Here is a 57,671-nt window from a genome sequence, read left to right on the forward strand (position 1 = left end):
AACTTTTTCCCCCCCCCCCGCCACAAAAAGAACAAACACAAAAAACAAAAAACCCCCCCCCCCCCCCCCCCCCCCCCCCCCCCCCCCCTCCCGGCCCCGCTGTCCGGGGCCGCCGCCGAAGCTCGGCGCCGGGCGCGCCGAGTTGTCCACAGGCGGTGCGAGGCATCTGCCGGAGGGCGGCAGACTGGGGGCGTGCCTTCCGTACTTCTCGACGGCGACGCCGTTCCCGCCTCCGGTGAGCTGCCCGCCGACGCCCTCCAGGGCCTCGGCACGCGGCCGTTCGGCTTCTACGTCCACGTGCCGTTCTGCGCCACCCGCTGCGGTTACTGCGACTTCAACACCTACACCGCGGCCGAGCTGGGCCCGGGGGCCTCGCGCGCCGACTACGCCGCCACCGCCGTCGAGGAGATCCGGCTGGCCCGCAGGGTCCTGGGCGACGCCGAGCTGCCGGTGCAGACCGTCTTCTTCGGCGGCGGCACGCCGACGCTCCTGCCCGCGGACGACCTGACCGAGATCCTGCGGGCGATCGACGGCGAGTTCGGGCTGGCGGCGGGCGCCGAGGTGACCACCGAGGCCAACCCCGAGTCCGTCGACCCCGCCTCCCTCGAACGGCTGCGCGCAGGCGGGTTCACCCGCGTGAGCTTCGGCATGCAGAGCGCGGCCGAGCACGTGCTGGCCGTCCTCGACCGGCGCCACACCGCCGGCCGTCCGGCCCAGGCCGTGCGAGAGGCCAGAGACGCCGGGTTCGCGCACGTCAACCTCGATCTGATCTACAGCACTCCGGGGGAGACCGACGACGACTGGCGCGCATCCCTGGCCGCCGCCATCGAGGCGGGTCCCGACCACGTCTCGGCGTACTCGCTGATCGTCGAGGACGGCACCCGGCTGGCCGCCCGCATCCGCAGGGGCGAGCTGCCCATGCCCGACGACGACGTGGCCGCCGACCGCTATGTCATCGCCGACACCATGCTGTCGCAGGCCGGGTTCTCCTGGTACGAGGTGTCCAACTGGGCCACCTCGCCGCAGGCGCGGTGCCGCCACAACCTGCTCTACTGGACCGGCGGAGACTGGTGGGGAGTGGGTCCCGGGGCCCATGGCCACGTGGGCGGCACCCGCTGGTGGAATGTCAAGCATCCGGCCGCGTACGCCTCCCGGCTGGCCACCGGTTCCTCGCCCGGCCATGCCCGCGAGGTGCTGTCCGAGGACGACCGCCGGGTCGAGCGGCTGATGCTCGAACTGCGCCTCGACTCGGGGTTCCCGCTCGCCGACATCTCCCCGCAGGCCCGCACGGCCGTCGCCCGCGCCATGGGCGACGGCCTGCTGCAGCCCGAGCCCTTCAAGCGCGGCCACGCCGTCCTCACCCTGAAGGGCCGCCTGCTCGCCGACGCGCTCATCCGCGACCTCACCTGACGGCAGGCCCGCCGGCCCCGCTTGAGCGGAGGTCGGCTGATGGGGGGGTGTCGAGCGGGGTCAGCTGACGAAGCGGATGTTCAGGGGGTAGCGGTAGTTGTCTCCGCGGTTCGCCGCGACGGCCGCCATGATCATCAGGATCAGCGAGCCGACGGCCACGACCAGCATGAGCAGGATCCCGATGAGCACCAGGACCAGCACGGCCGAGATCGCGTAGGCGATGAAGAGCGTGATCTGGAAGTTCAGCGCCTCGGCCGCCTGGTCGCGCACGTACGGCGACTCGTCCTTCTTCACCAGGTACAGCACCAGCGGGCCGAGGAACGAGGTCAGCAGGCCCAGCAGGTGGGCGAGCATCGCGAGGGTCGTGTCGTCCGAGCCGGGGCGCGGCCCGTACCTGCCGGGGACGTGGGGACCCGCCGCGAAACCCGGCTGCCCGTAGCCGGGCCGGCCATAGCCCTGCCGGCCGTAACCCGGCTGCTGCCCGTAACCCGGTTGGCCGTAGTTCTGCTGGCCGTAGCCTGGCTGGCCATGGCCCTGCTGGTCGGGGTCCGGCCGGCCGTACACGGGCTGCTCGTACGGGGGCGGGGGCGCGTACCCGTATTGGGCGGGGCCCGGCTCGGGGTGGCCGGCGCCGTAGCCGGACGGCCGGTCGGCGGGCCACTCGGACGCGGCAGGCTGCCCGCGCTCGCCGGCCGCCGGGTCGTCGTCCCGCGGGCCGCCCGCCGGACGAGGGTCGTCCTGCGGGCCGCCGGAATCGGAGGGGTGGCCGTACGGAGGATGGCTCATGGGTTCTCCTCGGTCGACACGAAGTCGATCAGCTCCTCGACCCGGCCCAGCAGCTCAGGTTCGAGGTCAGTGTAAGTCCGGACAGCGCCGAGAATGCGGCGCCAGGCCTCCGCCGGTTCGAGCCGCCAGCCGAGCGCCTCGATGACGCCTTCCTTCCATGGGATCCCCCGCGGAACCGCCGGCCAGGCGGCGATGCCGAGGACGGAGGGCTTCACCGCGGCCCAGATGTCGACGAACGGGTGCCCCACGATGAGCACGTGGGCGGAGGAGGAGACCTGGGCGGCGATGCGGCTCTCTTTGGACCCGGGGACCAGGTGGTCGACCAGCACTCCGAGGCGACGTCCCGGGCCGGGCTCGAACTCCGCCACGATGGCAGGCAGGTCGTCCACGCCCTCCAGGTACTCGACGACGACGCCCTCCACCCGCAGGTCGTGGCCCCAGATCTTCTCCACCAGGGCCGCGTCGTGCACGCCTTCGACGTAGATGCGGCTCTCCTTGGCGACGCGCGCCCGCAGGCCCTGGACCGCGATGGACCCCGACGCGCTGCGGGCGGGCCGCCCGGCCCCGGCGGCGTCAGGGGCGGGGCGCACGAGCGTCACGGGCTTGCCGTCGAGCAGGAACGCGGCGGGCGCCAGCGGGAACACCCGCCGCCGCCCGAAGCGGTCCTCCAGGGTGACGGCCTCCTTGTCACAGGCCACCACGGCGCCGCAGAAGCCTCCCTCGGCGTCCTCCACCACGAGGTCGGGCTCGGCCGGGACCTTGGGGATCTTGCCGCGCAGCGGCCTCCGCCAGTCTCCGGCCAGCACGTCCCTTCCGTAGTCCCGCATACCTGGGCACGCTAGCAAAGATCATGCCCGGGGCGGGGCGCCCTGGGGCCACGCGCCGCCGTAGGGGGAGGACGCGGCCGCCCGCCGCCTGCGGTCACGGCCGCGCCGCACCAGCACGACGATCGTGGTGACGACCGCGAGGAGGAACCCGGCCGCCGGGATGAGGAGCAGGAAGGCGACGCCGCCCGCGAGCGCGCCGGTGTCGGCGGTCAGCGACCTGCCGACGCCGAACAGCGCCTGCTTGCCGGCCTCGGCCCGGCAGCTCACCTTGTAGGCGCCCGGAGCGGGCACGCCGATGTCGAACACGGCCTCCCAGACCCGCCCGTCGGCGCCCACCGTCTGGGAGGTCTTGGGCGAGGTCAGGCCGACCTTCTGGCCGGCGGCGTCGGTCGCGAGGCAGGTGACGTCGGTGGGCCCGGACGCCGAGGCGTACAGGATCGGCCTGTCCTTGGGGTCGAGCGTGAGCGACACGCTGCCGCCGCTCTGGAACGTCCGCGTCGGCGCCGCGTCGGTGATGGTCTTGAACAGGCCGCCGGCGAACCCCACGACGCCCACGACGCCGCAGATCACGGCGAGGAGCCAGGCGAGCACGATCCACAGCACGCGCGGCCGCACCGGGCCGGGCGCCGCCGGGGCCGGCGAGGCGTACAGGGGGTGCGCGGCCCCGGACGGAGGCGTCCCGTAGGAGGGCCCGCCGTACGCGGGGCCGCCCGAGGCGCCGTACGGCCCGCCGCCGGAGGCGCCGTACGGGGAGGGACCGGCCGGGGCGCCGTAGGGAACGCCGTAGGGGGCGCCGTACGAGGGCGACCCGGACGGCGGGCCCTGGGGGCGCGGCGGAACCTGCGAACCCGAGGAGTCCTGGCGCGGTGACCGCGTCGTGGCGTCGGTCAAGCGTGGATCGTTCTCGCTCATGGGAGGAGTGTGGGCGGGGTCACTTGCCGACGGATAGCAAGCCGCTTGCCACCGGCGGGGCGGGCCGTTTCCGGCCTGTTCGCGGGGCCGGCGCGACGGGACGGTGAGAGGGTGATCCCCGGTACGCGGCGAGGGTGGCAGGGCATGAGTTATCGCACCCCGTGGCCGGGAGCCGTACACTTGGCACTCGGGAACACTGAGTGCCAGACCAGGCGTTTACGCAGGCACGAACGCGAGGCAGGGAGGTGAGCACGTTGCTCGATGACCGTAAGCTGGCAGTTCTGCGAGCCGTAGTCGAGGACTTCGTGTCCACCAACGAGCCGGTCGGGTCGAAGGCGCTGGCGGAGCGTCACAATCTGGGGGTCTCTCCCGCCACCGTGCGCAACGACATGGCCGTGCTCGAAGAGCAGGGCTACATCACACAACCTCACACGAGTGCGGGGCGGGTTCCCACCGACAAGGGCTACCGGCTGTTCGTCGACCGGCTGTCCCAGATCAAGCCGCTGTCGGCCGCCGAACGCCGCGCCATCGAGACGTTCCTGGCCGGCGCCGTCGACCTCGACGACGTCGTGACCCGCACGGTGCGGCTGCTGGCGCAGCTGACGCGCCAGGTGGCGGTGGTGCAGTATCCTTCGCTGATCCGCTCCACGGTCCGGCACGTCGAACTGGTGCCGCTCGCCGAGCGGCGCATCATGCTTGTGGTGATCACCAACACCGGCAGGGTCGAGCAGCGGGTCGTCGACCTGCCCGACGTGGTGGGGGACGACCAGGTCGCCCACCTGCGGGCGGTGCTGAACGCCAGCCTCGACGGATGCCGCCTCGGCCGCGTGGCCGAGACGGTGGCCGACCTGCCCGAGCGGCTTCCCGAAGAAGACCGGCCGATGGCGGCGACCATCCTGTCGGTCCTCCTGGAGACCCTGGTCGAGCGGCACGACGAGAAGATCGTCTTTGCCGGCGCGGCCAACCTGGCGGGCGATTTCAGTGTCGGCCTGCGCGAGGTGCTGGAGGCGCTCGAAGAGCAGGTCGTGCTGATGCGGCTGCTCGGCGAGGCGAACGACCCCTCCGCCCTCACCGTGCGCATCGGCTCCGAGAACCCCTACTCGGGGCTTCACGGCACCTCGATCGTCGCCGCCGGGTACGGTTCGGGCGACAATGAACTGGCTCGGCTCGGAGTGCTGGGCCCGACGCGAATGGACTACCCGGTGACGATGGGAGCGGTGCGCGCAGTGGCACGCTATGTCGGCCAGATCCTGGCGGGGTCCTAGGTGGCCCGCGACTATTACGGCATCCTCGGGGTCCGCCGTGACGCCAGCCAGGACGAGATCAAGAAGGCGTATCGCCGCCTCGCACGTGAGCTGCACCCTGACGTCAACCCCGACCCCGCGACGCAGGAGCGCTTCAAAGAGATCAACCAGGCGTACGAGGTCCTGTCGGACCCGAACAAGCGCCAGATGTTCGACCTCGGCGCCGACCCGTTCGGCGGCGCGGGAGCGGCCGGGGCGGGAGCGGCCGGCTTCGGCGCGGGCTTCCCGTTCAGCGACATCATGGACGCCTTCTTCGGCGGCGGCGCCGGGGCGCGCGGCCCCCGTTCCAGGGCCAGGCGCGGGCGCAACGCGACGATCCGGGTCGAGCTCGACCTGTCGGAGTCGGCGTTCGGCACCACGCGTGAGCTGGTGGTCGACACCGCCGTGCTGTGCGAGGTGTGCCAGGGGTCGGGCGCGGCGGCCGGCACCCATCCGGACACCTGCGACATGTGTCACGGCCGCGGCGAGATCTCCCAGGTCACTCGGTCGTTCCTCGGCCAGGTGATGACCGCGCGGCCCTGCCCCCAGTGCGGCGGGTTCGGCTCGGTGATCCACCACCCGTGCCAGGAGTGCTCCGGCGACGGCCGGGTCCGCACCCGGCGCACGATCAAGGTGCGCATCCCGGCGGGCGTCGAGGACGGCACGCACATCCAGCTGGCCGGCGAGGGCGAGGTCGGCCCGGGCGGCGGCCCCCCCGGCGACCTGTTCCTCGAGATCGTCGAGCGGCCGCACGACACCTTTGAGCGGCGCGGCGACGACCTGCACTGCACGGTGCAGATCCCGATGACCGCGGCGGCGCTCGGCACGATCCTCACCGTGCAGACGCTCGACGGGGCCGAGGAGCTCGACGTACGGCCGGGCACACAGTCCGGCCAGGTCATCCCGCTGTACGGCAGGGGCATCCAGCGGCTCAACGAGACCGGCAGGGGCGATCTGCTGATCCACGTCAACGTGGAGACCCCGACCAAGCTCGACCAGGCCCAGGAAGACCTGCTCAAAGAGCTGTCCAAGCTGCGCGGCGAAGAGCGCCCGCCCGGCAAGTTCGCCCCCGGCCAGCAGGGCTTCTTCTCGCGGCTCAGGGACGCCTTCAACGGCCGATGAACGGCGGTGTGCGGTGAGCGTGCCGGTGTTCCTCTCCGGCGACCTGTCCGGCGCCGAGATCGTTCTCGGCGGCCCCGAGGGACGGCACGCCGCCGCCGTGCGGCGGCTGCGCGCGGGCGAGCGCGTCGATCTGACCGACGGCGCGGGAGCGGTGGCCGAATGCGTGGTGCGCGAGGCCGGGAAGGACTTCCTGCGCCTCGGCGTGCTCGGCCGCCGTACGGTCCCCGCGCCGGAGCCGCGCCTGGTCGTCGTCCAGGGCCTGCCCAAGGGCGAGCGGGGCGAGCTCGCGGTCGAGATGATGACCGAGGCCGGGGTGGACGTCATCGTCCCGTGGGCCGCGGCCCGGTGCGTCACCCAGTGGAAGGGCGAGCGCGCGGCCAAGTCGCTGGCCCGCTGGCGCTCCACGGCCCGCGAGGCGGCGAAGCAGGCCCGGCGGTTCCACCTGCCCGAGATCACCGAGCAGGCGACCACGGCCGAGGTCGCCGCCCTGCTGCGCGGCGCCGCCGCGGCGGCCGTCCTCCACGAGGAGGCCGCCGTGCCGCTTTCGGCCCTGCCGCTGCCCGCGAGCGGCGACATCGTCATCGTGGTCGGCCCCGAGGGGGGCATCGGCGACGACGAGCTCAAGCGCTTCCAGGAGGCCGGCGCGGCTTCGGCGCTGCTCGGCCCGACCGTGCTGCGCACCTCCACGGCGGGCGTCGCCGCCGCGGCCGTCCTGCTCAGCCGCTCGGGCCGCTGGTGAGCGTGAGCGCTCTCCGGCTCCGCTGACGCGGCGCCCATCGCTTTCCGGCGCGGGCGCTACTCCTGGGTCATGTTCTGGGTGGTGGAGTCGGCCTCGGTGGTCATCTGGGGGGTGACCGTGGGAGCCGGGGGCTCGGTGGGAGCCGCTGAGGCGGTCGGCGCCGGGGGCTCCACCGTCGGCTTGGGGTTGGCGGTGGCGGTCCTCGTCGGCGTCGGGGTCGCGCTCTGCCGCGTCGGCGTGGGACGGGGCTCGGTCGTCCGGTCCGGCTGCGACTCGGTGGCCGTGGGCTCCGGGCAGGGCCGCGGCGAGTCGCCGCCCTCGGGTTCCACGGCGGTGGGCGCGGCGGTGGCGCAGTCGGTGCCCGGCGAGGCCGTCCCCGACGGCGTGGCGGTCACCGAGGGCGTGGCGCTGACCGGCGCGCTGGGCTGCGGACGCTGGGAGCCGCCGACCGCCGGCGGGTGGACCTCGTTCGGCGGGCGGCGGGTGCTCGACTCGTCCGGAGGAGAGGTGTCGTATTGGACCTGGATGATGTGCCGGTCGGTGCCGATCTGGACCTTGAGGCCCGGCACGACCATCACGACGGCGGCGGCCACCACGACGGCCCCGAACGCCGAGGCGGCGGCTCGCCACCAAAACATCCCTCGCCCGCCGCGCTGCTCGATGCGGGTGCGGATGATCTGCAGTCCTTCTGCGGAGGGCACGACAGAATCCGCCTCCGCGCGCAAGACACGGCGCAGGACCTCGCCGTACTCGTCGGGGGACTCGGTCATGACAGTTGCTCCAGTACCGTGCGTAATGCGGCCATGCCGCGGGCTGTGTGGCTCTTCACCGCACCCTTGCTGATGCCCATGGCGTGCGCGATCTCGGCCTCGGACAGGTCGCCGTAGTAGCGCAGCACCAGCGCCTCGCGCTGCCTGTTGGGGAGCCCGCGCAGTGCCTCGATGACGGCGGACCGTTCGAGCTCTCCTATGGCCCCGTTCTCCGCGCTCGGCGCGTCGGGCAGCCCCTTGGGGGCGTACTTCTCCACGACGGCGCGGTGGCGGAGCACTGAGCGCGATCGGTTGACGACCGACTGGCGCAGGTAGGCGAGTGCCTTGTCGGTGTCGCGCAGGCGGCGCCACGCCCCATGAAGGGCGACGAACGCATCCTGCACGACTTCCTCCGCGGTCGCGCTGTCGCGCACCAACAGCATGGCGAGACGCACAAGAGACCGATAGTGGGCGCTGTAAAGCGCCGTCACGGCCATGTCGGCGTCCCATCCGACGGGCACCGCCCCCAGCGACCTTTCGGCCACGAGGGTCTCGGTGGTCACATCTGTTGGACGCACGGCCTTTCCAGAGGGTTTACGCTCTGGCGATTCTTTAGGGGGCATGACCCAGTTGTGTCCTCGCCGATGGCCTGGCCGACACTGACCGCTGTCTGACGCTGAAGTGTCGCACACCAACCCTAGCCGCGCGGATCTTTCCGCGGGACCTCCTCGGTATTACCGATTGGCAACAGAGGTGACTACCATGCGTGCGTGACAGACTGCCTGTTCTGCAAGATCGTGGCCAAGGAGATCCCCGCCACGGTCGTCTACGAGACCGAGCGGACGCTGGCGTTCGCGGACGTCAACCCCCAGGCGCCCACGCACGTCCTGGTGATCCCCAAGGGGCATTACGAGAACGCCGCGGCGCTGGCCGCGGCGGACGACGGCCTCGCCGACGAGGTGCTGAAGACCGCGCACGCGGTGGCCGCGCAGGAGGGGGTGGCCGACTCCGGCTACCGCGTGGTGTTCAACACCGGCCCGCAGGCCGGTCAGACGGTGTTCCACGTGCACGGGCACGTGCTCGGCGGCCGCGACCTGCAGTGGCCACCGGGCTGACCGCGGCCCGGATACCATGGGCATAACAACGGCGCGGTCGGGCCGGCGCGCAGGCTGAACGCCACAAGAGCGCGACGGCGCACACGCATAAGACCGGGAGGCGAGCAGGCCGCAAGGGCCGCCCATGTCCGAGTCATACGAAACCCGCAGCGCGCCCAACGGCGCGCACACCAGCGAAGCGCCCCGAACCAAAGGCCCGTCCCGCACGCAGGCCAAGGTGGTGATCCCGGACGAGCACTCCATGGTGACCATTCTCGGTTCCCGTGACGAGCTGCTGCGGGTCATCGAGGGCGCGTTCCGGGCGGACGTCCACGTCCGCGGCAACGAGATCACCATCAGCGGCAGTCCCGAAGAGAGCGGCCTGGTCGTCCGCCTCTTCGAAGAGATGGTCGAGCTGGTGCGGTCCGGAGCGCAGCTCACCACCGACGCCGTGGAGCGCAGCATCGCCATGCTGCGCATGAGTTCCGGCCGGCCCGCCGACGTGCTGTCGCTGGACATCCTGTCCTCGCGCGGGCGCACGATCCGCCCGAAGACCGTGAACCAGAAGCGTTACGTCGACGCGATCGACAAGCACACCGTCGTGTTCGGCATCGGGCCGGCGGGCACCGGCAAGACCTACCTGGCCATGGCCAAGGCCGTGAAGGCCCTGCAGGCCAAGGAGGTCAACCGCATCATCCTCACCCGGCCCGCCGTCGAGGCGGGGGAGCGGCTGGGCTTCCTGCCGGGCACCCTCTACGAGAAGATCGACCCCTACCTGCGCCCGCTCTACGACGCGCTGCACGACATGCTGGACCCCGACTCGATCCCGCGGCTGATGGCGGCGGGCACGATCGAGGTGGCGCCGCTGGCCTACATGCGCGGGCGCACGCTCAACGACGCCTTCATCATCCTGGACGAGGCGCAGAACACCTCGCCCGAGCAGATGAAGATGTTCCTCACCCGCCTGGGCTTCAGCGCCAAGATCGTCGTCACGGGCGACGTCACGCAGATCGACCTCCCGGGCGGCCAGCTGAGCGGCCTGAAGGTCGTCCAGGATATCCTTGACGGCATTCCGGACATCCATTTCTGCAGGCTGACGAGCGCGGACGTCGTGCGGCACAAGCTGGTGAGCGACATCATCGACGCCTACAGCCGCTACGACCTCGCGACCGCCGAGCCGCATGCCATCAAGGGCGGCAAACGCCCGCGGGGGAGATAAGAAACACCATGAGCATCGAGGTGGCCAACGAGTCGGGCGTCGAGGTGGACGAGTCCTCGCTGGTCGAACTGGCCGGTCACGTGCTCGGCCGCATGGGCATCCACCCGCTGGCCGAGCTGTCCATCCTGGTCGTGGACGAGGCGGCGATGTCGCAGCTCCACGAGCAGTGGATGGGCGAGCCCGGGCCGACGGACGTCCTGGCCTTCCCCATGGACGAGCTGCGTCCCAACCCCGGCGGTTCGCGGCAGGACGTCGACGCCCCGCTCGACCCGGCGCTGCTGGGCGACGTGGTGCTGTGCCCGCAGGTCGCGGCCAAGCAGGCCGCGGAGGCCGGCCACAGCACCCGCGAGGAGCTCGAACTGCTCTGCACGCACGGCATCCTGCATCTCCTCGGGTACGACCACGCCGAGCCCGAGGAGCACGCCGAGATGTTCGGGCTCCAGGGCGAGCTGCTCGAAGCGTGGCGGGAGGTGCGGCGGGAGCCGTGAGTTCCCCCAGCGGATGGCTGCTGTCGGCCGTCCTTCTGATCTTCCTCGGTGGCCTGCTGGCCAGCGCGGAGACCGCCCTGGCACGCATATCGCGGGTGCGCGCCGAGGAGTTCGCGCGCAAGGGCCACCGCGGGGCGCAGCGTCTCCAGGCGATCGTCGCCGATCCGCCCCGCTACCTCAACCTGCTCCTGCTGCTGCGGCTGAGCTGCGAGCTGATCGCCACGGTGATCGCGACGCTGCTGTTCATCGACTGGCTGGGCGACGAGGGCCAGGCGTACGCCGTGGCCGCGGGCGTCATGATCGTGATCAGCTACGTCATCGTGGGCGTCTCCCCGCGCACGCTCGGCCGCCAGCACGCCGAGCCGGTCGCGCTGGCGAGCGCGCCGATCGTGTACGGGCTGACGCGCATCTTCGGGCCGCTGCCCAAGCTGCTGATCCTGCTGGGCAACGCGCTCACCCCCGGCAAGGGGTTCCGCGACGGCCCGTTCACCTCCGAGGCCGAGCTGCGCGACCTGGTCGACCTGGCCGAGGAGCGCCGGGTGATCGAGCCGGACGAGCGCCAGATGATCCACTCGGTGTTCGAGCTGGGGGACACCCTGGTCCGCGAGGTGATGGTGCCGCGCACCGACATGGTGTTCATCGAGCGCGGCAAGACGTTGAACCAGGCCCTGTCCCTGGCGCTGCGCAGCGGCTTCTCCCGCATCCCCGTGGTGGGCGAGAACGAGGACGACGTCGTCGGCATCGCCTACCTGAAGGACATCGTGCGGCGGGTCCACGAGGCCTCGGCGCACGGCGACGCCGAAGGCGAGAAGATCGGGTCGCTGATGCGCCCCGCCACGTACGTGCCCGAGAGCAAGCCGATCGACGAGCTGCTGCGCGAGATGCAGGCCCGCCAGATCCACCTGGCCATCGTCATCGACGAGTACGGCGGCACCGCGGGGCTGGTCACCATCGAGGACGTCCTGGAGGAGATCGTCGGCGAGATCGCCGACGAGTACGACCAGGAGGCGCCGCGCGTCGAGTGGCTGGAGGACGGCGGCGCCAGGGTGACGGCGCGGCTGCCGGTGGACGAGCTGGGCGAGCTGTTCGACACCGAGCTGGAGGTCGACGACGTCGACACGGTGGGCGGCCTGCTCGCCCACGCCCTGGGACGGGTGCCCATCGCCGGCTCGCGCGCCACGGTGGACGGCCTCAGCCTGACCGCCGAGAGCACGGCCGGCCGCCGCAACCGCATCAGCACGGTCGTCGTGCGCCGCGCCGTCCCCGTGCAAGATCTCCCCGTTCCGGCCTCCGCCGAGCACGAGCCCTGATCGGACGGTCGTCCGCCCGTGACAGGCCGAGGGCAGGGGGTCAGATCGAGGCGTCGAGCGTCTGACAGAGCAGGGCGCTGAGACGGGCGGCCTCCTTCTCGTCGCCGAGTTCGCGGTACTGCCGGCAGGCGTCGAGCAGGGTGCGGCGCGCGGCGGCCAGGTCGCCGCTCGCGGTGTAGGCCTCGCTGAGCGCCGCCGTCGTGCGGGCCTTGCCGTAGGCGTGCTGGAGGCGCTCCCACAGGGCGGTGGCCGCCTGGAGCCGGGCGATGCCCTGTTCATGGCATCCCTCGGCGCTCTCCAGGCGGCCGAGCCCGTGGAGAGCGATCGCGCGGCCGAAGTCGTAGTGGCAGGCGGCGCTGGCGGCCAGGCCGCGCTCCAGCGTCTCGCGGGCGTCGGGGTGGCCGTGGTCGGCGTACAGCTGCCCGAGATGGGCGAGCATCATGGCCTCCAGCAGGGGGTCGGACGAGGCCCGCGCCTTGGCGACGGCCAGGCGCAACTGCTCGCCGCCCTCGGTGAACCGGCCGCACCGCTTGTGGATGACGCCGATCAGCGCCCGGACGACGCACTCGTCGCGCGGGCTGGCGAGCCGCCGCGCGATCGCCATGGCCTGCTCGGCGTGCGCCAGCGCCTGGTCGTAGTCGCTGCGCTCGTTGCCGATGATGCCGAACTGCTGCAGCACGTGCAGCTCGCCGAGCGAGTAGCCGCACGAGCGGGAGATCTCCAGGCTCTCGCGCAGCAGGGAGATCGCGACCTCCTGATCGCCGCGCAGCCGGTGCGCGTCGCCGGACAGGTACAGCGCGTCCGCCTGGCCGCGTCGCACGCCGAGCTCCCGGAAGATGCCCAGGGACGCCTCCGCCGACTCGATCTTGTCGGCCAGCGCGGTGCCCGGCTTGCCGGAATGCAGGTCGGCGAGGTTGCGTAACATGACCGCCTCGCCGAGGCGGTCGCGGCCCTCGCGGCAGGCGGCGAGCGCCAGCCGGTGCGTCCACGTGCCCTCGGGGGTGTCGCGCAGCTCGTAGAAGCTCTGGGCGGCCGCGGCCAGCCCCCAGGCGTACCGCGTCGCGCCCATGGCGGCCGCCTGCCGCACCAGGGCGGCGAGCGTCCGCCGCTCCGCCTCGAACCAGGCGAACGGGTCGCTCACCATGCCCTCGGCCTCCTCGGGACGCCGGCGGGAGACGTCCGGGCGCAAGCGGGCCAGGGTGCGCGCGGGAAGGCGCGCGTCGGCCTCCTCGGCGAGCAGCAGCCAGCCGCCGAGCGCGCGGGAGACGGCGGCGTGCCGGGCGGACGCGTCGTCCTCCGTCTCGGCCTGGTGGCGGGCGAAGATGCGGATCAGCTCGTGCAGGCGGAACCGCGCCCGCCCCGCGGGGCCGGGGCCGACCTCGTCGACCAGCCGCGCGTCGACCAGGGAGTCCAGCCATTCCTCCGCGAGCCGCTCGGGCGCGCCGGTCAGCGCGGCGGCGGCCCACATCGGGAAGTCGGGGGTGTCCAGCAGCCCGAGCAGCCGGAACAGCCGGCGCCGCGGCTCGTCCAGGCCCGCGTAGGAGGTGCCGATGGCCGCCTTGACGTCCAGGTCGCCGGCCCTGAGACGGTCGAGCCTGCCCGCCTCGTCGCGAAGCTCCGAGGCGAACAGCGACAGCAGCCAGCCGGGACGCGCGGTCGCGCGGGCTCCCGCGATGCGCACCGCCAGGGGCAGCCTGCCGCACAGCTCGACGATCTCCAGCGCGGCGGCGGGTTCCCGCTCGGCCCGCCCGTCCGTCACGATCTTGGCGAGCAGGCTCATGGCGGCGTCCGGTTCGAGGACGTCGAGGTCGACGAAGGAGGCCGACTCCAGGCCCAGCAGTCGTTTGCGGCTGGTGACCACCACCGCGCATCCGGCCGCCCCGGGCTGCACCGCCCGGACCTGCGCCTCGGCGTCGGCGTTGTCGGCCAGCACCAGGACTCGCCGGCCGGCGAGCAGGCTGCGGTAGTGCAGGATGCGCTCGTCGAGGGACTCGGGGACCGACGCGCCCGGCACGCCGAGGGCGCGCAGGAACTGTCCCAGCACGGTGGCGGGCGTGACCTGGCCGCTGAAGTCGGCCCAGAGCTGGCCGTCGGGGTAGCTCTCTTCGAGCCGGTGCGCCAGGTGGACGGCGAGCGTGGTCTTCCCGACCCCCGCGCGGCCGGAGATGGCGAGCGTCCTGAGCGCGCGCGGCTCGTGCGAGGACAGCGCCGCCGTGCAGCGCAGGACCACCGCCTCGCGGCCGGTGAAGTCGGCGAGGCAGGGGGGCGTCTGCACCGGGCCGCGGGCCGGCGGCGGGCCGGACGGCGCCACTGAGCCGTCGCGCGGCCGGGCGGCGCCGCCGGGGTCGCGGCCGGGTCCGCGCGGGCGCTCGTCCGTCAGGATCTCGTGGTGCAGGCGGCGCAGCTCGGGGCCGGCGCCGACGCCGAGGTCCTCTTTGAGCCGCTCCTGGTGGCCGGCGAAGAACTTAAGCGCCTCGGCGCGGCGTCCGGTCAGCCGCAGGGCGCGCATGAGCTGGACGGCGAGGCCCTCGCGGAACGGATGCTCGGCGACCAGGCTCACCAGTTCCTTGACGACGTCCTCGGCCCGCCCCGCGGCCAGGTCGCCCTCGAACCGCCATTCCAGCGCCGTCAGCCTGCGCTCGCCCAGGATGTCGGCGTAGACGGCCACCGACGAGGTGGCGGGCACGTCGTCCATCACCGGGCCGCGCCACAGCGACAGGGCGCGCTCGATCACCTGGTGCGCCCGCTCGGACTCGCCGCGGGCGCGCAGGCGGCCGCCCTCGTCGCACAGGTCCTCGAACAGGGCCGCGTCGATGGCCCGGCGGTCGAGGTTCAGCCGGTAACCGCCGTTGCGGTGCTGGATGACCTCGGCGTCGCCGTCGCCGAGCAGCCGCCGGAGCGCGTGGACGTAGCCGCGGACCAGCGTCCGGCACGAGGCCGGAGGCGCTTCCCCCCACAACTCGTGGATCAGCTGGTCCGAGGAGATGTGCTGACCGGCTTTGACGAGCAGGGCGGCCAGCGCGCCGCGGGCCTTCGCTCCGCCGGGGGCCACCCACTTTTCGCCATTCCATGCCTCCAGCGGCCCGAGGCAGCGAATCGTCATCGACGCCAAGCCGAACTCCATTCGGACGTGGTCCATGAACAGAATCTCTACGCCTCTTCTACTCCTGTTCTACGGCGGCGCTCAACAATCGCTGCTGACCGTGAATTCGGTATCGGTCCTCACAGAAGGGGTGAACGATCGTGAGGAAAATCGGTTCCCTGGCCGACCGGCTGCTGGGCCTCGTGGTGCCCAAGGGCCGGGCGGAGGCCGCGTCCTGCTGGTATGAGCAGTGCGGCGCCCGGCACTCCAGGTACTGCTGCTACTACCCGGACAGCGGCGTGATCATCTGCGACGCCTGTCTCTACCGCCCGTAGGCACGCTCTCCTCCGGTTGATTCCTGTCCGTAGTCCGCGAATCCACCTCCGCCGGCCGGCGCCCATCCGGCCGGCGGAACCCCCTCTGAGAGGACCGGATGACAGTGCCCTATTTGACCGCGGTCGTGATCGTGCTGAGCGTCCTCTGCGGGCTGAATCTGTTGCTGACGCTCGCCGTGGTGCGGAGATTAAGGGAACACACGAAAAGGCTCGATGAATTGTCCGGAATGGGGGCCGCGGCCGGCCGGCTGCCCGCGCCCGGATCGCCGATCGGGCATTTCGCGACGCCGACCCTCGACCACGGGCCGGTGTCCCCGGACATGCTGGACGTCGGCGCGCCCGTCGGGTTCTTCTCGCCGACCTGTGAGCCGTGCCGTGCCGCTCTGCCGGAGTTCCTCGCCCACGTCGCGGCGCTGCCCGGCGGGGCCGACCGGGCGCTCGCGGTGGTGGCCGGCGCGGAGGAGTCCGACCCCATGGTCATCGCGCTCGCCGAAGTGACCCGGGTGGTCGTGGAGGATCACGGGGGACCGGTGGCCTCGGCCTTCGGGGTGCGGGCCTTCCCCACGTTCTGCCTGGTGGGCGCGGACGCCTCCATCGCGGCCGCCCGCTTCGACGTGTCCGCCCTGACCGGCCCGATCGCGGTATGACCGCGAAGGCGGAAGGGATCCGCTCCCGCGCGCGGGACCTCGGCGCGGCGCTGCGAATGAGCTGGCAGGCCGGGCCGGTGCTGCTGTCCGGCCACGTGGCCGTCGCACTGCTCGCCGCCGCCATCCCCGTCACCACGGCCTGGCTCACCAAGGTCGTGCTGGACGGTCTGGCGGGCGACAGGTCCGCGGTGCTGCCGGCGGCGGTCGCCCTGGTGGCCCTCGGTGCGCTGACGCTCACGTTGCCGCAGACCCGGCGGTTCCTGCGCGGCGAGCTGAAGCGCGCCATCGCCCTGCGGGCGCAGGATCGGCTGTACACGAAGGTGAACGGGTTCACCGGGCTGGCCAGGTTCGAGGACCCCATGTTCCTGGACCGGCTGCGCATGGCCGACCAGGCGGCCCGCCACACCTCCGGCCAGATCGCCGACGGGGCGCTCGGCATCGCGCAGGGCGCGGTCACGGTGCTCGGGTTCGTCTTCTCGCTGGCGGTGATCAGCCCGGTCGCCACCGTGGCCGTGCTGGGCGCCGCCCTCCCCGCACTGATCGCCGAGCTGTCCCTCAGCCGGCGCCGCGCCCGGGTGATGTGGCAGATCAGTCCCATCGAACGCAGAGAGATGTTCTACGGGCGCCTGCTCACCGACGTGCAGGCCGCCAAGGAGATCAGGCTCTTCGGACTCGGCGTCTTCCTGCAGGGGCGGATGAGAGCCGAGCGCGTGCGGGCGAACGGGGAGCACCGGCGGATGGACCGCCGCGAACTGGTCACGCAGTCGGCGCTGAGCCTAGCGGGCGCGGCGGCGGCCGGCCTCGGGCTGATCCTGGCGATCAGCGCGGCGCTGAACGGCGCGGGCACGGTCGGCGATGTGTCCATGTTCGTGGTGGCGGTGGCCGCCGTGCAGACGGCGGTGGGGTCGCTGGCCGAGCAGGCCGCCTACACCCACCAGGAACTGCTCATGTTCGGCCACTATCTGACCGTGGAGCGGATGGGCCCCGACCTGCCCCGGCCGGAGCGCGCGCGGCCCGCCCCGCGGGGCGGCGACATCGAGCTGCGCGACGTCTGGTTCCGCTACAGCGACGACCACCCGTGGATCCTGCGCGGCGTGGACCTCACCATCCCGCACGGGTCGTGCGTGGCCCTGGTCGGGCTCAACGGGGCGGGCAAGAGCACGCTGGTGAAGCTGCTGTGCCGCTTCTACGAGCCGACGTCCGGCTCCATCCGCTGGGGCGGCGTGGACCTCAGGAACATGGACCCCGACGAGCTCAGGGCGCGGATGGGCGCGGTCTTCCAGGACTACATGTCCTACGATTTCACCGCCGCGGAGAACATCGGGCTCGGCGACCTGACCGCCATGCAGGACGGCGAGCGCATCGAGGCCGCCGCCCGGCGGGCGGGGGTGGACGAGGTCGTGCGCGCGCTGCCCCGAGGCTACGCCACCATGCTCAGCCGCTCGTTCTTCGGCGAGGCGGACAAGGACGACCCCTCCACGGGGGTCGTCCTGTCCGGCGGCCAGTGGCAGCGCCTGGCGATCGCCCGCGCGCTGTTCAGGGAGGGCTGCGAGGTGATGATCCTGGACGAGCCCAGCGCCGGCCTGGACGCCCGCGCCGAACACGAGATCCACCGGCGCCTGCGGGCGCTGCGGGCGGGCCGTACCAGCCTGCTCATCTCGCACCGGCTCGGCGCGGTGCGCGACGCCGACCTCATCGTGGTGCTGGAGGACGGCCGGATCGCCGAGCGCGGCACCCACGACGAACTGATGCTGGCCGGCGGCGCGTACGCGAAGCTGTTCACCCTCCAGGCGGAGGGCTACCGCGACGAGGCCGCCCTGACGGGGAGGGAGCCATGATCGGACTGATCTCCATGGCCGCGCTGGGGCTGGTGTTCGCCGTGGGCTGGGCGTGGATCCGCCGCCGCTTCCTGGTGGTGACGATCCACGGGCGGAGCATGGAGCCCACCTACCGGGCGGGCGAGCGCGTGCTGGTCCGCAGGGCGCCGCTGACCGAGGTGCGGCCGGGGCAGGTCGTCGTCATGACGGACCCGGTGCCGCCGGGACAGTGGATCATCAAGCGGGCGGTGGCCGTCCCGGGCGACCCGGTGCCGGAGGTGATGGACGCGGCGGGGGGCCCGGGCGCGCGGGTCCCCGAGGACTGCCTGGTGCTGCTGGGCGACAACCCCGCCGTCAGCGTCGACTCGCGCAGGTTCGGCTACTTCTCCGGCGGGCGGCTGCTCGGAGTTGTGTCCCGGCGCCTGCGGGCTTAGTAGCATGCCGCCAATCGTTTGGGGTGGTTGGCGGCATATGTGTCAAGCGGGCTTTAAGTGACTTGCAAGTGGCTCGTGGAATCTTGATGCCAGGCGCCCAACGGCTCGGGGCGTCGGCAAGGGGGAGGGCCGGTGTGCCGGGGAGGGGTTCGCGGGACATCGGCAGAGCCGGGGGGATGCGTGGCGGCCCTGGCCGGGAGACCGGCCGGGGCCCGACACGCCGGAAAGGGTGCCCCCGCCTACGCTGGGCGGGCTGGGGCACCCTTTCCGGCATGTCCGTCGCGTTGCTCGTCGGGTGGGCGGCCTGGGGAGGCCGCCCACCGGCGCGTGAGCCTTGTCGCGGGGCGTGTGCCCCGCGCGGCGCCGGGCCTGGTGAGGGCCCGGTGAAGGGCCCCCGCGGCGCCGTCAGCAGATGATCGTCGGGGCGACCTGCTGGTCGGTACCCCAGTCGTCCTCGTCGCCGGTCAGCCACGTGCTGCGCTCGCGCTCCTGCTTGTCGCCGCCGCCGGCCGCCGGGCTCATCGGCATGAACGGCATGCCGCCCATGCCTCCGGCGCCGGCGGGGCCCACGCCGACGCCGCGGCCGACCTGGCCGGCGCCTCCGGCGAAGCCGGAACCGGCGCCGTAGGAGCTGCCGGGGCCGCCACCGGCGCCGCCCGTCCCGTTGACCCCCGTGCCGATCGGCACCGCGCCCACGCCCGTGGGGCTGGTGAAGGTCGTCGTGGGCGAGTTCAGCCCGGTTCCGTTGGGCGTCGCGAGGTTGGTCAGGTTCGGGTTGTTCAGGCCGGGGGTGTTCAGCGCCGGGTTGTTGAGCCCGTTGGGCTGGTTGAACCCGGCCAGGTTGGTGGAGCGCGGGTCGTTCGGGTCGAGCCCGTTGCCGCCCAGGCCGTTCGTCCCGTTGCCGTTGGGCAGGCCGGTCCCGTTGCCGGTTCCCGTGCCGTTGCCGTTGCCGGTCCCGCTGCCGGCGCCCGTCCCCGTGCCGTCACCGGTTCCGTCGCCCGTTCCCGTCCCGTTGTTCCCGTCTCCGGTGCCGGCGCCCGGCTGGATGGTCGAACCGTCGTCCGTGCCGGGGAACCCCGTCGTGTCGAAGCCGTTCTTCGAGTTCGGGTCGTTCAGCGGAGAGTAGGTGCTGTTCGGACCGGTGTACCCGCTGCCGTCGGTGTTCGGCATGGTGAAGTCCTTCGGGAACTTCGGCAGGTCGGGAATGTCCGTGGTCGGGGCCAGCTGCGGCATCTCGTACTCGACCCGTGCGGGAAGGGCGTTGTACAGGGTGAGCATCTCTTTGTTGAGATTCTCGAGGTGGTGGCGGGCGCGGCTGTTGGGCGAGTCGGTCGCCTTCGCCGCCGTCGAGTTGGGGTCGTCCTCGCCCCAGTCGCCGGGCACGAAGTCGATGCCGTTGGACCACGAGCCGAAGACGTCGTCCTTCACCTGGTAGTTGTCGCGGTACCAGGTCAACTTGTCGCTGAGGGTCTGGAGGGTGGACCCCATGCCCTCCATCTTGGTGGCGAGTTCTCTGCCGGTGCTGACCAGCTTCTCCGAAGCCTGACGGAACAGGGTTCCCGCAGGGCTGTCCCAGGCGTCCGGCATGTCGGTGATGATCTGCTTGTGCAGCGCCTCGGCGCTCTCTTTGATCACCTTGGCGGCGGCCGCGTGGACCTGGCCCGCCTGGTACACCGCACCGGGGTCGGTCGAGTTGAGCCAGTTGCGCACACTGCCGACGTCACCGTCCGGGACCGCCGTCTCCGGCTGCGCGCCCCGGATGTTCTTGAAGTCGATTCCCACGAAAACCCCTTGCCGAAGCTCAGTTCGCGCCGCCGGGCGGCGGGGGGACGGTGCTGGCGTCCTCCGCCGCGACCGTGTTGACCCTCCCCGCTCGGAGGGTCGCGATCAGCGCGTTGTACTGCTGGATGTAGGTGGCGTACAGCCCCAGCAACGCGTTGACGCCGGTGTCCGCGCCGCTTGAGCCCACCGTCTGCGCGAACGTCTGTGCCGCCTGCCATTTGCCCAGCTGGTCAGGGGTGAGCTGACCGTTGTAGCGCAAGGAGTACAGGGAACCGGACTGCTCGCCTCCGGTGCCGGCGCGGCCGTTCTGGCCCATGGCGTCGACGTGCGACTGCAGGGCCTTCGCGATGCGCTCGACATCCGAATGCGAGAGGTTGATGTTCTCCCCGTCACCACTCATCGTCGTCCTCACAGAATGTGCGAGCCGCGCGACGCGGCAAGGTGGTCGTGCGATACCCCGGCGGCTTACCGGCCGTCGAACATGGCGACGTTGGCCCGCTCGGTCAGGTGGAAGTTCTCGTGGCCCTGCTGGATGACGGCGCCGAGCTGCTGGAGCAGGGCGGCCATGCGGCCGGAGGCGGCGTCCCACTGCGCCCGGGCGGCCCAGTACGCGGCGCGCGCGTCGCCCTCCCACTCGCCGAGCAGGCGGTCGAGGTTGCCCTCCAGCTCCTGCAGCGTGCCTTCCATCGCCTGCCACTGCCGGGCGAAGTCCTGCGCGCCCGTGGTCATCGACCCGAAGTTGACCAGTGTGCGGTCGACGTCGTTGTTGATACCAGCCATGATGATCTCCGTTGTCCGAGGCGTGGTGGTCAGGCGTTGATGTTGCCGCTGAGGCTGCTGCCGCCGAGGACGCGGTGCGCGGCGGCGGTCTGGTCGGCTTCCGCGCCGCGGTAGCGGGCCTCGACCTGGTGGAGCTTCGCCGCGAGGTTCTGCAGCTCGCCGAGCACCTTGGACAGCTCGCCGTTCCACTGGTTGTAGACGGACTCGAACGCCATGCCGGACTGGCCGCCCCACCCGGTGCGCAGTTCGGCGACGTGCCCCTGGAGCTGGGTCTGGATGCTGCCGATGAGCCCGTGGGCCGTCTCGGTCTTCTTCGCGGACTCGACGATCTGGGGAAGCTGTGCTGACGTCTGCTGGCCCACGGGTACCTCCAAGGAGTGTGGCCTGGCCGTGAAACGCGTGATGGCCCACACTGCAATACGCATCGTGCGCCCCCGCGATGCTGATCAACTCAAACCCTAGGATCATCGACCACAAGTTGGTCAGACGTCACATTGCGAGTCAGTAACAGTTTTTCGTACCAATGGCTATAAATAGCCTCATGGGGTCAATGTCGCCGTTCGCGTAATGGGGACCGGGGTCCTCGCGGCCTCGGGGTCGAGCGCGGGCCCTTCGGGGAGCAGATGCCAGATGCCCGCGGGGAGCGGCGCCACCTCGGTGGGCTCGTAGCCGAGCTTCGGCAGCAGGTCGCCGGAGGACAGCGCGAACTTGCGCCCCTGGTCGGTGACCAGCGCGAAGTTCTGGATCGCGCCGAGCTGGTTCTCGCCCGGCAGCAGCCCGGCGAGCACCGCGCCGCCGGGGGGCAGCAGCACCTGGTCGAAGTGCTCCTGGTCGGCTCCCGCGTTCGGCGGCACCGGGATCCGCATGCGGGCGCCGATCGTCAGCCGCGCCCGGGTGGACCCCTTGGCGGTGTCGGAGTAGACCGTGCACAGCGGGGTCGCGGGGTCCGGCGTCGCGATCTTCGGCATCGTCGCGGGCAGGCCGTTCACGGCAGGCGACGTCCTGGACACGGGGAACGCGTTGGCCCTGGCCGCGTCCACCTCGATGGGCCGCACCGGGTACCTGCCGTAGGCGGCCTTGCTCGCCGGGTCCTCCAGCAGCAGCGTGGCCTGTGTCTGGGAGATCGCCGCCAGCCCGTCGCGCAGCAGCACGTACCAGCGGACCTCGCCGCCCGCGACGGCCGGGACGGTGTACACCCGGCCGACGGCGGAGGCGCGGCCGTCCGGGCCGCGCAGCCGCCGTCCCAGCCCGGAGATGCGCGGGCCGCGGAAGTCCGGGCCGATGGGCAGGGCGTTGAGCCAGGTCGCGGGGATCTGGCGGGGCGGGGTGGGCGACAGCGCCCGCGCGCCGGCGTCCGAGACGCGCATGCGGCGGTCGGCCAGGATGACCCAGGACTGCTGGCCGTCGTCGGCGAGCATGGCCTCGGAGCCGAACGGCCTGCCGCCGACGTCCATGCCGCCCACCAGCGAGACGTACGGCTTGCGGGTCCCGCTCGGGTCCACCGTCTCGGCCACGCACGCCGACCAGGGGCCGGGCACCAGCTTCTCGCGCGCGGGCAGCGACTCCGGCGCGCCCGGGATGCCCACCAGCGTGCCGCGGGTGAAGCGGGCGAGCGAGGCCGACGAAACCGTGCGCACCGTCACCTGCGGGGTGTCGAGGATCAGGCGGGCGGAGGTGTAGTTGGCCACCGGGATGAGCTTGTCCTCCTGCTGGCTGTAGACGAAGGTGGCGCCGGTCTCCTCCTCGACGATCAGCGTGCCCGGCGCGGTCAGCGACGTCGCGCCGCCCGGCTTGAGCAGGCCGTAGATGCCGAAGCAGGCCGCCACGAGCACGGCCACCAGCAGGCCGCAGAACATGGCGACGTTGTGCCTGCGCATGGGCGACTCGGGGATGTCCGGTTCCCCCTGCAGGAGGGCCATGCCCAGGCGCTGCATCATCAGCCGGTGGGCCTGGTAAAGATCACGACGGGTCTGCATGCCACCTCAGCCTTGCCTGGCGGGTCATCGCCGACAGCATAGAAGCGCGTCCGTGCGCCGTGGCCTGCACGTCCCGACCGATATAGCAGCTATATCGGCATAAAGGGGAGGTGCGGCTAATGCGGTGACCTGTGAGTTCGAGGCGACATCCGTCCACCGAACAGCGGTTATGTGGGGCATAGCGTTAATCACCGACCTTGATGGCTTTCTGTACGGTCCGGTGGGCGCTGGGTTAGTCTGCCGTCTCACAGGCTGATCAAGCGCCTGTCTGCCGGAGACGGGGGGCGGAAGGTGAGCGAGCAACGTGGGTTCGACGCACTGCTGAACGCGGGAAGCCCATCCACGACCGGGAACGTGGGCGTTCCCGGGCCGGGCGACGTGGGGGGCGGCGGTTCCGGTGCGGGCGGCGCGTACGCGGTCTCCGGCGGGGGGCCGGCGGAGACGCTGGGCGGCCCGGCCGGAGGGCCGGACGGCTCCACCTACGTGAACCAGAACTTGGCGGGGCCGGGACAGCCCGACGCCCTGGGCGGTGCCGGGCACCCGTTCGCTTCGGGCGATCCGACGGGCGCGAACCCCGTCGTGACCGGAGATCCAGGGCACCCGTTCTCGCCGGGGCAACCGTTCGGCGCCGACCCGGTGGGCACCGGCGGTCCCGGACAGCCGTTCAGCGCCGATCCCCTGGGTGGAGGCGGTCCTGGGCATCCGTTCAGCGTCGACACGTTGGGGACGGGAGGTCCCGGGCAGCCGTTCTCGCCCGGTGACCCGTTCAGCGCCACCCCGATCGGCACGGGTGACCCTGGGCGGCCGTTCGGCGTCGATCCGACCGGTTCCGGCGACCTGGGACAGCCGTTCTCGCCGGGGCAGCCGTTCAGCGTCGACCCGATGGGCACCGGCGGTCCCGGGCAGCCGTTCAGCGCCGATCCGTTGGGGACAGGGGGTCCCGGGCAGCCGTTCTCGCCCGGTGACCCGTTCAGCGCCACCCCGATCGGCACGGGTGACCCTGGGCAGCCGTTCAGCGTAGACCCGATCGGGACCGGTGACCCGGGGCAGCCGTTCAGCATCGATCCGATCGGGACCGGTGACCCCGGGCAGCCGTTCTCGCCAGGTGACCCGGTGACCGTGAACCCCGTGGGGAACGACCCCGTCGGCGGTCCGTACACCACCGACCCGATCACCACCGGGCCCGGAGACCCCACCACCTCGGTGCCGCTCGACCCGGTCAACTCCATCCCCGGCGACCCGACGAACTCGCTGCCGAACTTCCCGAACATCCCGCAGGATCCCCAGAACATCCCGGGCCTGCCAACCGGCGACAACACCGGAGGGCAGGACCCGTTCATCCCGCCCGGACAGGACGTGGGCATCCCGGCGATACCGAACGTGCCCGTCGGCCAGAACCCGGTCGTCACCGATCCCACGGGCACCGGCACGGGTGCCGACCCCGGCACCGGCCTCAACCTGCCGGGGGTGCCCGGCGGCGGCACAGGAGGCGGCACCGGCGGCGGCACGGGCGGCGGCGGCATGCCGCAGATCCCCGGCCTGCCCGGCAACGGCGGCGGCGGCGCTCCCCCGTTCATCGGCACGAACGGCAACGGGTACGGGAACGGGAATGGGAACGGCTATGGCGCCGGCGCGGCGGATCCGTCGGCCACCAACCACGTCAAGCACCAGGCCGTCATCGACCTGGGCAGCAACATCTACACCAACGTCGGCGTGCACGCCGAGACCGTGAAGAAGGTCCCCGCGGGCAACCACATCGGCTGGAGCGACTGCGGGCTCATCGGCATTCCGATCTCCGCCAAACACGGGGACCTGGCCAGAGGCTCTGTGCAGTACATCGAGGCCATCCGCCACCAGATGGAGCAGTGGAAGGGCGATCTGCACCTCTCCGGGGAACGGTGGAAGGCCTACGAGGAAGACATGGCGGCCCGGTCCAACGCGCTCAAGAAGGAGATGGGCAAGTGAGCTACGAGCACTGGGAGTACGGGTTCTACACCGGGCTCGCAGGCAGCTACGCCTATTGCCTGGTGAACCCGGTCCGCGGCCTGATGATGGCCGCCGCCGTCACCGCGGTGGTGTCCAAGCCGAGCAATCTGCACGGCGCGGGCGACAAATGGAAGGAGACCTCCGAGAGCATCCACGCGCTCGGGGTCGACCTGCGCAAACACCTCGACGACGTGCCCGTGAACGACTGGACCGCCGACGACAAGGTGGCGTTCAAGCAGGCGGTGGACCGGGTCGTCAGCAACATGGGCGAAGGCGCGACCACGCACGCGGACGCCGGCCGCATCATGCAGGGTCTGGGGCAGCTGTCCGCCAACGCCTCGCTCCTGTGCGGAGCCGCAGGAGTCTTCCTCATCGGCCTGACGGCCTACACGCTGGCCACACGTCCCGTCCCGGGCCTCAACGTGGCGACGCAGACGTCGGCGGAGCTGGCCGCGACCACCACGGACCTGACCCTGAAGGGCATGTTGCGCAAGTACGGCGCCGCGATGACGGTCGCCTCGATCGTCGCCGCGGGCGTTTTCCACAAGCAGGGCGAACTGGCGGGCAAGCTCGCCGCCCTGCAGGGGAGCACTCAGGCGATGGATCAGCTGGGACTCCCGCTCTCCAACGTCCAGCCGGTGGACACCACCGGCCTGAACGGCCAGCCCCCCGGCCTGAACGGCCAGCCCCCCGGCCTGAACGGCCGGCCCCCCGGCCCGACCGGGCAGAACTCCGGCCTGACCGGGCAGAACCCGGGTCTCACCGGGCAGAACCCCGGCGTCACCGGGAACGGCGGCGTGCCCGTGTAGCGGTCAGCCCTCCAGGCGGCGGCGGATCTCGTCGAGATCGGCCATGACCTCTTCGAACGAGCGATCGTAGGCCGCCTCGGCCTGCTTCACCTGCGCGAGCGCGGCCTCCGGGTCGCGCAGCAGCTTCATGGGGTTGTCCTCGGTGCCGAACAACTCCTCCATCAGCTCGTTGGTCTGGCGCTCCAGGTCGCGTCCGGCCTCGTGGACCACCGTCTTGATGAGCGCGGCCAGGTCCGAGGAGGGCAGGCGCATCGCCCGCGGGTTCAGCTGGAGCTCCTGCAACCCCTGCCCGCTGTACTCGACGGTCACGTAGCCGTTGTCGTCCGTGGCGCGTCCGACCAGCTCGGCGCTGCGCCGCTGGAGCTCCTCGACCTGGGCCAGCTGCCGTTGCGCCCCGCTCAGCATCTTGTCGATGTCGAAGCCCGCGAAGTCGCCGAACTCGGTCACGTGATCTTCACCCTTCGTCGCCCGTAGCGGCAGAGCCGACCCGGGGCACCCTACAGCCGCCGTCACCCCGCCGAGGCGCAGTGAACGGTGATCATCGCCGATATTGCCATCATCTACCACTGGATGAACAAATGCGGCAGAGGGGGTGATTGATCCAGATGTGCTGATAGACATCACTCGCGACATCGGATCTTGGAGGCGGCATGGCGCAGGACAGGTACGTCACCTCGGCGGCGATCCAGAGCATCATCGATGAGATCACCGAGGACGTGATCCCCGCCGTCAAGGAATGGCGCGCCATGGTGGACAGCACCGACGTCCCCTTCCCTGGCTGGGGCGCCCTCGGCGAGGTGGTGATCGGGCTGCGGTACGACGGCCTGCAGGACGATGTGCGCGAGAAGCTGACCGAGGCCATCTCCGTTCTGGAGACCTGGACCCATCAGCTCGACACCGCGCGGAGCAACTGGCGTACGGCCGAGGAGCGCTCCACGGCCGTGTACGTCTGACGACCGGGCGACGCGAAGGAGCTCCGCACCATGCCCGCTGGGGTGTACGGGCCGTCCCTCAGAACCGCCGGCGGCAGCGCGCTCGCGGTCCTCGACGACCTGCGCAAGGCCGCCCTGCTGTCCCGGCCGCTGGTGGTCGGCGTCGCCATCGCCGGCACCGCGGTCGCCGACGTGCCGGGAATGGCGGACGCCTACAACAACTGGGAGTCGATCCACTCCCGCCTGGACACGGCGATCAAGAGCTACATCCGCAACCTCGGCGACAAGGGCAAGGACGGCTGGATCGCCGAGGACCACGACGCGTACGCGGACGCCGTCGAGCGGTACCAGGAGGCCATGGAGAGCCTGCGCGGGTTCGTGAAGAACATCGCGGGCATCGTGGACGAGCTGGGCGACGCCTACCGCGCCTACTGGGTGTCGCTGGCCCGGGTGGCGGCGGCGCTGGCCGCGGCCCTGCCGATCGCCGCCGCGATGCTGGCGACGCCGTACGCGGCCGCCGGGTACGCGCGCCTTGAGGCGCTGGGCGCCATGGCCACGAGCACGATCGCGATGGCGACCGGCCTGCTGGCCAAGGTGGTGTCCTCCATCGCGGGCGGCATGTCGGTCTACTTCGCGGGCAAGGCGCTGACGCAGATGTACAACCTCGAACCCACGGCCGGTGCGAAGATCGACTTCAGGAAGGCGGTCATCGACACCCAGGGCCTGCCGCCGTTCCAGCGGCCGCCCACCGCGGCCGCCGGGCGGCCGCCGTCGCCGCCGCCCTCCGGCGGGTTCGAGTGGCGCGAGCCCAAGCGGGACCTGCCGGAGCCCTACCACCCCTGAGCCTCCGACCCGTCAGCCCAGGTACTTCCAGGTACTTCCAGCGAAGGAGCGGTGCCGTGTTCCGACCGGACGACTTCGGGGTCGAGGACCTCGAACGTGTGGCGCGGCAGAGCGAGGAGGCCGTTCAGCGCCTCAGCGGCGTCTTCGGCGAGTTGCGGGCGGTCAAGGGCGAGGGCGAGGCCGCCGGCGGGCTGGTCGGGGCGGTGGTGGACGGGGGAGGCCAGATCGACCAAGTGACCCTGGACCCCCGGGCCATGCGGCTGGACAGCGTCTCCATCGCGCGGGCCGTGACCGAGGCCGTGCGCGCCGCCCAGCGGGACGCCCAGCGCAAGAACGCCGAACTGCTGCGCGAGGCCACCGGCGGGGAGCCGCCTTCGCTGGACCCCGCGGGCGTGGAGAGCTGGCTGAAAGACGTCGCGGACGCCATGGGCGCCCCCTGGCCGACCGGCCACCGCTAGCTATAGCTAGGTGGCGTCGTTGCCGCTGCGCAGAGAGTGGATCATGCTCTTCAGGAGCCGGGACGCGTCCGACTGCTCGGTCTCGGTCATGCCGGCCAGCATTCTGAGCTCGACCGCCCGGACCGCCACGGTCGCCTTCTCAAGGCTCTGGCGGCCTCGCGGCGTGAGTCGCGCGGGAAGCGCCTTCCCGACGGGGGCCTCGGCGGGCCTGGTCACGTAGCCATCTCGTTCCAGGGCCTGGAGCAGCACGTTCATCGACTGCCGTGTCACGAACGCGCCACGCGCGAGCTCGGAGTTGGACAGGCCCGGTCGTTGAGCCAGCAGTTCGAGGCAGGAGTAGTGGGTCACGCTCATCCCGAGCGGCCGCAGCACCTCTTCCATGGCTACCCGGAGGGCGCTCGACGCCTCTTTCAGCAGGTAGCCCAGCGACGTCTCCAGGTTGACGCCGGCACCGTTTTGACTCATGTCAATATTCTGACATAGATTAACCTGTGTCAGAAACCTGACACGAATGGAGGAGCATCATCATGCCCGTCACCGGTCCCGACTTCATCTCGCTCCAAGCACGTGACCTCGGCGCCTCCCAGGCGTTCTACGAGCGATACCTCGGCCTCGTCCGTTCACCGGCCGGGCCTCCGCACGCCGTCGTCTTCGAGACGAAGCCGATCGCGTTCGCCCTCCGCGACGTCGTTCCCGGCACCGATCTCGACTCCGTGGCCCAGCCCGGCATCGGTGCCGCCATCTGGCTCCACGCCACCGACGTCCAGGCCATTCACGACGCTCTCGCCGCCGACGGTCACACCATCGTCTCCGCGCCGATCGACGGCCCCTTCGGCCGGACGTTCACCTTCGCCGACCCCGACGGCTACCAGGTCACCCTCCACGACCGCGCCTGACGGCCTGTGCCCGGAGCGGAGCCTCGGCTCCAGGCGGGTCAGCCGGCCAGGCCGCGGATCCAGGCGTAGACGTCCAGGACGCCCAGCGCCAGCGGGAACAGGGCGACGATCAGGGCGAACTCCACGATGTCCCCGGCCCTGCCCCAGAACGGGGTGGGCCGGCGCTGGGGCAGGAACAGGCCCATGCCGGCGCCGATGGCGGCCACGGCGAGCAGGCCGGGGACGACGAGGAGGGCGGTGCCCGTCCCGGTCATCGACATGCCCACCAGGAAGGCGACCAGCCCGGCGGCGCCGGTGCCGATCAGCCACACGCGCTGGCCGACGCCCTGGAAGACGCGCGCCCTGAGCATCACGGCGAGGGCGAGCACGACCAGCATGGCCCTGCCCGTCCAGTCGCCCGAGCCGAGCAGCAGGAACTGGGCGGCCAGCGCGACCAGGGCGACGCCCGAGGCCAGGCCGGTGGCGAACCGCTCGGCCTCCACGGCGCGCCGCTTGACGTCCGTCCCGTCCAGCTCCTGGTCGTCGGCGCGCAGCTCCTCGGCGTTCCTGGGCGCGGCGGGCAGGGGCAGCCGGGCCAGGCGGAAGGACAGGGTGGGGATCAGCGGTGTGCACGCCAGGACGACCGCGACCAGCAGCGCGGCGACGCCCGGGGACGGCGGGTGCCAGATCATCACGATGGCGGCGCCCGCGGCCCCGGCCATCGAGGCGAGCATGAGGCCGAAGAAGTTCGGCAGCCCTTCGGCGATCGCCCAGCCGGCGACGGTCGCGGTCAGCGCGGTCAGGGCGAAGGCCGCCAGCAGGTTGGGCGCCCCGAACCACAGCATGCCCACGTCCTTGGCGGGGGCGAGCAGCCCGGCGAGGAAGGCGTACGGCAGGGCGGTGTAGCCGACGACCGCGCCGGCGGATCCGTCGCCGAGGGCGCGCGACAGCGCGGCGCCCGCGCCGACGAGCAGGAACGCGAGCACGCCCGCGACGATCGTCGGCAGCGTCCAGGGCGGTCCCGACACGGTGAGCGCGACGGCGCCGGCGAGGAGGAACGCGACGGCCACGCCGAGCCCGGTGGCGCGCGTGTGCCGCGCCTGCCACCGGCCGGACCTCTCCTTGATGCCGGTGGCGATGGTGTCGGCCACGTCGTCGAAGACGGCCTCGGGCAGTTCGGAGGCGCGGGGCAGCAGGTAGAGGACCTCGCCGTCGCGGATGCCGAGGGCGTTCATGCTGGCGTCCAGCTCCAGGGGCCGGCCGCCGATGCGCTGCAGCACCCACCCGGTGGTGGACAGCACGCTCTCGTCGCCGTTCTCGCCCACGGCGCCCAGCACGTTCGGCAGCACGTGCGCGAGCGGCAGGTCGGAGGGGATCGCCAGGTCGATGCGCTTGCGCGGGGTCACGATCGTGACCCTGGTCATCGCGACGGCCGATCCCGGCGACCGCAGGACGGCGGGCTTGGGCTGGCCGTTCATGACGTCGAGCGCGCCGCCGGGCGTCCCCGGGCCGCCGGGGCCGCCGCCGGGCCCGCCCGGGCCGGCCGGTCCGCCGGGGCCGCCAGGGACGCGCATGGGAGGAGGCCCGCCCATCGGATTGAGCGTCACACCGACTCCATTGAGATCACGCGAATACCGTATCGGGCTGCCATGCGGTATGCGGGCGGACATGTGCATGTTTCGCGGATACGCCCGGTTTCTGGGTCCGGGCCGGCGCGGTGATCCGCATTCGCTACGGTTGGCTGCGGTACGACAGATCCCTGCCCCCGGGACGCGGCCCCCCGGCCCGCCGGACCCCGGGTGCAGATCCTGCGAACATGGAGCGACGTGGGCATAGTCGTCATCCGGCGACCCGAGCGCCGTCCGCCTCCGGCGCCGCCGCGAGGCGAGATCCTGCTGGAGTCGCCGCCGGAGATCCCCGAGACCATGTCCGGGGGGTTCACCCAGATCCTCACCTTCCTGCCGATGGCGGCGGGCGGCGCCGCGATGGCCCTGATGTTCACCGGGGGCGGCGGCGGAAGCCCCATCATGTACGTGGCCAGCGGCATGTTCGCCCTGTCCATGGTCGGCATGAGCATGAGCCAGCTCGGCCGGGCCTCCGGCGAGCGCAAGATGCGGCTCAACGGCCTGCGGCGCGACTACTTCCGCTATCTGTCGCAGACCCGCGTCAAGGTCCGCAGGGCCGTCCGCCAGCAGCGCGAGGCGCTCGACTGGAACGGCCCCGACCCCGGCTCGCTGTGGTCGGTCGCCATGGGGCCGCGCCTGTGGGAGCGGCGGCCCCGCGACGGGGACTTCGCCGCCGTGCGGGTCGGCACCGGCACCCAGCGCCTCGCGGTGCAGCTCATCGCGCCGGACGCCAAGCCGGTGGAGGACCTCGACGCCATGTCGGCGGGGGCGCTGCGCCGGTTCATCCGGGCCCACTCCACCGTCGACGACCTGCCGATCGCGATGGCGCTGCACTCCTTCGCGCGCATCCTGCCCACGGGCGACCCCGCCGCCGTCCGCGACCTGGTCCGTGCGCTGATCGCGCAGCTCGCGGTGTTCCACTCCCCGGACGACATGCGGGTGGCCGTGTGCGCCAGCAAGGAGTGGATGGCCCAGTGGGAGTGGGTCAAGTGGCTGCCGCACGCCCTGCACCCCGAGGAGTACGACGCCGCCGGCCCCGTGCGCCTCATGGCCGACGACCTGCGCGACCTCGACCGGCTGCTCGGCGGCGAGCTGAAGGACCGCGGCCGGTTCAAGCAGGGCCTGTCCAACGAGTCGCTGCCCTACCACGTGGTGATCGTCGACGGCGGGCACATCCCGCAGGACTCCCAGCTCGGCGCCGACGCCATCCAGGGCGTCACCGTCATCGACCTGAGCGGCTCGACCTCACTGGTCGAGGAGGGCATCACCCTGCGCCTTGAGGTGCTGCCGGACCGCTTCAACCGCATCCAGCTCGACCACGCCGGCAAGGAACTGCTCACCGGGCTCGGCCGGCCCGACCGGCTGTCGTACCTGCAGGCGGACGGGCTGGCCCGCCAGCTCGCGCCGCTGCGCGTCTCCACGGCCAAGAGCGGCGACGGCCAGGACGTCCTGTCCACCAACATGACGCTCGCCGACCTGCTCGGGGTGCCCGACGCGCGGCGGCTGGACATCGCGGCGCTGTGGCGGCCCCGCGCGCCGCGTAACCGCTTCCGGGTGCCCATCGGCCTCGGCGCCGACGGCCGCATGGTCGAGCTGGACATCAAGGAGTCCGCCCAGGGCGGCATGGGCCCGCACGGCCTGGTCATCGGCGCGACCGGTTCGGGCAAGAGCGAGCTGGTGCGCACCCTGGTGCTCGGCCTGGCCACCACGCACTCCTCCGAGATCCTCAACTTCGTCCTGGTCGACTTCAAGGGCGGCGCGACCTTCCTCGGCATGGAGTCGCTGCCGCACGTCTCGGCGGTCATCACCAACCTGGAGGACGAGCTTCCGCTGGTCGACCGCATGTACGACGCGCTGCACGGCGAGATGGTGCGCCGCCAGGAGCTGCTGCGCTCGGCGGGCAACTACGCCTCGCTGCGCGACTACGAGCGGGCCAGGGAACAGGGCGCCGACCTGCGGCCGCTGCCCACGCTGTTCGTCGTGCTGGACGAGTTCAGCGAGCTGCTGTCGGCGAAGCCCGACTTCATCGACCTGTTCGTGATGATCGGCCGGCTCGGCCGGTCGCTCGGGGTGCACCTGCTGCTCGCCTCGCAGCGGCTGGAGGAGGGGCGGCTGCGCGGCCTGGACACCCACCTGTCCTACCGCATCGGCCTGCGCACGTTCTCGGCCATGGAGAGCCGGGTCGTGCTCGGCGTCGCCGACGCCTACGAGCTGCCCTCGGCCCCGGGCAACGGGTACCTGAAGTTCGACACCAGCGGCATGACCCGGTTCAAGGCCGCCTACGTCTCTGGCCCGTTCGCGGAGGAGGCCCGCCAGGAGCGGCGCGGCGGCGCCGAGCAGCGGCAGGTCGTCCTGTACGGCCCGGCCCACATCCCGCAGCCCGCCGCGCCCGCGCAGCCCGAGCCCTCGCCCGAGATCTCCGTCGTCGGCAGGGACAGCCTGCTGGACATCATGGTGCGCCAGTTCGACGGGTACGGGCCGCCGGCGCACCGCATCTGGCTGCCGCCGCTGGCCGAGCCGCTGACGCTGAGCCACCTGCTCCCGCCGCTGAGCATCACCCCCGAGTACGGCCTGACGACCGCGGGGTGGGCAGGCCGCGGCCGGCTGCGCGCCGTCCTCGGCATCGTGGACCGGCCGTTCGAGCAGCGGCGCGACCCGCTCGCCGTCGACCTCGGCGGCGCGGCCGGCCACCTGGCCGTCGTCGGGTCGCCGCAGAGCGGCAAGAGCACCATCCTGCGGACGCTGATCGCCGGGCTCGCTCTCACCCACACCCCGCGCGAGGTGCAGTTCTACTGCCTCGACTTCGGCGGCGGCACGCTCGGCTCGCTGGAGGGGCTGCCGCACGTCGGCGGCGTCGCCAACCGGCTCGACGGCGACCGCGTGCGCCGCACCGTCGCCGAGGTCAGCGCCCTGCTGCAGGAGCGCGAGCGCGAGTTCACCGAGCGGGGCATCGACTCGATCGCCACCTTCCGCCGCATGGTGGCCGAGGGCCAGATCACCGGGAACGACTACGGCGACGTGTTCCTCGTCGTGGACGGCTGGCTGACCGTGCGCCAGGAGTTCGACTCGCTGGAGCCGACCATCACCGACCTGGCCGCCCGGGGCCTCGGCTACGGCATCCACGTCGTGGCGGCGACCAACAAGTGGTCGGAGTTCCGTCCCGGCATCCGCGACCTGTTCGGCTCGCGGCTGGAGCTCAAGCTCGGCGACGCCTACGAGTCGGAGGTCAACCGCAAGGCGGCCCTCGCGGTGCCCGAAGGGGTGCCCGGCCGCGGCCTGACCCGCGACGGCCTGCACTTTCTCAGTGCGCTGCCGCGCATCGACGGCGTGCGGACGGCCGACGACCTCACGGTGGGCGTCCGCGCCCTGGTGGACGGCGTCCGGGAGGCCTGGCGCGGCCGGCCCGCCCCGCGCGTGCGGCTGCTGCCGTCGGTGCTGCAGGTCAGCGCGCTGCCGAGCGTGGAGGAGACCGGGGCGCGCATCCCCCTCGGCATCGACGAGGCCACGCTGTCGCCGGTGCTGGCGGAGTTCGACGTCGACCCGCACCTGACCGTCATCGGCGACACCGAGAGCGGCAAGTCCAACCTGCTGCGCCTGGTCGCCGAGGGCATCGTCGCCCGGCACGCCCCCTCCGGCGCGCGGCTCATCGTCATCGACTACCGCCGCTCGCTGCTGGACGCCGCCTACACCGAGCACCGCATCGGGTACGCGGCCTCCAGCACCACGGCCGCCGAGATGGTCGCCGAGGCGCGCGAGGCGCTGGTCAAGCGGCTTCCGCCGGCCGACCTGACCCCCGACCAGTTGCGCGCGCGCAACTGGTGGAAGGGCGCCGACCTGTACTTCGTCGTCGACGACTACGACCTGGTGGCCACCGGCGCGAACCCGCTCGCGCCGCTGCTGGACCTGCTGCCGCAGGCCAGGGACATCGGCCTGCACCTGGTGCTGTCCCGGGCGATGGGCGGCGCGGGGCGCGGCATGTTCGACCCGGTCATGCAGCGGCTGAAGGACATGGCCAGCCCGGCGGTGATCCTCTCCGGCGACCGGGACGAGGGCGTGCTGTTCGGCGTGCGGCCGCACCCGCTGCCGCCGGGCCGCGCCTACTACGTGGACCGCAGGTACGGCTCCCGGCTCATCCAGACGGCGTTCCTCCCGGCGGCCGAGCCGAACGCGGCGGAATGACCTTTCGTGGGGATTCACGGGCACTGATCACCTAGGCCGGATATGATCGTCAGTTGGCGGTTCCGTGTGGTAGGTGGGCATCGCGTGGAACGCAGCCGAGTGGTCCTGGCCGACGGCGGAGGGAGCCGGCCCCGGTGAGTCTCGACATGAACTACGACGCGCTGGCCAAGCTCCGCGTCGCCGTCAACGCGCAGGCCGGGAAGCTCGCCGCCATCGGCGACGACTTCCCCGCCAAGACCGCCGCGAGCTCCACGCTCTTCGGCACGCTCACCGGAGCGGCCGAGCTGGTCACCGCCATCGGCTCGGTCGAGAGCCACGTGGACGACGAGCTCGGCACGGTCAAGACGCGCCTCGACGGGGTCGAGCGCGCGCTGGACACCGTCGAGACCAACGTCAAGAACGCCGAGCACGGCACCAAGAAGAACCTGCCGAAGGTATGACCGACGCCGGCGCGGTGGCCGCGCTCCCTGGGGGCCAGGAACTGGCGGCACTGCTGAAGAAGACCGACGGCGACCCCGAGGCCGTCGAGGCCATCGCCAAGCGCTGGCGGGCGGCGGCCACCGGCACCGCGGGGAAGCTCAAGACCCTGGGCGACGCGGTGGCCAAGGTGGACGGCGCCTGGGAGGGCGACTCCGCCGACGCCTTCGTGGCGTACATGCGCCGCTACGCCAAGGCCGGCGGCGCGCTGCACGACGCGCTGGTGAACTGCGCGGGCAGCCTGGACACGGCGGCGGGCGCGGTGCGGACGGCCAGGAAGAACGTCGGCCGGCTGTGCGACGACGTGCTGGCCTGGGCGGCCGAGTACCGCCGCCTCAACCCGCACGCCACCGAGGAGCAGCTCAAGCCCGGCATCACCCGCGAGGTCGGGCTCGCCGTCCACAAGGCCAAGGAGCAGGTGGAGACGGCCGAGTCGGCGCTGTCCACCGCGCGCGGCGACATCACCAAGCACCTGGGCGAGGCGATCCCGACGTTCGCCGCGATCCCGGCCGCCGACCGCCAGTCGTTCGTCCCCGGGCCGGGCCACCGGACCGAGTGGGTGCCGACGCCGCTGGACGACAAGCGCACCACCACCCTCGCCGGCACGACCGGATCGCATGGCGGCGGCGGCGGTGGCGGCGGCGGGACGATGGTCGGCGGCGGGGGTGGCGGCGGCCGCGCCATCCCGTTCGAGGTGACGGGGAACGGCACGGGCGCCGACATCGTGGCCGCCGCCCGCAGCCACCTGGGCAAGCCGTACGTCTGGGGCGCGGACGGTCCGGACGCGTTCGACTGCAGCGGACTCGTGCACGTCTCCCTGAACGAGGCCGGCATCAAGATCGGCGACAACACCGCCGCCGGGTACCAGGCCAGCGGCAAGCAGTTCACCGGCCCGCCGCAACCGGGGGACATCATCTTCTTCGGCGACCCGCCGACCCACTGCGCCATCTACATCGGCGACGGCAAGATGATCGCCGCGCCGCGCACCGGCGACGTGGTCAAGATCCAGGACGTCGCGGGGAAGGCCCCCATCACGTTCCGCCGGTTCACATGAGGCGCCACAGGACGGGAGCCCTGGCGCGTTGACCGACATCGACGCCGTGGCGGCGCTGCCCGGCGGCACGGACCTCGCCGCCCTGGCGCGCGAGGTGCAGGGCGACCCGGCCGCGATCCGCGAGATCGCCAAGCGCTGGCGCGGAGCGGGAAGCGGCGCCGTGGAGCGGCTCAACACCCTCGGAACGGCCCTGTCCAAGGTGGACGCCGCCTGGAAGGGCGCGTCGGCGGACGCCTTCGTGACCTACATGCGCCGGTACGAGCGCGCGGGCGACGCCCTGAACACGGCGCTCGCCTCCTGCGCCGACTGCCTGGACACGGCGGCGGGCGCGGTGGAGACGGCGAAGCGCGACGTCCACGGCGCGTGCGACGACCTGCTCGCCTGGGTGGCCGAGTACCGCCGCATCAACCCGCACGCCACCGAGGAGCAGCTCAGGCCCGGCATCACCAAGGAGGCCGGCGAGTACACCGCCCTGGCGCGGACCTACGTCGCCACGGCCGAGAGCGCGCTGTCGACCGCGCGCGGCGACATCGGCACCTACCTGAAGGACGCCACGCCCGCGTTCTCCGACATCCCGCCCGCCGGTGACCAGCCGTTCGTCCCGAAGAACGGCCACGCCACCGAATGGGTGCCCGTGCCCAAGAGCGAGTACGACGAGTACTTCGGCCGCGGCACCTACGCCACCTCAGGGGCCGGCGGCGGGAACGGGGGCGGAGGCGGGTTCGGCGGGTACGGCCCCAGCGGCCCGCCGCCGCCGGGAGGCGGCCCCGCGCCGCAGGGCCAGGTGGCCGATTGGATCCGGCAGGCGGTCGAGATCCTCAGGGCGCACGGGTATCCCGTGGAGAAGATGAACGTCAACGACATCTGGCTGATCATCCAGCACGAGTCGGGCGGAAACCCGCACGCGATCAACAACTGGGACTCCAACGCGGCTGCGGGCATCCCGTCGAAGGGCCTGATGCAGACCATCGACCCGACGTTCGAGCGGTGGTCGCTTCCGGGGCACCGCGACATCTACGACCCGGTGGACAACATCATCGCCGGCGTGCGGTACGCCATCGAGCGGTACGGGTCGGTCTCCAACGTCCCCGGAGTCGTCGGCATGAAGGACGGCACGGGCTACCGGGGCTACTGACGGCGCGCGCGGGACGGCCGCGCCGGGCGGGGCGGACTCTACCAGCTCGGAGGCCGGGGCGGGCCGTGCCCGCGGTGGCGGGCCGTGGGGCTCCCGGGGCGGCCGGACGCGAGATGGGCGCCGGACACCAGGAGATGAACTGGTTCACTTTGGTGAGATTTGGAAAGATACATCGCTGTATATCTGGTGTAACTCGGTTCCTTTACTATCCGTGTTGATCTAGTCGACAGGTAGGAGAGGCGCTCGGGTGGCACTGAAGGAAGACCTACCCTCGGGTGGCCCGCAGGGCGCCCTGACCGACGTGGTGCCCGCCGTGCTGCTGCGGCGCCAGGGCGACTTCCATGACCGCCGCGACGAGCTCGGCGCCGCGCTGAGGGGGGCCATGACGGCCCTTTCCGGGCTCGGCGAATTCTGGGGCGACGACGAGCACGGCCGGGTCTTCTACGAGGGCACCGGAGGTTCCAAGGGCTTCCGCCAGGCCGTCGAGGAGATCACCCGGCACGTCGGCAACATCACGACCGCCTACGCCCGCATCGGCGACAACGTCGCGCAGGCGGGGGCGAACCTCGAGACCGCCGACTGGGCCACCGTCGGCCGGCTCGCGCAGGCGGTGGACACCGCGGGCATCGCCGTCCCGGTCACGAAGGCGGAGGTGAGGTGAGCCCTTCCCTCTCCGGGCTCGCCGCGCCCTTCACCGCCTTCGGCAAGATGGCGGGCAAGCATCCCGCCGGCACGACCTTCACCGTCGCCACCGTCGCGCACGGGGCGTTCGTCACCGCGATGCTGGGCGTCGAGTGGCCCGAGGGCGATCCCGACGGCCTGCGGACCGCGGCCGACACCCTGGACGGGCTGGCCAAGAAGATCGACGACGGGCTCGTCGCGGCGGACGAGGCGGCGAGGCAGGTGTGGACCGGCCACTCGGGCCCCGGCGTCGAGGCGTTCAGGTCCATGTGGCAGGGCACCGGGACGCCGCTGTCCGGCCTGCGCCCGGACGGCTTCTCGGGGTATCCGCCGGACGTCGCGGACTACTGCCGCAGGGCCGCCGCGGCGTGCCGCGCGTACGCCCAGTACATCGACACGACCCGGCACCTGCTGGTGGTCATGGCGATACAGGCGTGGGTGAACATGCTGTTCACCACCATGTACGCTTGGCCCACCGCGGGGCTGGCGAAGATCGCCGAGCAGGCGGTGCAGAGGTACTTCACCTCGCTGGCGCGGTCCCAGCTCAAGATCTTCAACATCGGCGTCGCGAAGATCGTCCAGGGCGCGTTCTACTACACGATGGACAGCGTCGCCTACGCCGGGATCCAGCAGGTGCTCCAGGCAGGCGTCTACGCCGCCTCGGGCGTGCGCAAGGACGCGAACGGCCGCGACGTGCTCTCGCTGAGCAACAACGCCGTCGAGTTCGGGCAGGCGTTCGTGGCCAACCTGGCCTTCGACGCCGCCGCCGACTCGGTGTCCCGGCTGCCGTTCTTCCCGGGCGGGCGCTGGGGAAGCTTCACCGCCCGGATGACCGGCTCATCGACCTACAGCATCGTCGCCAACTTCCAGCAGGACCCGACGGAGAACCCCGTCCCCACCGACTGGGACGTCTGGATGAGCAAGCTCTTCGTCCACGGCATCCGCACCATCAAGCCGCCGGCCTGACCGGTCGTCCACGGCATCCGCACCGTCAAGCCGCCGGGCCTGGCCGGACCGACCGGATCGGCTGCCGCGCCCGCCCGGCGGCGACGCCTCACAGGTCGCGACCGGTGTGCGCGAGGATGAAGTCGTCCAAAGTCTCCTGGTAGGTGGCGATGTCCCTCTCCAGGGACGCCCGGGTGAACAGCCGCGGCGCCTCGCCGCGGATCGCCGCGCCCTGCTCGGTCCAGAACGCCGTGCCGGGCACCTCGTCGGCGTCCGGCGGCAGGAACTTGGCCGCCTCGATGGTGGCGTCACGGGCCCACTCCCAGGTCAGCACCACGTCGTGGAAGCGTTCAGGGTCGCCGGGGGACGCCGCGAACAGCAGGTCCTCGCGCGTGGCGCGCCGGGCGTAGGCCGCCCCGACCACGCGCCACTGGCCGGCGTCGATCAGCTCTGAGCGCCCGGCCCCGAAGAGCAGCCGGTCGCGCCGCGCCTCCTGCTCGGTCGCGTACGGCACCAGGACGTCGATGCGCACCGTAAGGCCGAGACCGTGCCCGTCGAAGCGCAGCGTCCACTCGTCCTGGCCCTCGGTCAGCGTCGTGTGCGCCTCGTAGTCGCGTCCCGGCTCGGCGGCGCGGCCGGGATCGTCCCGGCTCGCGGTGAGCGTGATGTACAGGTGCGCCTCCGTGAGCGTCCTGGCGCGAAGCGGCGACATGGCGTCCTCCTTTGCGACCGGCGGCGGAGCCCGTCCGACGATATCGGCCCGCGCGGGCGCCGCGGGTCCCAAGCGCTGCCGGTCGCCGATCCGCTCGGGCGCCGCGGGTCCGCGCGCCGCCGTTTCGCCCGGGACCCGCGCGCCCCGGTCACTGCCGTGCGGCCATCCGCCGGTAGGCGTCGCGGACGACCAGCAGGCGGCCGACCTGGAAGCGGCCCGGCTCCGCGCCGCGCACCTGCCGGCCGAGGTCGGTCCAGAACGCCCGCTCGGGCACCTCCTCCTCGCCCGGCGGGACGAACTTCACCACCTCCTCGACGGCCGCCACCGCGATCGCCAGCGCCCGCCGCGCCGCGTCCGGGTCGCCCGCCGGGACGTTGCCCGCCGTCAGGTCGGCGACCCACAGCCACTCCCCGGCGTCCAGCAGCCGCGAGGGCTCGGGGCCGCCGAACGTGGGGAACGGGCCGTCGCCCGTCTCGCGCTCGGGCAGGCCGAACAGGTGGGCGCGCTCGGCGCCGCAGCCGGAGCACACGCCGGAGTACCGGGCCGCGAGGCCCTCCGGGACGGCGACGAGGGCGTGCTCCCACGCCGTCTCCACCGACCCGCACCGCTCGCACGGGCGCAGGTCGAGGTACAGGTGCGCTTCGTCCCTGGTCCTGGCCACTGGGAGCGTCATACTTTGCTTCCTTGCGTCGGCGGCGTCAGCACCTGGCCGCGTTGGATCAGGTCGGGGTCGTCCCCGATCACGTCACGGTTCGCCTCGTACCAGTCTCGCGCGGCGCGCGCCACCTCGGCCTCGGTGGCGCCCGGTCCGAGCCACCGGCGGGCGATGCGAGACAGCGAGTCCTTGGGCCCGACCAGCACCTTCCTCGGGTCCGCGCCGCCGAGGCGCGGCGGTGGGGTGGTCAGCGGCTCGCCGGAGTCGTCCCGACGCGGGACGGGCGGACGCGCGAACTCCGGAGGCGGCGACGTGGGTGACGGCGAAGAAGGGGAGGGCGACGCGGGGGAGGGCGACGTGGGCTGCGGCGCCGGGGAACGCCGGCGCCCGCACACGCACGGCCGGTCCGGCGGGCACAGGCACTCCGCCTCCTCCTCCGGGGGGATCCAGCCGGTGGTGTTGCTCATGCGGCGCATCCGGGCCCAGTACTCCTCCCGGGACTCGCCCCGCGGCGCCGGCGTCCCGGCGGCGTTCCCCGTGGCGGGATCGGGGGGCGGCTGGTTGAGCAGGCTGCTGATGCTCGCCCTCGGGCGCGGCACGGCCTGCGGGCCGCCGGCCCAGGGCGGCGGCGGGGGAGTGAGCCCGCGCGCCTCGATGAGCCGGGCCAGGCCCTCCAGCTGCGAGCGCAGCCCCGCCCGCTGGTCCGGCGCCGCCTGCGTCCACATGCGCGACAGGTGCCGGTACTCGTCCACCCGGGCCTCGGCGCACGCGTCCCAGGTGGGGGCGGGCACGTTCGGGTCCGGGGCCGTGAGCGGCGGGCGGATCATCCCCTGCGGCACGCCGTGCGTGATCGCCGTGAGCTCGCGGAGCGCGTGGCTCACCTCGTGGATCAGGACCCGCGCCACCAGGTGCGGAGGAATGTCCGGGTCGAGCCTGATCGTGAAGGGGGAGCCCGACCGCAGGTCCGTGCTCGCCATCCGGTCGTCCGGGACCGCCTCCACGGTGGGGCGGAAGTGGACCGGGCCGATCGGGCCGGTGATGACCATGAGGATGGGACCGTCGTCAGGCCACACCGTGACGCGCGCGTCCTTGCCCAGGTCGGACGCCTCCACCGTCCGCCAGGCGGCGCGCACCTCGGGCATCTCCAGCGGGCCGTCCGCCGGCGCCCGTCCCTTGACGAAACCCGAGCCCGGGTCGACCGGGGCGGGGACGCCCATGCTGCCCAGCGACGCCGAGCCGGCGGCCTCCTCCGGGCCGGGCCCCCAGAGCGGGCGGGGGAAGATCGGCTCCTGCCGCTGCGGCGGCGTCACACCGAGGTCGCGCAACTCGGCCGCGACCTGCTCGTCGAAGGTCCCCTGCCGGGTGGCCCCGTTGAACAGCCGGCGCAGGTCCAGCCTGTGGGCCACCGCCGGCCCGGCCAGATCGGTCGGCAGGGTCGCCACGGCCGCGGCGAACCCGCCGTCGTCCTGTGCGGCGCTCTCCAGAGCGCCGGCCGGAGTGGCGAGGTAGCCGCGCACCCCGCCCTGCTCCGCCACGTCGAGGCGCACGTCGGTGCGAAGCTCGCGCGACAGCAGACGCGCCCACGTCAGCGGCACCGGCAGGTCGGCGGGGGCCGACGTGGCCCGCAGCGAGACCGGGCCGGCGGAACGGCCGAGGCGGGGCAGGCGCCCGCGCAACTCCGCGGCCACCACCCCGACCGGATCCTCGGCGAAGCCGGGCCGGCCGCTCGCGGCGTTCACCAGCTCCTCCAGCGACTGCGGCGGATGCCCGGACGGGGTGCGCCGCCACGGCGGGCGCCGCCGGCCGCTCTCGTCCTGTTCGCCGTCGAAGGACCAGCCCCTGCCCGGATCGGCCGTCCGCCGCCGGGCGAGCATGGCCTCGTAGTCGGCGGCGGTCATCATCACCTCGGTGGTGCCGGCCACCGGGGCGGGCAGCTCGATCACGCGGCCGGGGCGCTCGCTGCCGTTCCTGCGCACGGTGGAGACCCTGAACGTGACCGTGTAGTCCACCCGCGAGGTGACCGTGACCATGGAGCCCTTCTCGTTGAGGACCTTCTCCCTGCGCGTGCCGCCGGCGGCGGAGAGGTGCTCGCCCGCCTGCTCTCCGGAGGAGAAGCTCTCGCTCGTCCCCCAGACGCTCTGGCCGGGGTCCACGTTGCGGTTCAGCGGGCCCGGCCTGTTGCGGTCGGTCGCGGTGCCGTGGGTCACCTGCCTGCGGTAGGCGTTGCCGCGTTCGACGTTCCTCCGCGGTCCGACGACGAGCTGGTCCTCGGAGGTCCGGGCCTGGACCCACACGTCCACCACCTTGCCGCCCGGCATGGGGATGCGCACCATGGGGTAGCCCTCGGGGTCCATCATCAGCTTCAGCTTGGCGTTCAACGCCAGCCACGACAGCGCGTGCGACACGCGCGTCCACTGCTCCTGGACGCCCTCCCTGCCGAGCAGGTCATCGGCGGCCAGAGCCGTGCGCACCGCGGAGACCAGCCCGTAGGCGGTCGTCTCCACCGGGAAGTACGACTCCGGCAGCTCCACCGGGCGCGCGTCGGGAAGCGGCTTCGGCAGCGGGCGCGCCTGCTCCTGGCGCACGGTCAGCCCGTCCGGCACCAGCCGCACCGCCGTGCCCATCAGCACGAGCGGCGGAGGATCGGCCTGCTCGGTGGACGTTCGCCCCGCCACCCTGCTCGCCGTGCCGGCCACGAGGCGCGCCGTCCGGCCGGCAAGGGCGTGCAGCGGCCGGGTGAGCCGGTTGCCGACCCGGCCCCGGGGGAGGGGCATCGAGGTGACGGTCACGGTGACCTGCACGTTCTGCCGGACCAGGTCCGCCCCGTCGAAGGACGCCGTGCGCTCCAGCTGGGTGTGCTGCTCGCCGTCCGACTCCGAGCGGGTGTGCCCGAGGTGACTGCCGACGCCGGCGCCCACGCCGTGCTCGTCGCCCGCGAGCCCGCCGTTCACCCCGCCGGCGAACGACCAGCCGGCCGACCGGGCCCGGCCCTCCTCGTCGTACCCGTAGGGCTGCTTGATGTGCACGGTCTCGTCGTTGCGGCCTTCGAGCAGCGCCGGGTCGTCGAGGATCCGGGTGTCGATGTTGATCCTCAGCAGCCTCATCCGGTGCCGGCCCACGCGCACCGGCTGCTCCCACTCCAGCCCCTCGGGCGACAGCTGGTTCTGGACGGTTCCCCGCCAGTTGTCGCCGACGAGCATGCCGGCCAGGGCGCGGGTCATCACCAGGTCGGTGACCTGGGCGTTCGGGATCGCCGCCCTGATGCGGTTCATCACCGCCTCCAGCACCTCCATGCGGACCGACGGGCCGCCGGTGGTGGTGTACAGGTCGACCGACTCGAAGGTGGTGATCCCCATCCGCCGGCGGATCTGCTCGGGCATCGCCACCAGGATCTTCTTCAGGTGGCGCACGGGGTCGAGCAGGTCGCCCAGGTCCCGGACGCGTTCCGCGAGCTCGTTGTCCAGCCGCACGGTGATCCCGTCGAAGAGCACCTGCGGTGTGTGCCTGGCGACCAGGGGGTACGCGGGGACGGCCGGGTCCTGCGCGGCGGCCGACCGCTGGAGCAGATACTGGCGCGCCACCCTCATGACCATGGCGTGGTCGAGCTTGAGGTGGCCGTTCAGGAAGCGTTCCATGGCGTCGGCCACCACGTGCAGCGGCAGCGGCATCTCACCGTGACCGTAGAGCGACAGGGCCGTCAGCTCCGGCAGGTAATAGCGGACCGTGCGGTCGGCCAGCACCTCGCGGCGGACCTCGCCGCCGTTCTCGGCGCCGGAGACGAAGAAGGTCGCCGACGCCCGGTAGCGGTACTGCTTGCCGGTGCGGACCGTGATCGGCTCGTCGCCGGTGATGATCGTCCGGGAGCCCGAGTGGTCGGCGCTCCGCGACGCCGAGCCGCTCACGCCGACGCTCCCCGGGCTGCCGATGCCGTACCCCACGGAGCCGTTGAGGCCGTTCGTGCGGCCGGCGCCGGCGTTCGACGAGGTGCTGGTCAGAGCCAGGGCGATGTCACCGGTGATCGGGTCGACGACCCCTTCGAACTCCGAGTCGCCCAGCTCGACCCGCACCCCGGCCGACGCCTGGACCGGCCTCAGGCCCTTGGGACGTACGACGACGTCGGTGCGGTGCTCGGTGTACAGCCAGCCGGTGTCGGACAGGAACGTCCGGGTGCCGGCGAAGGCCGCCAGCTCGTGGAGGGCCGCGGAGTCGGCCAGAGCGGCGCGCGGAAGCACGCTGCGGAGCTTGTCCATGATGCCGGTCACGTCCACGCCGGTCAGGGTCGCGTGGCGCATGATCTCGATCGTGGTCGGATGGGTGACCACCGGGTGCGGCACCGGGTCCGCCTCCGGCAGCAGGTCGGTGGGCACGAACAGGCGCCCGGACACCGGCTCGGCCACCGACTCGGGGGACAGCAGCGACTGCGCCCGGCCGCTCGGGTGGATCCGGTCGACCTCCATGACGTACCGCTGCGTGAACTGGGCGGTCGGCGTGCCCTCGGTCAGCGTCACCTCGTTCAGGGTGTAGCCGGAGGCCCAGCCGAGGATCTTCCTCAGGGCGCCCGAGTAGCCGCCCTCCGCGCCGCTCCAGTGGAAGCCGAGCCTCTTCGCCATCCGGCCGAAGGACAGGCCGATCGAGATGCCCAGCGACCTCGTCCGGCCCCTCGCGCGCACGGCGGTGTTGGAGCTGATGTTCAGCGACACCTGGCCCTCGGCCTCCGACCACCCGTCGTACCGGGGACGGCCCGTGGCGCCGAGGCGGACGCGCAACGTGACATGCTGGAGGCTGCGGCCGGCCGAGACGCGGGTCAGGCGGAGGTACACGCCGTCCTGGGAGGCCTGGTCGATGCGGCTCTGCAGCCCGTTGACCGACAGCTGTTCTCGCACCTCTCGCAGGTTGGCGAGCTGGGCCGCCGCCTCCAGTCCGTCGACCGACGGCCGCGGCAACCCGTTGCGGACCTCAGGCACCAGGCCGAGCGCCCGCAGGCTCTTCAGGACCTCGTCCCGCCTCCGCCTGACGTCCGCCGGGTCGAGGTACAGCGTCGATGGGCCGCCGCCGGTCCTGGCGTCCAGCGAGGCCGGCGGCTCCGCCTTGCGGCCCGGAGGCGCCTCCGGCACGGGATCGTCGCGGAACCGCACCGTGCCGTCGGCGTTCCTGGTCATCGCGCCGTTGCCGTCCCTGACGACGGCGTCCGGGACGACGTCCCAGCCCGCGCGCGCCGAGTCGGGCTCCGGAGTCTGCAGCAGCATCCGGCTGTCGCCGGTGGCGGTCGGACGCGGCCCGCCTTCGTCGGGGAAGTAGACGGTGACGTGATGCCGCATCGTCACTTCGTGGGTGTTGCTCCGCCCCATCCAGCGCCGCACGAGCGGGTAGATGGCGACGCGGCTGGCCGACACGCTGTCCGACCGCGACCAGTTCCACTGGAAGGCGCCCGACAGCAGGACCTTCAGCCCGTGCCAGCCCTTCGAGCCCGGCGTGTCGCCGGCGAGACCGAACCCGCCCTTCAGGTTGATCCCCCTGGACCGCGTGGCCGAGGCCGACCCCGTGAGGCCGGAGAAGGTGATGCCGAGCCACTCCTGGAACTGCTTCCAGCCCGGACGCGCCGCCAGCCGCGTCGTGACGGGCTCCGACCGCACGCGCAGGATGCCCACGCGGCCGCCGTCGTTGATGTTCCGCTGGAAGCCGTCGGGGTCGTCGACGGCCTCGTCGAGGTAGCCGGGCAGGTCCTGGGTGAGGATCGCGCGCACCTGCTCGCGGGCCGCGCCGCTCAGCGGCACCTGGGCGGGCCCGGCGGTGGTCACGGCCCGTTCGGCCAGCGACTCCAGCCCCTCCACCTGCAGCGGGACGTACCGGGGGAACCTCGCGACCGGCCGCTCAGCGGCGGGGAGCCGGAAGGTCTGATCGGGGGCGCGCTGGGTGTGGGCGTGCGAGAGCCACATCTCAACGGCGCTCTTGTCGTTGCCGACGCCCTCGCTGACCTGCGCCAACGTCCGCCAGGCTGCGGGAGGCCCGCTCCGGTTCACCGGCCGGAAGCCGACGGTGTAGGTGCCGGGGACGTGCAGGAGCGTCGCGTCGCCCCGGTTGTCCGCCACCTGACCCGGCAGGACGTGCTCGGCGTGCGCGCCCGTCTCCGATTCGGAGTGGCCGCCGCTGAACTTGACGCCGACGTGGATGATCTTGGCCCAGGTCTTCACCTGGGTGAGGACGCCGCCGTCATGCGGGACGAGCTGCGCGAGCTTGGACAGGTCGAGGCCGAACGCCGCGTTGATGGCCCGGGTGATCGTGGCCGAGACCCAGCTCCCTCCCTGCGGCAGCCACCCGATCATGCCTTCTGAGAAGTTCCTGCCGGAGTTCGGCACCTCGACCGGCTCGCCCAGTTCGAGATGGATGCGCAGCTCTCCCTGAGGTACGCGCCCGTAGCGCAGCGGCCCCCTCCTCCGCAGGTCGAAACGCATGACCAGGCCGTCGCCGGAGACCAGCGCCTGGACGTCCGAGCGCATGCGCCACAGCAGCTCTTCGACGCTGATAGACGCGGCGGCCCCCCGGTCGGCCAGGATCTGGTTCACCACGTTGGTGAGCCTCGTCAGGTGCGGCAGCCGTCCGCTCGGCAGACCGGCGGCCAGCAGGGCCTGCGGCGGCCGCGCCGCGGTCATCGCCGTGTCGAACCTCGCGAACGCCGTGTCCGCCTCACCGGTGAGCCGGGCGACCTCCGCCGCCAGGTCGGCGGCGGGCGTCGGGTCCTGCCCGGAGGCGAGCCGGTCGAGGGCGTCCGCCACGGCCGCGTACGCGTCCGACACCGCGCGCGCCTGGGTCAGGGCGGCGCCGTAGCCCCGGGCGATGTGACTGTAGTGCTCGGCCGCGATGCCTTCGAGACGACTCTCCTGGAGATGGGCCCGCCTGCGTTCGGCGTGCCACGCGTCCAGCGCCTGGGCGGCCTTCTTCGCCTTCTTGCGCGCGGCCCTGCCGCGCTTGGCGGCGTCCTTCGCCTTGTCGTGGTTCTCGGCCGCCCGCACCTTCAGCCCGTCCCGCGTCGCCTCCAGAGCCGCCCGGATCCGCCGCACCCGATCGGCCAGCTCGGCGACCGGCTCCGGCACCGGGACCCCGGACGGACTCGCCGCCGGAGCAGGAGCCCCGGAAAGGCTCGTCGCCGTCACGGGGGAGCCGGACGTCGCGGCAGTGCCCGAGCCGGCGGGAGCGGACGCGGCGGCAGTGCCCGAGACGGCGGGGGCGGGTGTCACCGTGTGGATCAGGTGCGTGGCCCAGGGCGGCACCGGCGCGGGCCGGCCGTGCGCTTCGAGGTCGGACATCACCCGGCGGAGCGCGGCCTCATAGTGGTTGCGCTGGTCGGGGGCGCCGTTCGACCACAGTCCGGCCAGGTGCCGGTACTCGGTGAACCGCGCCTCGACGTAGGCGTTGAACGCGTCGGTCGCCCCGCGGAACGGGTTCCGCAGCGCGCCGAGGAACGCGCGGACCACCCCCTGCGCGGGCCGCGAGGCCGTCGGACCCGTCGTGCCAGGACCGGAACTCACCTGCGACTGCGACACCCCGACACCGGCAGAGCCGCTCACGCTGCCCGTACTCGCCCCGGTCTGGTTCGCGGCTGTAGCCGTCCCGGTTCGGTTCTGGGCTGTACCCGTCCCGGTTCGGTTGGCGTTCGCACCCGTCCCGCTCTGGTTCGCGGCCGTGCCGGTGGCGTTCTGGTTCTCGAGGTCGGCGCTCAGTGTCGCGGCACGTTCGGAGATGGCGCGCCGCTGGTCGTCGAGCGGCCCGACGCGCATCGTGTCGAAGTTCGTCGCCTCCTCCGGGAGGCGGCCGTTCGCCTCCTCGGCCACGCGGACCCCTGCCTCGCTGAGATCCTTCGCCCGCAGGCGGCCCCACCGATCGCCGACGACCTGACGTGCCACGTCCGCGATGACGTCCATCATGTGGGGGGAGTCGTCAGCGAGCCGGCCGAGCGCGTTCAGTGCGCCTTCCATGGGGGACAGGTGCGCCGCCTGCGCGATGGCGGCGCCGAGCCGGGCCGCCGCCTCGGCGCGCAGCCGGTCGTCCTGGGCGCCGTCCGCGACCCGTACGCGCAACCGCTGCCGCAGGCGGGTGACGACGTCGGCCGGGACGTGACGCACCCGGCCGTCGGGGCCGGTCACCCGTATGGTGCCGTCCCGCAGCGGCAGCGCGTCCGGGGCCACCAGCGGCAGCACCTCGCTCAGCAGGACGTTGACGCGGCGCTTGACCCGGGCGTCCGTAGGCGAAAGCACCGCCGGAGCGCTCCCGGCGCCGGCCGAGCCCGGGCCGGGCGAGGCGACGGTGGAGGCGGGCGTGGCGGCGGCCTGGGAACCCGGCGCGGCATTGCCGGGGTCCGGTGCGGAGGTCGCACGGCCCGTTGCGATAGGTGCCGGGACGGGCGCCGGGGACGCGGGGGCGGGTGTGGCGGTCGTGGCGTTCGGTGCGGACGTCGCGGGGGTGGGTGCGGAAGTCGAGGCAGCGGGTGTGGAGGTCGCGGGGCTCGATGCGGACGCAGTGGAGTTCGGTGCGGGAGTGGATTCCGGAGTGGCGGGGGTCGGTGCGGGGGTGGAGGTAGAGGGTGCGGGGTTCGGTGCGGTGGTCGTGGGGGCCGGGGTGGTCTGCGTGGGGTCGGGGGCGGCCGGGTTGCCGGTCGTGCCCCGGGGGGACGCCGCGCCCTGCCCCATCCGCACGGACGGCATGCCCGGCATGAACAGCGGCGCCGGCCCCGTGGAGGGCACGGCCGGGACGCCGGACGGGGTGGTCGTACCTGCAGTGGACGTGCCGGACGTCCCAGGAGCGCCGGCCGCCGGCGAGGAGGGGCCCGGCGTGGAGGTGGCGGGAGCATTCGGCGGGACCGGCGCGGGGTTGGGGGAGGGCGCCGCCACCTGGGGAGTTCCCGATGCCGTCGTGCCGGAGGGCGGCGGGGTCGTCGGGTTCGACATCGCGGCGGCGTTGGGCGTGGCCGTGCTTGGCGTGGCCGGTGTGCCCGTGGTCGGGGCGCCTGGCGTGGCGGGGGTGCTCGGTGTGGCGGGGGCGGCCGGCGCGCCGGTCTGTGTCGGGTTCGCTCCGGAGGGGCTGGACCCGGAAGGCGGGGTGGCCTGCTGCGCCGTCGCGGGGTTCCCGGACCCCTGCGACGACGGCGCGGGCGTGCTCGCGCCGGAAGGGTCGCCGGACGTGGCCGGCTGCCCTGCGCTCCCCGACGAGGCGAGCTGCTGCGCCCCCGTGCCGGCGCCGGCCTGGGCACCGCTGCCGGTACCAGATTGCGAGCCGGTCCCCGTGCCGGTGCCAGTCCCGGTACCGGTTTCTGTGCTGGTTTGGGTGCCGGTCCCGGTTTCTGTGCTGGTTTGGGTGCCGGTGCCGGTGCCGGTGCCAGTCCCGGTACCAGTTCCTGTGCTGGTTTGAGTGCCGGTGCCGGTGCCGGTGCCAGTCCCAGTCCCTGTCCCAGTCCCAGTCCCTGTGCCAGAGCCGGTGCCGGTTCCTGTGCCGGTGCTGGTTTGGGAGGGGGCGCTGGAGGTGGAGTTGGTGGAGGTCGTGGGTGGGCCGCCGGCGGGGCCGGTGCCTGTGGCGGCGGGGCCGGTGTTCGTGCTGGTAGGCGAGGTGTTCGTGCTGGGGACGGGGTTGGTGTTGGAGGCCGCGCGGGCGGCGTCGTTCGCGGCCGCGGCGGCGTTGGCGGTCTGCAGCGACTGCACCGGGTGCGTGATCGCCTGAAGGACCGCGGGGTTGGTCGGGCTGATCGTCCGGGTGCGGCCGGCGCCGCCCATGAACGCGCCGCCGACCGCCTCAGGGGTCAGCGAGTGCAGCGGGTTCCAGTCCCCGTACACCGCCCCGTTGGCGAGGAAGCTTCCGGCCGGCGAGGCGACCATGTTGTTCAGGCCGGTCTGCATGGCGTCGCGCCCGAACCCGGCGAGGAAGCTGGAGACCCCCGAACCGTTGCGGGCCGCGTCGTCCAGCCGGTTCATCACCGGGATCCGGCTGCCGTAGCGGGACAGCAGGGGGGCGGCGACCTTCATGCCGATCACCGCGCCGCCGCCCGCGCCGATCGCCGAGGCCTTCGTCTTGTCCCAGTCCCAGCTGGAGCGCGTGCCCATCTCCATCTGCTTGTGCTGGCTGTAGGCGTCGATGAAGACCTCTTCGCCGATCTCCTCGATGATCTCGCGTCCGAGGTGGCTGGTCAGCATCGTGCGGACCAGGCCCCTGCCGCCGGCCTGCGCCGCCCTGCCCGCCGCCAGCCGCGTGGCCATGGCGGCGCCGTCGCGCCCGGCGGCCGCCACGAGCCGCTGGAGGATCCGGCCGATGGCCGCGCGGGTGGAGGCGGCGATGGGGCCGATCACCGGAGTGGTGGCGCCCGCGGTGAAGAACGCGGTGACCAGCGCGATGAACGCGGCGATGACCCCGATCCAGAACGCCACGTTGATCGATATCTTCGAGTACTGCGTCTCGCGCGCGAAGTCGTCCACCTGCAGGGCCTTGTAGAGGTGGAGCTGCCCCAGCCCGTAGACTCCCGCGTCGCCCTTGAGCACCAGGTTGGCCTGCTCGACGTACAGCGGCGTGGCGGGCACCTGCCATCCGGTGAGGACGGCCTGGCCGGCCGCGATGCTCGGGTCCACCGCGCCGTGCAGCGCCTCGCCGAGGGCCTGGTGCTCCTTGGCCAGTTCCCACAGCAGGCTCTCGCTGGCCTTCGGCCAGCTCTGCCCGGCGGCGAGCAGGGCGATGAAGGTGTCCACCCAGGCGGGCAGCGACTCGCCCCATGCGGGGGTGATGTCGGTGGAGGAGGTGCCGCCGATGCCGGGGGACGGGCGCCCGCCGGGGGTGTTGGGGTTGACGTTGGGGTTGGTGCCTGACACCCTCTCACCCCAATCTCGTCAGCGTCGCGGGTCTGGGCGGCGTCCGGCCGTCCGGACGGTCTGGACCGGTGGTGGCCGGTGCCGGCACTCGGGGGCGCGGGCTCAAATGCTCAGGGTGTCGCCGGCCTGGGTCCGGTCCGTCCGGCGTGTCCGGGTGACGGCCGTGCGGACCTTGCCGCCGAGCGCGTCGACGTCGTCCATGATCCGCTGTCCGGCCTGGGCGATGATCTCGGGCCCGCCGCCCTTGGTGTACGCGGTGTGGAAGGCCGCGCCGGCGGCGTCGTCCCCCCACGGGGACGCCGCGGTGAGCCGCTGGATGCGTGCGGACCCCGCCGTCCACAGGCGGGTGATGCCCGACGTCGCGGCGTCCCACCGCGCGAGCGCCTGGGCGGCGGTCGGAGCGTGCAGGTCGATGTTCTCGGGCATGGGGTCACCGCCTTCCGAGCATCTGCCGGGCCATCTGCTCAAGGACGGCGTCGAGGTCTCCGTCGAGGTGGGCCTTCATCTGCTCGCGCGGGATGAGCGGCTCGAACAGGTCGATGACCTCGTCCTGGGCCCTCGCCGCGGCGCGCTGGACGGTCGCGGTGATGGTGTCGGCCAGTTCCCGGGAGTCCGGCCGCCGGTAGATGCGGGGATCGATGTCGAGGCGGATGAGGTCGCCGCGGGCGCCGACGGTGGCCGCGATCAGCCCGTCGTCGGACTTCTCGGTGACCTGAACGGCGCGCGCTTTACGGTGTACCGCGGGCGCCTGTTCCTGCAGGCGCGTGAAGGTGGTGCGAAGCTCTTCCGCGTAAGCTCGCATCTCCGCCCCGCCCCCGTCGGCGAATTCCTCCACATAACCTCCCCGAGCACCTGTCCGCATGGTCTGAAGTGCTTAATGGCACCGTAACCATGACCTAACTTCAGGGAAACAGCTGCTTGATCGGCCATTGTGGCATTCGCCAATTCACTCGGCAAGCATTTGCGCGTCGATTGCGGTATATACAACGCACTGACTGTTATGTCCGGATTTGCGGCGGACCGTATCAGGAGAACCGGACGCGGAAGGCGGCGGCGCGGTCAGACGGCGGCGCGGTCACAGATCCAGCGGGACGACGTGCTCGCGCAGGTCGGCGACCTCCGCGCGGGGGACCCACCCCCGGTGCACGCCCCGCTCGACCCGCTCAAGTCCGAGCGCGCGCGCCACCGGCAGCAGCCCTCCGACGTATTCGATCAGCACCTGGCCGTCGCGCTCGTCGCGCACCTGGCACGGGGCGCCGCGCCACAGGCCGGCCGTCGTCACGAAGACGATGCCCTCGCACTCCCGCGCCGGCACCGGTCGTACGAACCGTCCGGACGCGACCGGTTCGAACCCCTCCAGAGGTTCGGCGGCCCGCAGCCGCATCCACAACCCGTGCGGGCGCGCGTCGGGGACGGCGTCGTACTCCACGCCCCGCCAGCGCGCGCGGTAGCCGTGCCACCTCATCGCGGCCCCCGGCCGGAGCCGTCGTGCTCGGCGCCGGGAACGCCGTCCGCGACGCCCGTGGAGCCCTCGCCGGACGGCCGGGCGTGGACGAGCAGCCAGCGCTCCGCGTCGCCGTCGTACACGGCGCGGCGGCGCTGGACCCCCGCGTCGGTCAGCTCCCAGATCTCGGCACCGTGCGGCAGGCCGACGCCGTCCAGCTTGTACTCGCGGATCACCTGGTCGACGTTCGGCGCCAGCCCCAGGCCGATGAACGGCGGCTCCTCGATGAGCCACCCGTCGACGGCCGCCCTGCTCTCCTCGTCCACGCCGCCGTAGGGGGTGCGGTAGAGGTTCAGCCCGACGGCGGCCCACCGCAGCATGTTCACCGAGCCCTCCTCGGTGACCACCCCCTCCACCGACGCCATGCCGACCGCGTCGGCCAGCACGGCGGGGGTCGCGATGTGCGCCACGTCCAGCGCGTTGTGGCAGTACCCGGAGACCCGGGACTCCCCCTCCGCCAGATACGCGTACAACTCGCGGGGCGTCAGCAGCTTCTGCACGACCGGTAGCCCGGCGCCGGGGTCGGCCAGGCGTTCTTCGGCCAGTGAGGGCGCCGCGAGCCTGGCCACCGTGCCCGACCTCAGGAAGAGGTGCAGCGGAAGGCCGGGATTGACCGCGAGCCCGTAGCGGGGGTCGGGCCAGCCCGCGGCCAGCTCTGGCAGCGTGACGACGCGGTGGTGCGGGGTCGCCCCGCCGATGCCCGCCCACATGGCCTCGGCCGAGGTGTAGGCGAGGATCCAGGTGCCCTCGGAGTCGGAGGCGGTCGGCCAGGCGACCGGCTCGCGCCCGGCGGCGGCCGCCGGGCTGACCGGCAGCGCCAACTGGGCGAGGCGGAGCAGGCCGAGACAGCGGGCCAGATCGTGTGCCTCGAACGCCGAGCGGAGGCTCTCTTCGAACGGGTCCGCCGGCTCCCATCCCTCCACGGCGATCACTCTAGTGCGGCCCGCGGCCGGAGGTCATGGACGGGTGAGGCCGTCGGACGGCGCGGGCTCCGCCACGAGCGGGGACATCAGCGACTCGGCCCGCTCGGCGGCGTCCGCCTCCGCGAGCCGCGCCGCCGCAAGGATCGCGTCGGCCAGCGCCTCGGACCCGAGCCGCATCGCGCGCGGATCGATGTGCAGGGAGACCACGGAACCGCCGGGGAGCGCCTCGACGACGACGCGGCCCTCCTGGGCCTCGCCTCGCCCCCGCGTCTCCGAGATCTGCCGGCCGACCGCGTGGAACGCGGACGCCTGCGCGGCGAGCGCCTCCAGCACCTCGTCCACCTCCGGGTCGCCGGTGGGGGAGAACGGGCCGCCGCTGGTCGTCATTCGGTCGTCCTTCAACTTCACGGGTGGGAGATGACATCAGACGAGGCCCGGGCCGCACGTGGCGGCCGGGCCTCGCCCTGGCTCGAACGGTCGCGGCGCCGCTAGCCGCAGTTGCCGAACGGCGCGCTGGTGGAGGCGGTGCCCGCGCCGCCGGTGAAGCGCACGCACTTGCCCTTGGCCTGCATGACGACCGGGCCGGCGTAGTACTTGAACGACCCGGCGTCGGTGACCGGCGAGGAGCCCTGCACCTCCAGCGTCGCCGAGACCGGCGTGGCCACGCCGATGTTCTGCGTCTTCATCGTGACCAGGCAGTTGAAGCCGCTGGCGGAGCTGTAGAGCAGGTAGGTGACGCCGCCGGTGAACGCGCTCTGCCGCTGGACGTAGAAGCCCGAGCCCTTGCCCGTCGAGTTGCACAGTTGCTGCGGCGTGTACGGGTTGGTGGTCGGCGCCTGGCTCCTGGACGGGGCCGGCGTCACCGGGAGGCTGCGGCTGACGGTCGGCTTCGGCGTGACCGTCCTGGTCACCGTCGGCTTGGGCGCGACCGTCCTGGTCACCGTCGGCCTCGGGCTGGGAGTCCGCGACCAGATCGGCGTCCGCGTACGGGTGGGCCTGGGCGTGGCCGTGCTGCTCACCGACGGGGTGGGCGTCGCGGACGGGGAGGCGCTCGGCGACGGCGTCCCCGTCGGCACCAGGTTGTTCTGCGGCCCGGACGGGCTCGGAGTCGGGGTCGGGGTGAGGTCGCCCGTCGGCGTCGCGTCCGGCGACGGGCTTTCGCTGCCCGTCGGGGTGGGCGACTCGTGCGGATTCGTCGGGTGTTCCTTGGTCGGCTCGGCGGACGGAGTGATCGTCGGGCCGGGCGTCGCGGTGACGGTGACCGTCGGGGCCGGGGTCGGCGACGACACCTGGCTGGGCGAGATCGACGGCGTCGGCGGGGCCGACGGGATGGGCGGCGGGGTGAACTGCGGACCCGGCGACCAGTGCGGCACCCCCACCGAGGGGGTCGACGTCGTCAGCTGCATCGGGTACACGCCGGTCTCCTGCGGAGCGGGAGAAGTGGCCCACGGCACGGTCACCTGCGGGCGCGGCGCGACGCTCTCGCCGACGCCCGCGACGTTGCCGAGGCCGCCGGACGGCTCGGGAACGCTCGTGTTGACCTGTCCCTCGGCGGCCACCCGCCCGATCTGCTGGCCGGTGCCCGCGTAGTGCCCCGCGCCCCACAGGCCGAGGCCGGACAGGCCGATCACTACGCCCACGCCCGCGGCCAGGCCGACGGGGAAGTGGGCGCCGGTCTTCTTGCGCGCCGGCGCCGCGGGGGGCGCCTCGCCGCTGACGGCGGCGGGCAGTTCGTGCCGCTCGGGCTCGCCCGTGGGGAGCGCCGGGGCGCCCCACACCTGCTGGGGCGGCTGCGGCTCGGCCGCGTACACCGTCGCGGGCTCGCCCTCGGCGCCCTGCGGGGGAACGACCGGCGGCCGCGCGCCGCCGCCGCTCACCTCCACCCAGGTCTGCTGCTCGGGGGCGCCGGCCGGGCTCACCTGCCCGGCGGGGACGGTGGGCGTGCTCGACGGCCCCGAACCGGGAACGGGGAGACCGGGCACCGGCACGCCCGCGACGGGCGCGGCGGGGATGACGGGGGCCGGCGGTGCCGCCTTCTCCTCGCCGAGCAGCCACAGCATCGCCCCCTGGGCGGTGGGCCGTTCGGCGGGCATCTTGGCGAGGCAGGAGGCCACGACGTCACGCAGCGGCGTGGGAAGGCCGCCGAGGTCGGCGCGGGCGGTGGCGATCGCCTCGGCGTCGTCGCCGAACGGCTCCTCGCCGGTCGCCGCGAACGCCATCGTGCTCGCCCAGGCGAACAGGTCGGCGGCCGGGCCGGTCGGCTCGCCGCGGACCTGCTCGGGCGAACGGTAGGCCGTCTCGCCGAGGCCGAAGTCGCAGACGCGGGGGCCGTCCGCGGCGAGCAGGACGTTGTCGGGGGTGAGGCCGCGGTGGGCGATGCCGGCCAGGTGGATGGCGGTGAGCGCGGTCAGCGTGCCGACGGCGACGCGCTCGAGGGCGTCGCCGGTCAGCGGGCCGTCCAGTTCGACGGCCTCGCGCAGCGAGCGGCCCTCGACGTGCTCGCGGACGACGTAGGCGCGGTCGTCCAGCCAGCCGGCGTCGACGCTGCGCACCGCGTAGGCGCTGGAGACCCGCTGGGCCGCGGACAGGTCGTCGACCACCCGCGCGCGGGCGTCCGCGTCGGCCTCCGGCCAGGCGGGCAGCAGCTTGACGACGAACAGCCGGTCGGGCTCGCCCGTACCGGCGGAGGGGGCGGACGCGGCGGGCGCTTCGGCCTCGGCCGTGCTCTCGGCCGCGCTCTGGGCCCCCCGGCCCTGCGCGGTCTCGGTCTCGGTTTCGGCCTTGGTTTCGGTCTCGGCTTCCGCTTCCGCGGTCGCCGCTTCACCGGAGAGGCGGCCCAGGTAGACGACGCCCCGAGTTCCCTGACCCAGCCGCCCAAGAAGCGTGTACGCGCCCACCTGCTTGGGGTCGTCCGGCAGCAACGACTGCATGTCCTTTATCGCCTTCCCCTGTGGATCAACTCAAGCCCCTGTGGATCAACTCAAGCATCATGACACCACTTACATGTGTCGCACTTAACATATTTCGTCACGTCTGCATCACATGTTACGGATCGGGTGATCTTCGCGGTGGTAAACGGGTACGGAATTTCGCCCACGCGGCCGGACGGCGGATAACGGACGCCGGCTCAGTCGACGGGAGCCATCGCGCGTCCCGGTTTCCACCCGCGGCGGCGACCCAGCGGGACCACGACCCCGACGGCCGTCACCAGGCCCGCGGCGAGGACCGCGATCACCGCCACGGCCGCGGAAGTGTTGATCGCCTCCTGGTCGGGAGGCCGCGGCTTGGTCACGACCGTCGACGGCAGCGCCTCGGCCGGGCGGGGGGCGATGGCCACCACCTCCGACGGCAGGATCTCCGACACGGCCATGAGCGGGTTCACCATGCCGGCGCCGGTCCCCGTGCCCGAGGCGCCGTCGGCGGTGATCTCGATGCGCCGCCGCACCCGGACGTTGTCGAGCTCGCGATGGCGCGAGCGCACCAGCGCCGCCACCCCGGCGACGTACGGCGCCGCGTAGCTGGTGCCCTGCAGGTCCTGGCGGTAGGAGGCGCCGGGCCACGTGCTGGTGATGTCCTGCCCGGGGGCGATGACCGACACCGGCGTGACGGAGTTGGAGAAGTCGTTGCGCCTGCCGTCCGGGCCCGCGGAGCCCACCGACAGCACGCCGGGGTAGGAGGCGGGGTAGACGGCGGCGGGGGTGCCGTCCTCCTTCTTGATGTTCCCGGCCGCGGCCACGATCACCACGTCCTTGGCGAGGGCGTACTCGACGGCCGCCTTCAGGTCGGGCTGGTCGCTGGTCTGGACGGAGATGTTGACGACCTGGGCGCCCAGGTCGGCCGCCTGCCTGATGCCCTGCGCCAGCAGCGCCACGTCTCCGCGCTCGCTGTTGGTCTGCTTGATGGAGATCAGCCGCGCCTTGGGGGCCACGCCCGCGAACGGGATCTCCTTCATGTCGGCGCCGCCGATGATCCCGGCCACCGCCGTCCCGTGGCCGACGCAGTCCAGCGGGCCGGTTCCGGTCAGGTCGACCGACTTGGCCACCCTCACCTGCGGGTGGCGGATGTCCACGCCGCTGTCGATCACCGCCACGGTGACGCCTTCACCCATGGTGAGCGCCCATACCCCCGTGAACGCCAGGCGCCGCTGCGCCCACGACTCGCCCACCTGGGTGCCGCCGTGCGGCGGCGAGCACTGTTCCGGCGCGCGCGCGGCCGACGCGGCGGCCGCGTCCGGACCTGTGG

Annotated in this window: 48 protein-coding genes (1 of these 48 cut by a window edge); 24 read left to right on the plus strand and 24 right to left on the minus strand. The window is 72.7% G+C overall.

All coding sequences use genetic code 11. The annotated features are described in order from the left end of the window. Nucleotides 1–192: 192 nt before the first annotated feature. Complete coding sequence (hemW, locus tag ACZ6QO_RS04310; RefSeq protein WP_465847535.1) at nt 193–1,410, plus strand: radical SAM family heme chaperone HemW; 1,218 nt, start codon at nt 193–195, stop codon at nt 1,408–1,410. 60 nt (nt 1,411–1,470) lie between these two features. Here hemW and ACZ6QO_RS04315 read toward each other — a convergent pair whose 3' ends face one another. Genes ACZ6QO_RS04315 through ACZ6QO_RS04325 form a run of 3 tightly spaced genes read right to left on the minus strand, consistent with a single transcriptional unit; the run spans nt 1,471 to nt 3,935 of the window. Beyond that, on the minus strand, nt 1,471–2,196 hold the full coding sequence (locus ACZ6QO_RS04315) for a DUF4870 domain-containing protein (protein ID WP_465847537.1): 726 nt from the start codon (nt 2,194–2,196) through the stop codon (nt 1,471–1,473). Beyond that, nucleotides 2,193–3,023, minus strand: a complete 831-nt coding sequence (locus ACZ6QO_RS04320) for a DUF3097 domain-containing protein (RefSeq protein WP_465847539.1) — start codon at nt 3,021–3,023, stop codon at nt 2,193–2,195. The genes ACZ6QO_RS04315 and ACZ6QO_RS04320 overlap by 4 nt, the downstream gene beginning before the upstream one ends. Before the next feature lie 21 nt (nt 3,024–3,044). After that, the gene (locus ACZ6QO_RS04325) at nt 3,045–3,935 is read right to left on the minus strand and encodes a hypothetical protein (protein WP_465847540.1); all 891 of its coding nucleotides are present in this window, start codon (nt 3,933–3,935) and stop codon (nt 3,045–3,047) included. Nucleotides 3,936–4,189: 254 nt separating this feature from the next. Between ACZ6QO_RS04325 and hrcA the strand changes: the two genes are divergently transcribed. The 3 genes from hrcA to ACZ6QO_RS04340 are packed head-to-tail and all read left to right on the plus strand — an operon-like array spanning nt 4,190 to nt 7,079. After that, the gene (gene hrcA, locus ACZ6QO_RS04330; RefSeq protein ID WP_465847542.1) at nt 4,190–5,200 is read left to right on the plus strand and encodes a heat-inducible transcriptional repressor HrcA; all 1,011 of its coding nucleotides are present in this window, start codon (nt 4,190–4,192) and stop codon (nt 5,198–5,200) included. Next, nucleotides 5,201–6,340, plus strand: a complete 1,140-nt coding sequence (gene dnaJ / locus ACZ6QO_RS04335) for a molecular chaperone DnaJ (RefSeq protein WP_465847544.1) — start codon at nt 5,201–5,203, stop codon at nt 6,338–6,340. A gap of 13 nt (nt 6,341–6,353) precedes the next feature. Beyond that, entirely contained in the window at nt 6,354–7,079 is a 726-nt protein-coding gene (locus tag ACZ6QO_RS04340; protein ID WP_465847546.1) for a 16S rRNA (uracil(1498)-N(3))-methyltransferase, read from the plus strand. Between the two features lie 56 nt (nt 7,080–7,135). Here ACZ6QO_RS04340 and ACZ6QO_RS04345 read toward each other — a convergent pair whose 3' ends face one another. Both ACZ6QO_RS04345 and ACZ6QO_RS04350 read right to left on the minus strand, forming a co-directional pair. Then, nucleotides 7,136–7,849, minus strand: a complete 714-nt coding sequence (locus tag ACZ6QO_RS04345) for a hypothetical protein (protein ID WP_465847547.1) — start codon at nt 7,847–7,849, stop codon at nt 7,136–7,138. After that, on the minus strand, nt 7,846–8,325 hold the full coding sequence (locus ACZ6QO_RS04350) for a SigE family RNA polymerase sigma factor (RefSeq protein WP_465848073.1): 480 nt from the start codon (nt 8,323–8,325) through the stop codon (nt 7,846–7,848). The genes ACZ6QO_RS04345 and ACZ6QO_RS04350 overlap by 4 nt, the downstream gene beginning before the upstream one ends. Before the next feature lie 273 nt (nt 8,326–8,598). Between ACZ6QO_RS04350 and ACZ6QO_RS04355 the strand changes: the two genes are divergently transcribed. The 4 genes from ACZ6QO_RS04355 to ACZ6QO_RS04370 all read left to right on the plus strand — a co-directional run bounded on the left by ACZ6QO_RS04355 (nt 8,599) and on the right by ACZ6QO_RS04370 (nt 11,939). Beyond that, nucleotides 8,599–8,943: a histidine triad nucleotide-binding protein gene (locus tag ACZ6QO_RS04355; RefSeq protein WP_465847548.1), complete on the plus strand. Its 345-nt coding sequence runs from the start codon at nt 8,599–8,601 to the stop codon at nt 8,941–8,943. Nucleotides 8,944–9,067: 124 nt separating this feature from the next. Beyond that, nucleotides 9,068–10,141, plus strand: coding sequence for a PhoH family protein (locus tag ACZ6QO_RS04360; protein WP_465847550.1), 1,074 nt, complete (start codon nt 9,068–9,070; stop codon nt 10,139–10,141). An 8-nt stretch (nt 10,142–10,149) separates the two neighbouring features. Further along, the gene (ybeY, locus tag ACZ6QO_RS04365) at nt 10,150–10,629 is read left to right on the plus strand and encodes an rRNA maturation RNase YbeY (RefSeq protein ID WP_465847551.1); all 480 of its coding nucleotides are present in this window, start codon (nt 10,150–10,152) and stop codon (nt 10,627–10,629) included. Next, complete coding sequence (locus ACZ6QO_RS04370) at nt 10,626–11,939, plus strand: hemolysin family protein (RefSeq protein WP_465847552.1); 1,314 nt, start codon at nt 10,626–10,628, stop codon at nt 11,937–11,939. Before ybeY ends, ACZ6QO_RS04370 begins: the two co-directional genes overlap by 4 nt. Before the next feature lie 40 nt (nt 11,940–11,979). Here the strand turns inward: ACZ6QO_RS04370 and ACZ6QO_RS04375 are convergent, their stop codons facing one another. Continuing rightward, on the minus strand, nt 11,980–15,078 hold the full coding sequence (locus ACZ6QO_RS04375) for an AfsR/SARP family transcriptional regulator (RefSeq protein ID WP_465847554.1): 3,099 nt from the start codon (nt 15,076–15,078) through the stop codon (nt 11,980–11,982). A gap of 104 nt (nt 15,079–15,182) precedes the next feature. Here ACZ6QO_RS04375 and ACZ6QO_RS04380 point away from each other — a divergent pair, with 104 nt between their 5' ends. From ACZ6QO_RS04380 to ACZ6QO_RS04395, 4 genes are all read left to right on the plus strand, one after another. Beyond that, on the plus strand, nt 15,183–15,356 hold the full coding sequence (locus ACZ6QO_RS04380) for a hypothetical protein (protein WP_465847556.1): 174 nt from the start codon (nt 15,183–15,185) through the stop codon (nt 15,354–15,356). A 98-nt stretch (nt 15,357–15,454) separates the two neighbouring features. Then, the gene (locus ACZ6QO_RS04385) at nt 15,455–16,003 is read left to right on the plus strand and encodes a thioredoxin domain-containing protein (RefSeq protein WP_465847557.1); all 549 of its coding nucleotides are present in this window, start codon (nt 15,455–15,457) and stop codon (nt 16,001–16,003) included. Then, nucleotides 16,000–17,841 (plus strand): ABC transporter ATP-binding protein, encoded by a 1,842-nt coding sequence (locus ACZ6QO_RS04390; protein ID WP_465847559.1) that lies wholly within the window; start codon nt 16,000–16,002, stop codon nt 17,839–17,841. The genes ACZ6QO_RS04385 and ACZ6QO_RS04390 overlap by 4 nt, the downstream gene beginning before the upstream one ends. Further along, nucleotides 17,838–18,254 (plus strand): S26 family signal peptidase, encoded by a 417-nt coding sequence (locus ACZ6QO_RS04395; RefSeq protein WP_465847560.1) that lies wholly within the window; start codon nt 17,838–17,840, stop codon nt 18,252–18,254. Before ACZ6QO_RS04390 ends, ACZ6QO_RS04395 begins: the two co-directional genes overlap by 4 nt. Nucleotides 18,255–18,659: 405 nt before the next feature. On the opposite strand, the gene ACZ6QO_RS04400 is transcribed toward ACZ6QO_RS04395, so the two are convergent. The 5 genes from ACZ6QO_RS04400 to eccB all read right to left on the minus strand — a co-directional run bounded on the left by ACZ6QO_RS04400 (nt 18,660) and on the right by eccB (nt 22,792). After that, nucleotides 18,660–20,036 (minus strand): WXG100 family type VII secretion target, encoded by a 1,377-nt coding sequence (locus tag ACZ6QO_RS04400; RefSeq protein WP_465847562.1) that lies wholly within the window; start codon nt 20,034–20,036, stop codon nt 18,660–18,662. 19 nt (nt 20,037–20,055) lie between these two features. Continuing rightward, nucleotides 20,056–20,436: a hypothetical protein gene (locus tag ACZ6QO_RS04405; RefSeq protein ID WP_465847563.1), complete on the minus strand. Its 381-nt coding sequence runs from the start codon at nt 20,434–20,436 to the stop codon at nt 20,056–20,058. A gap of 65 nt (nt 20,437–20,501) precedes the next feature. Further along, a complete protein-coding gene (locus ACZ6QO_RS04410; RefSeq protein WP_465847565.1) occupies nt 20,502–20,816 on the minus strand; it encodes a WXG100 family type VII secretion target in 315 nt (104 codons plus the stop codon). A 29-nt stretch (nt 20,817–20,845) separates the two neighbouring features. Further along, nucleotides 20,846–21,178 carry a WXG100 family type VII secretion target gene (locus ACZ6QO_RS04415; RefSeq protein ID WP_465847567.1) on the minus strand — a complete coding sequence of 111 codons (333 nt, stop codon included), beginning with the start codon at nt 21,176–21,178 and terminating at the stop codon, nt 20,846–20,848. A 177-nt stretch (nt 21,179–21,355) separates the two neighbouring features. Further along, nucleotides 21,356–22,792, minus strand: a complete 1,437-nt coding sequence (gene eccB / locus ACZ6QO_RS04420; RefSeq protein WP_465847569.1) for a type VII secretion protein EccB — start codon at nt 22,790–22,792, stop codon at nt 21,356–21,358. A 291-nt stretch (nt 22,793–23,083) separates the two neighbouring features. Here eccB and ACZ6QO_RS04425 point away from each other — a divergent pair, with 291 nt between their 5' ends. Beyond that, nucleotides 23,084–24,757: a hypothetical protein gene (locus ACZ6QO_RS04425; RefSeq protein WP_465847571.1), complete on the plus strand. Its 1,674-nt coding sequence runs from the start codon at nt 23,084–23,086 to the stop codon at nt 24,755–24,757. Continuing rightward, the gene (locus tag ACZ6QO_RS04430; protein WP_465847573.1) at nt 24,754–25,587 is read left to right on the plus strand and encodes a hypothetical protein; all 834 of its coding nucleotides are present in this window, start codon (nt 24,754–24,756) and stop codon (nt 25,585–25,587) included. The genes ACZ6QO_RS04425 and ACZ6QO_RS04430 overlap by 4 nt, the downstream gene beginning before the upstream one ends. Before the next feature lie 3 nt (nt 25,588–25,590). Here the strand turns inward: ACZ6QO_RS04430 and ACZ6QO_RS04435 are convergent, their stop codons facing one another. Further along, complete coding sequence (locus tag ACZ6QO_RS04435) at nt 25,591–26,034, minus strand: YbaB/EbfC family nucleoid-associated protein (protein ID WP_465847575.1); 444 nt, start codon at nt 26,032–26,034, stop codon at nt 25,591–25,593. A gap of 203 nt (nt 26,035–26,237) precedes the next feature. Here ACZ6QO_RS04435 and ACZ6QO_RS04440 point away from each other — a divergent pair, with 203 nt between their 5' ends. The 3 genes from ACZ6QO_RS04440 to ACZ6QO_RS04450 are packed head-to-tail and all read left to right on the plus strand — an operon-like array spanning nt 26,238 to nt 27,820. Further along, nucleotides 26,238–26,540 carry a hypothetical protein gene (locus ACZ6QO_RS04440; protein ID WP_465847577.1) on the plus strand — a complete coding sequence of 101 codons (303 nt, stop codon included), beginning with the start codon at nt 26,238–26,240 and terminating at the stop codon, nt 26,538–26,540. A 30-nt stretch (nt 26,541–26,570) separates the two neighbouring features. Beyond that, the gene (locus tag ACZ6QO_RS04445; RefSeq protein WP_465847579.1) at nt 26,571–27,362 is read left to right on the plus strand and encodes a hypothetical protein; all 792 of its coding nucleotides are present in this window, start codon (nt 26,571–26,573) and stop codon (nt 27,360–27,362) included. Between the two features lie 56 nt (nt 27,363–27,418). Next, nucleotides 27,419–27,820 carry a YbaB/EbfC family nucleoid-associated protein gene (locus ACZ6QO_RS04450; RefSeq protein ID WP_465847581.1) on the plus strand — a complete coding sequence of 134 codons (402 nt, stop codon included), beginning with the start codon at nt 27,419–27,421 and terminating at the stop codon, nt 27,818–27,820. 6 nt (nt 27,821–27,826) lie between these two features. Here ACZ6QO_RS04450 and ACZ6QO_RS04455 read toward each other — a convergent pair whose 3' ends face one another. Then, nucleotides 27,827–28,285 (minus strand): MarR family winged helix-turn-helix transcriptional regulator, encoded by a 459-nt coding sequence (locus ACZ6QO_RS04455; RefSeq protein WP_465847582.1) that lies wholly within the window; start codon nt 28,283–28,285, stop codon nt 27,827–27,829. 62 nt (nt 28,286–28,347) lie between these two features. On the opposite strand from ACZ6QO_RS04455, the gene ACZ6QO_RS04460 reads away from it, so the two are divergent. Then, nucleotides 28,348–28,716, plus strand: coding sequence for a VOC family protein (locus ACZ6QO_RS04460; RefSeq protein ID WP_465847584.1), 369 nt, complete (start codon nt 28,348–28,350; stop codon nt 28,714–28,716). 38 nt (nt 28,717–28,754) lie between these two features. On the opposite strand, the gene eccD is transcribed toward ACZ6QO_RS04460, so the two are convergent. Further along, nucleotides 28,755–30,302, minus strand: a complete 1,548-nt coding sequence (eccD, locus tag ACZ6QO_RS04465; RefSeq protein ID WP_465847586.1) for a type VII secretion integral membrane protein EccD — start codon at nt 30,300–30,302, stop codon at nt 28,755–28,757. 219 nt (nt 30,303–30,521) lie between these two features. Between eccD and eccCa the strand changes: the two genes are divergently transcribed. The 6 genes from eccCa to ACZ6QO_RS04495 all read left to right on the plus strand — a co-directional run bounded on the left by eccCa (nt 30,522) and on the right by ACZ6QO_RS04495 (nt 38,812). Further along, entirely contained in the window at nt 30,522–34,499 is a 3,978-nt protein-coding gene (gene eccCa / locus ACZ6QO_RS04470; RefSeq protein WP_465847588.1) for a type VII secretion protein EccCa, read from the plus strand. Nucleotides 34,500–34,633: 134 nt separating this feature from the next. Further along, the gene (locus tag ACZ6QO_RS04475; protein WP_465847590.1) at nt 34,634–34,939 is read left to right on the plus strand and encodes a hypothetical protein; all 306 of its coding nucleotides are present in this window, start codon (nt 34,634–34,636) and stop codon (nt 34,937–34,939) included. Further along, nucleotides 34,936–36,030 (plus strand): bifunctional WXG100 family type VII secretion target/C40 family peptidase, encoded by a 1,095-nt coding sequence (locus ACZ6QO_RS04480; protein WP_465847592.1) that lies wholly within the window; start codon nt 34,936–34,938, stop codon nt 36,028–36,030. Before ACZ6QO_RS04475 ends, ACZ6QO_RS04480 begins: the two co-directional genes overlap by 4 nt. A 28-nt stretch (nt 36,031–36,058) precedes the next feature. After that, nucleotides 36,059–37,165, plus strand: coding sequence for a transglycosylase SLT domain-containing protein (locus tag ACZ6QO_RS04485; protein ID WP_465847594.1), 1,107 nt, complete (start codon nt 36,059–36,061; stop codon nt 37,163–37,165). Nucleotides 37,166–37,412: 247 nt separating this feature from the next. Beyond that, nucleotides 37,413–37,826: a hypothetical protein gene (locus ACZ6QO_RS04490; protein WP_465847596.1), complete on the plus strand. Its 414-nt coding sequence runs from the start codon at nt 37,413–37,415 to the stop codon at nt 37,824–37,826. Continuing rightward, nucleotides 37,823–38,812: a WXG100-like domain-containing protein gene (locus tag ACZ6QO_RS04495; protein ID WP_465847598.1), complete on the plus strand. Its 990-nt coding sequence runs from the start codon at nt 37,823–37,825 to the stop codon at nt 38,810–38,812. Before ACZ6QO_RS04490 ends, ACZ6QO_RS04495 begins: the two co-directional genes overlap by 4 nt. Nucleotides 38,813–38,900: 88 nt before the next feature. On the opposite strand, the gene ACZ6QO_RS04500 is transcribed toward ACZ6QO_RS04495, so the two are convergent. The 10 genes from ACZ6QO_RS04500 to mycP form a co-directional block, all read right to left on the minus strand. Then, entirely contained in the window at nt 38,901–39,503 is a 603-nt protein-coding gene (locus ACZ6QO_RS04500) for a hypothetical protein (RefSeq protein WP_465847600.1), read from the minus strand. A gap of 148 nt (nt 39,504–39,651) precedes the next feature. After that, a complete protein-coding gene (locus ACZ6QO_RS04505) occupies nt 39,652–40,176 on the minus strand; it encodes a hypothetical protein (protein ID WP_465847602.1) in 525 nt (174 codons plus the stop codon). Continuing rightward, nucleotides 40,173–51,002, minus strand: a complete 10,830-nt coding sequence (locus tag ACZ6QO_RS04510) for a WXG100-like domain-containing protein (RefSeq protein WP_465847603.1) — start codon at nt 51,000–51,002, stop codon at nt 40,173–40,175. Before ACZ6QO_RS04510 ends, ACZ6QO_RS04505 begins: the two co-directional genes overlap by 4 nt. A gap of 102 nt (nt 51,003–51,104) precedes the next feature. Next, a complete protein-coding gene (locus tag ACZ6QO_RS04515; RefSeq protein ID WP_465847605.1) occupies nt 51,105–51,428 on the minus strand; it encodes a hypothetical protein in 324 nt (107 codons plus the stop codon). Between the two features lie 4 nt (nt 51,429–51,432). After that, complete coding sequence (locus ACZ6QO_RS04520; RefSeq protein ID WP_465847606.1) at nt 51,433–51,804, minus strand: YbaB/EbfC family nucleoid-associated protein; 372 nt, start codon at nt 51,802–51,804, stop codon at nt 51,433–51,435. Nucleotides 51,805–52,077: 273 nt separating this feature from the next. Then, the gene (locus tag ACZ6QO_RS04525) at nt 52,078–52,467 is read right to left on the minus strand and encodes a hypothetical protein (RefSeq protein ID WP_465847608.1); all 390 of its coding nucleotides are present in this window, start codon (nt 52,465–52,467) and stop codon (nt 52,078–52,080) included. After that, entirely contained in the window at nt 52,464–53,429 is a 966-nt protein-coding gene (locus ACZ6QO_RS04530; protein WP_465847610.1) for an SseB family protein, read from the minus strand. Before ACZ6QO_RS04530 ends, ACZ6QO_RS04525 begins: the two co-directional genes overlap by 4 nt. Nucleotides 53,430–53,462: 33 nt before the next feature. Next, nucleotides 53,463–53,816, minus strand: coding sequence for a YbaB/EbfC family nucleoid-associated protein (locus tag ACZ6QO_RS04535; protein WP_465847612.1), 354 nt, complete (start codon nt 53,814–53,816; stop codon nt 53,463–53,465). A 101-nt stretch (nt 53,817–53,917) separates the two neighbouring features. Next, nucleotides 53,918–56,359: a serine/threonine protein kinase gene (locus tag ACZ6QO_RS04540; protein WP_465847614.1), complete on the minus strand. Its 2,442-nt coding sequence runs from the start codon at nt 56,357–56,359 to the stop codon at nt 53,918–53,920. 197 nt (nt 56,360–56,556) lie between these two features. After that, nucleotides 56,557–57,671 carry the 3' portion of a type VII secretion-associated serine protease mycosin gene (gene mycP / locus ACZ6QO_RS04545; protein WP_465847616.1) on the minus strand. Its footprint extends 46 nt past the window's final position, so the window shows 1,115 of its 1,161 coding nt (coding positions 47–1,161); its start codon lies off the right edge, out of view; its stop codon occupies nt 56,557–56,559.

The organism is Sphaerisporangium sp. NPDC049457, from assembly GCF_055586705.1.

Bases quoted from the DNA above. Each gene is read 5' to 3' on its own strand.
- ACZ6QO_RS04350 (WP_465848073.1), bottom strand. From the start codon at position 8,325: ATGGCCGTGACGGCGCTTTACAGCGCCCACTATCGGTCTCTTGTGCGT.
- ACZ6QO_RS04445 (WP_465847579.1), top strand. From the start codon at position 26,571: ATGCCCGCTGGGGTGTACGGGCCGTCCCTCAGAACCGCCGGCGGCAGC.
- ACZ6QO_RS04525 (WP_465847608.1), bottom strand. From the start codon at position 52,467: ATGAGGTGGCACGGCTACCGCGCGCGCTGGCGGGGCGTGGAGTACGAC.
- ACZ6QO_RS04520 (WP_465847606.1), bottom strand. From the start codon at position 51,804: ATGCGAGCTTACGCGGAAGAGCTTCGCACCACCTTCACGCGCCTGCAG.
- ACZ6QO_RS04395 (WP_465847560.1), top strand. From the start codon at position 17,838: ATGATCGGACTGATCTCCATGGCCGCGCTGGGGCTGGTGTTCGCCGTG.
- ACZ6QO_RS04385 (WP_465847557.1), top strand. From the start codon at position 15,455: ATGACAGTGCCCTATTTGACCGCGGTCGTGATCGTGCTGAGCGTCCTC.
- ACZ6QO_RS04410 (WP_465847565.1), bottom strand. From the start codon at position 20,816: ATGGCTGGTATCAACAACGACGTCGACCGCACACTGGTCAACTTCGGG.
- ACZ6QO_RS04405 (WP_465847563.1), bottom strand. From the start codon at position 20,436: ATGAGTGGTGACGGGGAGAACATCAACCTCTCGCATTCGGATGTCGAG.
- ACZ6QO_RS04390 (WP_465847559.1), top strand. From the start codon at position 16,000: ATGACCGCGAAGGCGGAAGGGATCCGCTCCCGCGCGCGGGACCTCGGC.
- ACZ6QO_RS04500 (WP_465847600.1), bottom strand. From the start codon at position 39,503: ATGTCGCCGCTTCGCGCCAGGACGCTCACGGAGGCGCACCTGTACATC.
- ACZ6QO_RS04315 (WP_465847537.1), bottom strand. From the start codon at position 2,196: ATGAGCCATCCTCCGTACGGCCACCCCTCCGATTCCGGCGGCCCGCAG.
- ACZ6QO_RS04535 (WP_465847612.1), bottom strand. From the start codon at position 53,816: ATGACGACCAGCGGCGGCCCGTTCTCCCCCACCGGCGACCCGGAGGTG.
- ACZ6QO_RS04460 (WP_465847584.1), top strand. From the start codon at position 28,348: ATGCCCGTCACCGGTCCCGACTTCATCTCGCTCCAAGCACGTGACCTC.
- ACZ6QO_RS04505 (WP_465847602.1), bottom strand. From the start codon at position 40,176: ATGACGCTCCCAGTGGCCAGGACCAGGGACGAAGCGCACCTGTACCTC.
- ACZ6QO_RS04320 (WP_465847539.1), bottom strand. From the start codon at position 3,023: ATGCGGGACTACGGAAGGGACGTGCTGGCCGGAGACTGGCGGAGGCCG.
- ACZ6QO_RS04540 (WP_465847614.1), bottom strand. From the start codon at position 56,359: ATGCAGTCGTTGCTGCCGGACGACCCCAAGCAGGTGGGCGCGTACACG.
- ACZ6QO_RS04480 (WP_465847592.1), top strand. From the start codon at position 34,936: ATGACCGACGCCGGCGCGGTGGCCGCGCTCCCTGGGGGCCAGGAACTG.
- ACZ6QO_RS04360 (WP_465847550.1), top strand. From the start codon at position 9,068: ATGTCCGAGTCATACGAAACCCGCAGCGCGCCCAACGGCGCGCACACC.
- ACZ6QO_RS04375 (WP_465847554.1), bottom strand. From the start codon at position 15,078: ATGGACCACGTCCGAATGGAGTTCGGCTTGGCGTCGATGACGATTCGC.
- ACZ6QO_RS04345 (WP_465847547.1), bottom strand. From the start codon at position 7,849: ATGACCGAGTCCCCCGACGAGTACGGCGAGGTCCTGCGCCGTGTCTTG.
- eccB (WP_465847569.1), bottom strand. From the start codon at position 22,792: ATGCAGACCCGTCGTGATCTTTACCAGGCCCACCGGCTGATGATGCAG.
- ACZ6QO_RS04440 (WP_465847577.1), top strand. From the start codon at position 26,238: ATGGCGCAGGACAGGTACGTCACCTCGGCGGCGATCCAGAGCATCATC.
- ACZ6QO_RS04325 (WP_465847540.1), bottom strand. From the start codon at position 3,935: ATGAGCGAGAACGATCCACGCTTGACCGACGCCACGACGCGGTCACCG.
- ybeY (WP_465847551.1), top strand. From the start codon at position 10,150: ATGAGCATCGAGGTGGCCAACGAGTCGGGCGTCGAGGTGGACGAGTCC.
- ACZ6QO_RS04515 (WP_465847605.1), bottom strand. From the start codon at position 51,428: ATGCCCGAGAACATCGACCTGCACGCTCCGACCGCCGCCCAGGCGCTC.
- ACZ6QO_RS04455 (WP_465847582.1), bottom strand. From the start codon at position 28,285: ATGAGTCAAAACGGTGCCGGCGTCAACCTGGAGACGTCGCTGGGCTAC.